This is a genomic window from Pseudomonas sp. IT-P2 (assembly GCF_949767575.1).
In the GTDB taxonomy this organism is placed as follows: domain Bacteria; phylum Pseudomonadota; class Gammaproteobacteria; order Pseudomonadales; family Pseudomonadaceae; genus Aquipseudomonas; species Aquipseudomonas pharyngis.
The window spans coordinates 53145-110815 of sequence record NZ_CATKQA010000033.1 but is presented as its reverse complement, the minus strand read 5'-3'; the positions used below and the strand labels follow the sequence as shown (position 1 = coordinate 110815).

The 57671-nt window shown below is 60.4% G+C and carries 46 protein-coding genes and 3 pseudogenes (2 of these 49 cut by a window edge); 24 read left to right on the top strand and 25 right to left on the bottom strand.

Annotation, left to right across the window (positions count from 1 at the left end):
- From ACM6JM_RS16605 to ACM6JM_RS16580, 6 genes are all read left to right on the top strand, one after another.
- Positions 1–918, top strand: partial view of an alginate O-acetyltransferase gene (locus ACM6JM_RS16605; protein ID WP_074691169.1) — the 3' portion only. 534 nt of this gene lie to the left of the window's left edge; the window shows 918 of its 1452 coding nt (coding positions 535–1452); the start codon falls outside the window, past its left edge; it ends in the stop codon at positions 916–918.
- 8 nt (positions 919–926) lie between these two features.
- Positions 927–2051, top strand: a complete 1125-nt coding sequence (locus ACM6JM_RS16600) for a mannuronate-specific alginate lyase (RefSeq protein WP_414882229.1) — start codon at positions 927–929, stop codon at positions 2049–2051.
- A 130-nt stretch (positions 2052–2181) separates the two neighbouring features.
- The gene (locus ACM6JM_RS16595) at positions 2182–3747 is read left to right on the top strand and encodes an MBOAT family O-acyltransferase (RefSeq protein WP_414882228.1); all 1566 of its coding nucleotides are present in this window, start codon (positions 2182–2184) and stop codon (positions 3745–3747) included.
- A 10-nt stretch (positions 3748–3757) separates the two neighbouring features.
- The gene (locus ACM6JM_RS16590; protein ID WP_039769444.1) at positions 3758–4930 is read left to right on the top strand and encodes an alginate O-acetyltransferase; all 1173 of its coding nucleotides are present in this window, start codon (positions 3758–3760) and stop codon (positions 4928–4930) included.
- 14 nt (positions 4931–4944) lie between these two features.
- Complete coding sequence (locus tag ACM6JM_RS16585; protein WP_039769442.1) at positions 4945–5601, top strand: alginate O-acetyltransferase AlgF; 657 nt, start codon at positions 4945–4947, stop codon at positions 5599–5601.
- Between the two features lie 102 nt (positions 5602–5703).
- On the top strand, positions 5704–7155 hold the full coding sequence (locus ACM6JM_RS16580) for a mannose-1-phosphate guanylyltransferase/mannose-6-phosphate isomerase (protein ID WP_039769441.1): 1452 nt from the start codon (positions 5704–5706) through the stop codon (positions 7153–7155).
- 72 nt (positions 7156–7227) lie between these two features.
- On the opposite strand, the gene ACM6JM_RS16575 is transcribed toward ACM6JM_RS16580, so the two are convergent.
- Positions 7228–9918 (bottom strand): RHS repeat domain-containing protein, encoded by a 2691-nt coding sequence (locus ACM6JM_RS16575; RefSeq protein WP_210711049.1) that lies wholly within the window; start codon positions 9916–9918, stop codon positions 7228–7230.
- Positions 9919–10031: 113 nt separating this feature from the next.
- Here ACM6JM_RS16575 and ACM6JM_RS16570 point away from each other — a divergent pair.
- Positions 10032–10175: pseudogene (locus tag ACM6JM_RS16570) on the top strand (hypothetical protein); the annotation flags it as partial.
- A 73-nt stretch (positions 10176–10248) separates the two neighbouring features.
- Here ACM6JM_RS16570 and ACM6JM_RS16565 read toward each other — a convergent pair.
- Positions 10249–13068: an RHS repeat-associated core domain-containing protein gene (locus tag ACM6JM_RS16565; RefSeq protein WP_080770635.1), complete on the bottom strand. Its 2820-nt coding sequence runs from the start codon at positions 13066–13068 to the stop codon at positions 10249–10251.
- A 182-nt stretch (positions 13069–13250) separates the two neighbouring features.
- On the opposite strand from ACM6JM_RS16565, the gene ACM6JM_RS16560 reads away from it, so the two are divergent.
- Together ACM6JM_RS16560 and ACM6JM_RS16555 are read left to right on the top strand one after the other, a co-directional pair.
- Entirely contained in the window at positions 13251–13715 is a 465-nt protein-coding gene (locus tag ACM6JM_RS16560; protein WP_064382468.1) for a hypothetical protein, read from the top strand.
- Between the two features lie 34 nt (positions 13716–13749).
- The gene (locus tag ACM6JM_RS16555; RefSeq protein WP_285412046.1) at positions 13750–14574 is read left to right on the top strand and encodes an SDR family oxidoreductase; all 825 of its coding nucleotides are present in this window, start codon (positions 13750–13752) and stop codon (positions 14572–14574) included.
- Positions 14575–14636: 62 nt separating this feature from the next.
- Here the strand turns inward: ACM6JM_RS16555 and ACM6JM_RS16550 are convergent, their stop codons facing one another.
- The 5 genes from ACM6JM_RS16550 to ACM6JM_RS16530 form a co-directional block, all read right to left on the bottom strand.
- Positions 14637–15374 (bottom strand): hypothetical protein, encoded by a 738-nt coding sequence (locus ACM6JM_RS16550; protein ID WP_210711047.1) that lies wholly within the window; start codon positions 15372–15374, stop codon positions 14637–14639.
- Positions 15375–15613: 239 nt separating this feature from the next.
- Positions 15614–16471, bottom strand: a complete 858-nt coding sequence (locus ACM6JM_RS16545; protein ID WP_039769432.1) for an HlyD family secretion protein — start codon at positions 16469–16471, stop codon at positions 15614–15616.
- Between the two features lie 10 nt (positions 16472–16481).
- Entirely contained in the window at positions 16482–16682 is a 201-nt protein-coding gene (locus tag ACM6JM_RS16540) for a DUF1656 domain-containing protein (RefSeq protein WP_003221811.1), read from the bottom strand.
- Positions 16672–18864, bottom strand: a complete 2193-nt coding sequence (locus ACM6JM_RS16535) for an FUSC family protein (RefSeq protein ID WP_414882227.1) — start codon at positions 18862–18864, stop codon at positions 16672–16674. Before ACM6JM_RS16535 ends, ACM6JM_RS16540 begins: the two co-directional genes overlap by 11 nt.
- 10 nt (positions 18865–18874) lie before the next feature.
- Positions 18875–20386: an efflux transporter outer membrane subunit gene (locus tag ACM6JM_RS16530; protein WP_414882226.1), complete on the bottom strand. Its 1512-nt coding sequence runs from the start codon at positions 20384–20386 to the stop codon at positions 18875–18877.
- 182 nt (positions 20387–20568) lie between these two features.
- On the opposite strand from ACM6JM_RS16530, the gene ACM6JM_RS16525 reads away from it, so the two are divergent.
- Complete coding sequence (locus ACM6JM_RS16525) at positions 20569–21537, top strand: LysR family transcriptional regulator (RefSeq protein ID WP_039769420.1); 969 nt, start codon at positions 20569–20571, stop codon at positions 21535–21537.
- 317 nt (positions 21538–21854) lie between these two features.
- Positions 21855–22229, top strand: a complete 375-nt coding sequence (locus ACM6JM_RS16520; protein ID WP_039769418.1) for a DUF6124 family protein — start codon at positions 21855–21857, stop codon at positions 22227–22229.
- Between the two features lie 121 nt (positions 22230–22350).
- Here ACM6JM_RS16520 and ACM6JM_RS16515 read toward each other — a convergent pair whose 3' ends face one another.
- A complete protein-coding gene (locus ACM6JM_RS16515) occupies positions 22351–22812 on the bottom strand; it encodes a hypothetical protein (RefSeq protein WP_039769416.1) in 462 nt (153 codons plus the stop codon).
- 276 nt (positions 22813–23088) lie between these two features.
- Between ACM6JM_RS16515 and ACM6JM_RS16510 the strand changes: the two are divergent.
- The 3 genes and pseudogenes from ACM6JM_RS16510 to ACM6JM_RS16500 all read left to right on the top strand — a co-directional run.
- Positions 23089–23301, top strand: a pseudogene (locus ACM6JM_RS16510) (LysR family transcriptional regulator); the annotation flags it as partial.
- Positions 23302–23951: 650 nt separating this feature from the next.
- Positions 23952–24926, top strand: coding sequence for a 2-hydroxyacid dehydrogenase (locus tag ACM6JM_RS16505; RefSeq protein WP_039769412.1), 975 nt, complete (start codon positions 23952–23954; stop codon positions 24924–24926).
- Positions 24927–25077: 151 nt separating this feature from the next.
- Positions 25078–25587: a DUF2165 family protein gene (locus ACM6JM_RS16500; RefSeq protein WP_039769411.1), complete on the top strand. Its 510-nt coding sequence runs from the start codon at positions 25078–25080 to the stop codon at positions 25585–25587.
- A gap of 28 nt (positions 25588–25615) precedes the next feature.
- Here the strand turns inward: ACM6JM_RS16500 and ACM6JM_RS16495 are convergent, their stop codons facing one another.
- Entirely contained in the window at positions 25616–26518 is a 903-nt protein-coding gene (locus ACM6JM_RS16495) for a DMT family transporter (protein ID WP_103385692.1), read from the bottom strand.
- Between the two features lie 139 nt (positions 26519–26657).
- On the opposite strand from ACM6JM_RS16495, the gene ACM6JM_RS16490 reads away from it, so the two are divergent.
- Positions 26658–27533 carry a helix-turn-helix domain-containing protein gene (locus ACM6JM_RS16490; protein WP_414882224.1) on the top strand — a complete coding sequence of 292 codons (876 nt, stop codon included), beginning with the start codon at positions 26658–26660 and terminating at the stop codon, positions 27531–27533.
- On the opposite strand, the gene ACM6JM_RS16485 is transcribed toward ACM6JM_RS16490, so the two are convergent.
- The 6 genes from ACM6JM_RS16485 to ACM6JM_RS16460 all read right to left on the bottom strand — a co-directional run bounded on the left by ACM6JM_RS16485 (position 27534) and on the right by ACM6JM_RS16460 (position 33840).
- Positions 27534–29963 carry a TonB-dependent siderophore receptor gene (locus tag ACM6JM_RS16485; RefSeq protein WP_414882223.1) on the bottom strand — a complete coding sequence of 810 codons (2430 nt, stop codon included), beginning with the start codon at positions 29961–29963 and terminating at the stop codon, positions 27534–27536. It lies immediately after the preceding gene.
- 104 nt (positions 29964–30067) lie between these two features.
- Positions 30068–31057 carry a FecR family protein gene (locus ACM6JM_RS16480; protein ID WP_085666878.1) on the bottom strand — a complete coding sequence of 330 codons (990 nt, stop codon included), beginning with the start codon at positions 31055–31057 and terminating at the stop codon, positions 30068–30070.
- Entirely contained in the window at positions 31054–31620 is a 567-nt protein-coding gene (locus ACM6JM_RS16475) for an RNA polymerase sigma factor (protein WP_085666879.1), read from the bottom strand. Before ACM6JM_RS16475 ends, ACM6JM_RS16480 begins: the two co-directional genes overlap by 4 nt.
- Position 31621: 1 nt before the next feature.
- On the bottom strand, positions 31622–31948 hold the full coding sequence (locus ACM6JM_RS16470; RefSeq protein ID WP_074691728.1) for a DUF3325 domain-containing protein: 327 nt from the start codon (positions 31946–31948) through the stop codon (positions 31622–31624).
- Positions 31949–33538, bottom strand: a complete 1590-nt coding sequence (locus tag ACM6JM_RS16465) for a PepSY-associated TM helix domain-containing protein (protein WP_414882222.1) — start codon at positions 33536–33538, stop codon at positions 31949–31951.
- Positions 33535–33840 carry a DUF3649 domain-containing protein gene (locus ACM6JM_RS16460; protein ID WP_039769401.1) on the bottom strand — a complete coding sequence of 102 codons (306 nt, stop codon included), beginning with the start codon at positions 33838–33840 and terminating at the stop codon, positions 33535–33537. Before ACM6JM_RS16460 ends, ACM6JM_RS16465 begins: the two co-directional genes overlap by 4 nt.
- A gap of 175 nt (positions 33841–34015) precedes the next feature.
- On the opposite strand from ACM6JM_RS16460, the gene ACM6JM_RS16455 reads away from it, so the two are divergent.
- The 3 genes from ACM6JM_RS16455 to fecA all read left to right on the top strand — a co-directional run bounded on the left by ACM6JM_RS16455 (position 34016) and on the right by fecA (position 37854).
- Complete coding sequence (locus ACM6JM_RS16455) at positions 34016–34504, top strand: sigma-70 family RNA polymerase sigma factor (RefSeq protein ID WP_039769707.1); 489 nt, start codon at positions 34016–34018, stop codon at positions 34502–34504.
- Between the two features lie 8 nt (positions 34505–34512).
- Positions 34513–35430 carry a DUF4880 domain-containing protein gene (locus tag ACM6JM_RS16450; RefSeq protein ID WP_414882221.1) on the top strand — a complete coding sequence of 306 codons (918 nt, stop codon included), beginning with the start codon at positions 34513–34515 and terminating at the stop codon, positions 35428–35430.
- Positions 35431–35520: 90 nt separating this feature from the next.
- Entirely contained in the window at positions 35521–37854 is a 2334-nt protein-coding gene (gene fecA / locus ACM6JM_RS16445; RefSeq protein WP_103385686.1) for a TonB-dependent Fe(3+) dicitrate receptor FecA, read from the top strand.
- 71 nt (positions 37855–37925) lie between these two features.
- Here fecA and ACM6JM_RS16440 read toward each other — a convergent pair whose 3' ends face one another.
- Both ACM6JM_RS16440 and ACM6JM_RS16435 read right to left on the bottom strand, forming a co-directional pair.
- On the bottom strand, positions 37926–38333 hold the full coding sequence (locus ACM6JM_RS16440; RefSeq protein WP_011332524.1) for an HPF/RaiA family ribosome-associated protein: 408 nt from the start codon (positions 38331–38333) through the stop codon (positions 37926–37928).
- A gap of 200 nt (positions 38334–38533) precedes the next feature.
- A complete protein-coding gene (locus tag ACM6JM_RS16435; protein WP_011332523.1) occupies positions 38534–39481 on the bottom strand; it encodes a LysR substrate-binding domain-containing protein in 948 nt (315 codons plus the stop codon).
- A 135-nt stretch (positions 39482–39616) separates the two neighbouring features.
- On the opposite strand from ACM6JM_RS16435, the gene ACM6JM_RS16430 reads away from it, so the two are divergent.
- The 3 genes from ACM6JM_RS16430 (at position 39617) to ACM6JM_RS16420 (ending at position 42875) form a co-directional block, all read left to right on the top strand.
- Positions 39617–40993 carry an L-serine ammonia-lyase gene (locus ACM6JM_RS16430; RefSeq protein ID WP_414882220.1) on the top strand — a complete coding sequence of 459 codons (1377 nt, stop codon included), beginning with the start codon at positions 39617–39619 and terminating at the stop codon, positions 40991–40993.
- 63 nt (positions 40994–41056) lie between these two features.
- The gene (locus tag ACM6JM_RS16425) at positions 41057–42358 is read left to right on the top strand and encodes an HAAAP family serine/threonine permease (protein WP_207985071.1); all 1302 of its coding nucleotides are present in this window, start codon (positions 41057–41059) and stop codon (positions 42356–42358) included.
- Positions 42359–42557: 199 nt separating this feature from the next.
- Positions 42558–42875: a DUF3509 domain-containing protein gene (locus ACM6JM_RS16420; protein WP_064382489.1), complete on the top strand. Its 318-nt coding sequence runs from the start codon at positions 42558–42560 to the stop codon at positions 42873–42875.
- Here the strand turns inward: ACM6JM_RS16420 and ACM6JM_RS16415 are convergent.
- Positions 42872–43372 carry a phosphate-starvation-inducible protein PsiE gene (locus tag ACM6JM_RS16415; protein WP_007957255.1) on the bottom strand — a complete coding sequence of 167 codons (501 nt, stop codon included), beginning with the start codon at positions 43370–43372 and terminating at the stop codon, positions 42872–42874. The two genes, ACM6JM_RS16420 and ACM6JM_RS16415, sit on opposite strands and share 4 nt — an antisense overlap.
- Before the next feature lie 293 nt (positions 43373–43665).
- On the opposite strand from ACM6JM_RS16415, the pseudogene ACM6JM_RS16410 reads away from it, so the two are divergent.
- Positions 43666–43923 (top strand): annotated as a pseudogene (locus tag ACM6JM_RS16410) (YebG family protein); the annotation flags it as partial.
- Between the two features lie 167 nt (positions 43924–44090).
- On the opposite strand, the gene ACM6JM_RS16405 reads toward ACM6JM_RS16410, so the two are convergent.
- Complete coding sequence (locus ACM6JM_RS16405; protein WP_011332519.1) at positions 44091–45110, bottom strand: Glu/Leu/Phe/Val dehydrogenase family protein; 1020 nt, start codon at positions 45108–45110, stop codon at positions 44091–44093.
- Between the two features lie 184 nt (positions 45111–45294).
- Between ACM6JM_RS16405 and ACM6JM_RS16400 the strand changes: the two genes are divergently transcribed.
- Complete coding sequence (locus ACM6JM_RS16400; RefSeq protein ID WP_134334051.1) at positions 45295–46098, top strand: SirB1 family protein; 804 nt, start codon at positions 45295–45297, stop codon at positions 46096–46098.
- On the opposite strand, the gene ACM6JM_RS16395 is transcribed toward ACM6JM_RS16400, so the two are convergent.
- The 4 genes from ACM6JM_RS16395 to hmgA form a co-directional block, all read right to left on the bottom strand.
- Complete coding sequence (locus tag ACM6JM_RS16395; RefSeq protein ID WP_414882219.1) at positions 46022–47419, bottom strand: MFS transporter; 1398 nt, start codon at positions 47417–47419, stop codon at positions 46022–46024. The genes ACM6JM_RS16400 and ACM6JM_RS16395 overlap by 77 nt on opposite strands.
- 159 nt (positions 47420–47578) lie before the next feature.
- Positions 47579–48217, bottom strand: coding sequence for a maleylacetoacetate isomerase (gene maiA, locus ACM6JM_RS16390; protein WP_039769384.1), 639 nt, complete (start codon positions 48215–48217; stop codon positions 47579–47581).
- A gap of 12 nt (positions 48218–48229) precedes the next feature.
- Positions 48230–49534, bottom strand: a complete 1305-nt coding sequence (gene fahA, locus ACM6JM_RS16385) for a fumarylacetoacetase (protein WP_163974052.1) — start codon at positions 49532–49534, stop codon at positions 48230–48232.
- Between the two features lie 3 nt (positions 49535–49537).
- Positions 49538–50833: a homogentisate 1,2-dioxygenase gene (hmgA, locus tag ACM6JM_RS16380; protein WP_414882218.1), complete on the bottom strand. Its 1296-nt coding sequence runs from the start codon at positions 50831–50833 to the stop codon at positions 49538–49540.
- Between the two features lie 163 nt (positions 50834–50996).
- On the opposite strand from hmgA, the gene ACM6JM_RS16375 reads away from it, so the two are divergent.
- Positions 50997–51779 carry an IclR family transcriptional regulator gene (locus ACM6JM_RS16375; RefSeq protein WP_074691761.1) on the top strand — a complete coding sequence of 261 codons (783 nt, stop codon included), beginning with the start codon at positions 50997–50999 and terminating at the stop codon, positions 51777–51779.
- Positions 51780–51791: 12 nt separating this feature from the next.
- Here ACM6JM_RS16375 and ACM6JM_RS16370 read toward each other — a convergent pair whose 3' ends face one another.
- Both ACM6JM_RS16370 and ACM6JM_RS16365 read right to left on the bottom strand, forming a co-directional pair.
- Positions 51792–55241 carry a dermonecrotic toxin domain-containing protein gene (locus ACM6JM_RS16370; RefSeq protein WP_414882217.1) on the bottom strand — a complete coding sequence of 1150 codons (3450 nt, stop codon included), beginning with the start codon at positions 55239–55241 and terminating at the stop codon, positions 51792–51794.
- A gap of 160 nt (positions 55242–55401) precedes the next feature.
- Positions 55402–57671: the 3' portion of a LuxR C-terminal-related transcriptional regulator gene (locus ACM6JM_RS16365; RefSeq protein WP_414882216.1), read on the bottom strand. The gene runs 274 nt beyond the window's last position; the window shows 2270 of its 2544 coding nt (coding positions 275–2544); its start codon lies off the right edge, out of view; the stop codon is at positions 55402–55404.

Sequence of the window (57671 nt, the reverse complement as noted above, 5' to 3'; positions counted from 1 at the left end):
GACCAGCACTGGACCCCGTATGGCGCCCAGCGCACGGCGAAAATCGTCGCCGAGAAGGTCAAGCAGATTCCGGCCTTCGCCGACATTCCCAAGCGTGAGTTCGAAACCAAACGCTCCGGGCGCATGGGCAAGACCGGCACCCTGCACAACATGGCCGGGCAACTGTGCGGCACCAGTTACGCGATCCAGTACATGGACCAGTTCACCACCGAGCCGAAAGGCGAAGCGGGTGACGGCGACCTGTTCGGTGATTCCGGCAATCCGCAGATCACCCTCGTGGGCACTTCGCACAGCGGCAAGAACTACAACTTCGCCGGTTTCCTCGAAGAAGCCATCGGCGCCGACATTCTCAACGTCGCGTTCCCCGGCGGCGGTCTGGAAGGTTCGATGCTGCAGTACCTGGGCAGCGACGAATTCCAGAAGACGCCGCCGAAAATTCTCATCTGGGAATTCTCGCCGCTGTACCGCCTCGACCAGGAAACCATCTATCGCCAGATGATGGCGCTGCTCGACAACGGCTGCGAAGGCAAAGAGGCGCAAATGTCCGCCAGCACCACGCTCAAGCCGGGCGGCAAACAAGAACTGCTGGTCAACAGCAAGAACCTGAACCTGCAGAACAGCAGCCACCAGGTCGACATCCGCTTCGCCGACACCTCGGTGAAAACCCTGCAAGCCACCCTCTGGTACATGAACGGTCGCCACGAGGACATCAAGATCGAGAAACCGGAAACCTCCGATACCGACGGTCGTTTCGCCTTTGAGTTGCGCACGGACGAAGACTGGGCCTCGCAAAACCTGCTGGCGGTCGAAGTCCAGGGTCCGGAAGCGGGCACCGCGCCACAGAAAGTCGAAGCGAAAATCTGCAAACGCAACGTATTCCCGGGCGCTGGGCAACAAACCGCTCAGGTCGGGCAATGAGGTCTGCTATGCGAAATCCGAAACTGAAAACTCTTTTGGCGCCGACACTGCTCGGGCTGGCGATCTTCGCCGGCACCGCGCAGGCCGCCGCACCACTGCGTCCGCCACAGGGCTATTTTGCGCCGGTGGATAAATTCAAGACCGGCGACAAGAGCGAAGGCTGCGATGCAATGCCGACGCCCTACACCGGGCCGCTGCAATTTCGCAGCAAATACGAAGGCTCGGACAAGGCTCGCGCGACGCTGAACGTGCAGTCGGAAAAAGCCTTTCGCGACACCACGAAAGACATCACCAACCTGGAACGCGGCACTGCCAAACGGGTGATGCAGTTCATGCGCGACGGTCGCCCGGAACAGCTCGATTGCACGCTCAACTGGCTCACCGCGTGGGCCAAGGCCGATGCGCTGATGTCGAAAGACTTCAACCACACCGGCAAGTCGATGCGCAAATGGGCGCTGGGCAGCATGGCGTCTTCGTACATTCGCCTGAAGTTCTCCGACTCCCATCCGCTGGCCCAGCATCAGCAGGAAGCCCAGGTGATCGAAGCCTGGTTCAGCAAGATGGCCGATCAGGTGGTCAGCGACTGGGACAACCTGCCGCTGGAAAAAACCAATAACCACTCGTACTGGGCCGCGTGGTCGGTGATGGCGACAGCGGTCGCGACCAACCGCCGCGACCTGTTCGATTGGGCAGTCAAGGAATACAAGGTCGGCGTCAATCAAGTCGATGCCGACGGTTTCCTGCCGAACGAACTCAAGCGCCAGCAACGCGCCCTCGCCTATCACAATTACGCCCTGCCGCCACTGGCGATGATCGCCAGTTTCGCCCAGGTCAACGGTGTGGATCTGCGTCAGGAAAACAACGGCGCGCTGAAACGCCTGGGTGACCGGGTGTTGGCCGGGGTGAAAGACCCGGATCAGTTCGAGAAGAAGAACGGCAAAGAGCAGGACATGACCGACCTGAAAGAGGACATGAAATTCGCCTGGCTCGAACCGTTCTGCACCCTCTACACCTGTTCGCCGGATGTGATCGAGAAAAAACACGGCATGCAGCCGTTCAAGACCTTCCGCCTCGGCGGCGACCTGACCAAGGTCTACGACCCTCCGCACGAGAAAGGTAACAAGGGCAGTTAGTCGCTGATCGGCTGATCGTTCCCACGCTCTGCGTGGGAACGATCGCAGGACTGTTTCACCCCTCCAACACCACGGGGGGTTTGGGGGGGCTTTGGCCCTTGACTGTTGGTTCAAACATGGAGAGATCGGGATGGTATTTTCATCCAACGTGTTCCTGTTTCTGTTCTTGCCGATCTTTCTCGGCTTGTACTACCTGAGCGGGCAACGCTATCGCAACCTGCTGCTGCTGATCGCCAGCTACGTGTTCTACGCGTGGTGGCGGGTGGACTTTCTGGCGCTGTTCGCCGGCGTCACCCTGTGGAACTACTGGATCGGCCTGAAAGTCGGCGCCGCCGGCGTGCGCACCAAACCGGCCCAGCGCTGGCTGCTGCTCGGCGTGGCGGTGGACCTGTGCATCCTCGGCTACTTCAAGTACGCCAACTTCGGGGTCGACAGCATCAACGCGATCATGACCTCGATGGGACTTGAGCCGTTCATCCTGACCCACGTGCTGCTGCCGATCGGTATCTCGTTCTACATCTTCGAGTCGATCAGCTACATCATCGACGTCTACCGCGGCGATACCCCGGCCACCCGCAACCTGATCGACTTCGCGGCGTTCGTGGCGATCTTCCCGCACCTGATTGCCGGTCCCGTTCTGCGTTTCCGTGACCTGGCCGATCAGTTCAACAACCGCACCCACACCCTCGACAAGTTCTCCGAGGGCTGCACGCGGTTCATGCAGGGTTTCATCAAGAAGGTGTTCATCGCCGACACCCTCGCCGTGGTGGCCGACCATTGCTTCGCCCTGCAAAACCCGACCACGGGCGATGCCTGGCTCGGCGCACTGGCCTACACCGCGCAGCTGTATTTCGACTTCTCCGGCTACAGCGACATGGCCATCGGCCTGGGCCTGATGATGGGTTTCCGCTTCATGGAAAACTTCAAGCAGCCGTACATCAGCCAGTCGATCACCGAGTTCTGGCGCCGCTGGCACATCAGCCTGTCGACCTGGCTGCGTGACTACCTGTACATCACCCTCGGCGGCAACCGCAAAGGCACGCTGATGACCTATCGCAACCTGTTCCTGACCATGCTGCTCGGTGGTCTGTGGCACGGCGCGAACATCACCTACATCGTCTGGGGTGCGTGGCACGGCATGTGGCTGGCGATCGAAAAGATGCTCGGCCTCAACACCGCGCCGCGCAGCCTCAATCCGATCCGCTGGGCGCTGACCTTCCTGCTGGTGGTCATGGGCTGGGTGATCTTCCGCGCCGAGAACCTGCACGTCGCCGGCCGCATGTACGGCGCGATGTTCAGCTTCGGCGACTGGTCGCTGTCGGAACTCAACCAGGCCAGCCTCACCGGTCTGCAAGTGGCGACCCTGGTGGTGGCTTACGTGACCCTGGCGTTCTTCGGCCTGCACGATCTGTACACCAACCAGCCGCCCGCCAAGACCAAACCTGAAGTCAACGTCGAGGCCAATGGCCCTGCCACGGCGATGCCGGGAATGATCAAGGCCGCTCCGGGCGAAAACCCGGCGAGCATCCACGAGCCTGGCTACACCGTCGGCGTCGAAGCCCAGGTGCAACCGGCCTACTGGACCGCGGACTGGTCGCGCTACGTGATGCGCGGGCTGATCCTGCTGCTGTTCATCGCCTCGATTCTCAAACTCTCGGCGCAAAGCTTCTCGCCGTTCCTTTACTTCCAGTTCTGAGGGATCTGACATGACCCGCTCATTACGCATCTTCTACATCGCGCTGTTTCTGGTGACCCTGCTGGTGCTTGGTCTGTGGTCGGTGCGCAGCTTCTTCGGCTTCAGCACCAACGCCGATGCGACGGTGCTCAACGGTCGCTGGACCAAAGCGGTGGAAACCCACTACGACGACGAATTCCCGATCAAGCGCCTGGGCACCAACCTCTGGGCCGCGCTGGATTTCAAACTGTTCAACGAAGGTCGTCCGGGCGTGGTGCTCGGTCGCGATCAGTGGTTGTACAGCGATGAGGAATTCAACCCGATCGTCAACGAAGAGCTGAACCTGCAAGGCAACTACGCGCTGGTCGAAGGCGTGCGCCAGACCCTGAAAGAGAAAGGCGTGAAACTGGTGATGGCGATCGTGCCGGCCAAGGCTCGCCTGTACCCGGAACACCTTGGTGAAGTGAAACCGGCAAGCATCCACGCCAACCTCTATCAGGACTTCCACGCCCGTGTCGCGGCGGACAAGATCCTCGCCCCCGACCTGCTCGGCCCGCTGCAAGCGGCCAAGCAGAACGGTCAGCAAGTGTTCCTGCGCACCGACACCCACTGGACCCCTGAAGGCGCGGAAATCGCCGCCAACACCCTGGCCAAAACCATCGCCGACAAGTTCCCGCTCAGCGGCGAGCCACAGCGCTTCGTCACCACCCCGGCGGAGAAGGTCACGCACAAGGGCGACCTGCGTCTGTTCCTGCCGCTGGATCCGCTGTTCGAAAACCTGATGCCGGCCAAGGAACCGCTGCAAAAGCGCAACACCGTGGCCGTCGAACAACCTGCCGGGGACGACGCCCTGTTCGCCAACAGCGAAGTGCCGGTGGCCCTGATCGGCACCAGCTACAGCGCCAACCCGAACTGGAACTTTGTCGGTGCGCTCAAGCAAGCGCTGCACAGCGACGTGGTCAATTACGCCGAAGACGGCCACGGCCCGATCCTGCCGATGCTCAGCTACCTGAAAAGCGATGACTTCAAGAACAGCCCGCCACAGGTGCTGATATGGGAGTTTCCTGAACGATATCTGCCTGTGAACAACGAAATCGGCGACGCCGACCCACAGTGGGTCGCAGAGCTCAAACAAGCCGGTGCTCGCCAACAAAACGTAGCCATCAACACTAAATCCGAGACGCCCGATCGGGCGCAAAACTGAAAGAGAGGTACACCATGACTTTCACTACAACTCCTCGTCGTCTCGCCAAACGCTTCGCTCTGGTTGCGGGTCTGAGCGTGCTGTCGGTCCAGGCCTTCGCCGGTGGCGACGCTGCGCTGTACGGCCCGACTGCACCGAAAGGCTCGACCTTCGTGCGCGTCTACAACGCCAGCAACGCTGAAGTCAGCGCCACCGTCGGCAGCACTAACCTCGCCGACGTCGCGCCGCTGGCCAGCAGCGACTTCAGCTTCATGCCGGGCGGTGATTACAGCGCCAAGGTCGGCAGCCAGACCCTGCCGGTGAAACTCGCCGGTGACCACTACTACACCCTGGTCAACAACGCTTCCGGCGCGCCGCAACTGATCGAAGAACCGCCGTTCAAGAACAAGCAGAAATCCCTGGTGCGCGTGCAGAACCTCAGCGACAAGTCGCTGACCCTGAAGACCGCCGACGGCAAGACCGACGTGGTGCCGAACGTGGCCGCCAAGGGCCGTGGCGAGCGTGAAATCAACCCGGTGAAAGTCAGCCTGGCGCTGTACGAAGGTGACAAGAAAGTCGGCGACGTCAAACCAGTCGCCCTGGAGCGCGGTGAAGCAGCCGTGCTGTACGTCACCGGCAACGGCAGCAACCTGTCGCCAGTCTGGGTGAAACGCCCGGTGTCGACTCGCTAATCGCTCGAGCTATCAGCTACAAGCCTCAAGCTGCAAGTGAAGTGCTTCTAACTCGCCGCTTGCAGCTTGCAGCTCCCAACTGCATTTTTAGGAGTAAACAATATGATTCCGGTGATCTTGTCAGGTGGTAGCGGCTCACGTCTTTGGCCGCTTTCGCGCAAGCAGTTTCCCAAGCAGTTCCTCGCCCTGACCGGCGAACACACACTGTTCCAGCAAACCCTCGAGCGTCTGGTGTTCGAAGGCATGGACACCCCGATCGTGGTCTGCAACAAAGATCACCGCTTCATCGTCAACGAGCAGTTGGCCAGCCGCAATCTGGAATGCCAGCGGATCCTGATGGAACCGTTCGGTCGCAACACCGCGCCGGCCGTGGCCCTGACCGCGATGATGCTGGTCAATGAAGGTCGCGACGAACTGATGCTGGTGCTGCCGGCCGACCACGTTCTGGAAGACCAGAAAGCCCTGCAACGTGCCCTCGCTCTGGCCACCGTTGCCGCCGAAAACGGCGAGATGGTGCTGTTCGGCGTGCCGGCCACCAAACCGGAAACCGGTTACGGCTACATCAAGTCCACCGGTGATTCGCTGCTGCCGGAAGGCGTCAGCCGCGTCTCGCACTTCGTGGAAAAACCCGACGTCAAACGCGCCACCGAGTACGTAGAGTCCGGCGGTTACTACTGGAACAGCGGCATGTTCCTGTTCCGCGCCAGCCGCTTCCTCGAAGAACTGAAAAAGCATGATCCGGACATCTACGACACCTGCCTGCTGACCCTCGAGCGCAGCCAACAGGATGCCGATACCGTCACACTGGACGAAGCCACCTTCGCCTGCTGCCCGGACAACTCCATCGACTATTCCGTGATGGAAAAAACCCAGCGCGCCTGCGTGGTGCCGCTGACCGCCGGCTGGAGCGATGTCGGTTGCTGGTCGTCGCTGTGGGAGGTCAACGAGAAGGACGCCAACGGCAACGTCAGCAAGGGCGACGTGGTGATCCAGGACAGCAGGAACTGCATGATCCACGGCAACGGCAAACTGGTGTCGGTGATCGGTCTGGAAAACATCGTCGTGGTCGAAACCAAGGACGCCATGATGATCGCCCACAAGGACAAGGTCCAAGGCGTCAAGCAGATGGTCAACACCCTCAACGCCCAGGGCCGCAGCGAAACCCAGAACCACTGCGAGGTGTACCGTCCGTGGGGCTCGTACGACTCGGTGGACATGGGTGGCCGCTTCCAGGTCAAGCACATCTCGGTCAAGCCGGGCGCGTGCCTGTCGCTGCAGATGCACCACCACCGCGCCGAACACTGGATCGTGGTCAGCGGAACCGCCGAAGTGACCTGCGACGAGAACGTGTTTCTGCTCACTGAAAACCAGTCGACCTACATCCCGATCGCCTCGGTGCATCGCCTGCGCAACCCGGGCAAGATCCCGCTGGAAATCATCGAAGTGCAGTCGGGCTCATACCTGGGCGAAGACGATATCGAGCGCTTCGAAGATATCTACGGTCGCTCCACCCCGGTCGAACGCGGCGTGTCGGTGAAAACCATCGCGCAGTAAGCGTTCCGTAACAAGAAGCCCCCGTCCAGCCCGCTGCGTCCCCTATCCGCAGCGGGTTGGGCGGGGGCTTTTTTACGCCACTTTTCTGGCTCCCAGTCTTTTGGCGATAGCCGCTGATCGCGGATTGACCGCGGCCGTCCTGACTTTCTGAACGTTGTGCGTGCTCACCATCCTGGCCAACGACTTGACGGTCAGGTAGGTCCCAATACCACGCAATTTGAAAGGTTGGATGGCCTCGGTGGTCTCGACCGATTCACCCAGGAACTTATCCACGCCCGGCTGCGTCAGTGGGTGCGCAATTACGTTGCTCACATGAACCGTGCTTTCTCCGCCCTTTGTTGACGAGACACTCAACTCAGCGATGCCATAAATCACTTTATCCTGGCCCTTTTTTTCGACATCGTCGCGATTGATCAGTGCGAAGAAGTGCTTGGTGACCGTTTTTTCCTCCGATACCCGTGGTTCGCTTGAATACTTGAGGGACGAGGATGTGATCTCGGCGATCTCTTTTCCCAATTCAAAATTTTGTTCCGCGCTGACATTTGTGTTCTGCAGTTCTCGCCGCATAGAGTCGTGGTACATCTCACGGTACTGGCGCCGGTACATCCTCAGATGACTCAAGAGCTCGCGCTTGCTCACTGAAAAATCCGGGCCCTCGCCGACTTCAACCAGTTTGAAATCAGCAGACTTGCTGTATTCCACACCTCCCAGGTCAAGCCTGGACACATGTGCTTGGGAGGAAAGCAGCTTGAAGGCCAATCTCACTCGAATGCCCACGTCCGCTTCGTAGGTTCCGGTCTCGGCTTGCAGCCCCAGCGCGTCTCTCATCGTGAGCGGATTGTTGCGAACCATCCGGTAAATATTCAGCCCATCCGAATAGCCGGCAGGATCGGTGCTGGCCCAGCGTTGCAACCACGGGATGTAGTAACGGAAGCCATAATAGTAAAGCCCCGTCGCATCGTGCTCCTTGCCCGAGTAACGCACGTATTTATATTTGAGTTCACCGCTTTGCCAGGCCGTAGTACCGAACGGGTGAAATACTTCCTGACTGATAATTGCGCCACGGTCGTCCGACTCCAGGCTGACTGACCCCAGGTGATCCGAGCACGCATATCGATATCGATCGTTGGTCCCCGTGGGCGGAGGGATCTCCCAATGCAGTACTCGAATATTGTTCAGCCCGCCCTCGGCAGTGATGACCTGCAACCGTTCACCGATCTCGTTATCGGTACGCAGTTCCAACCCGGGCAAATAGCGCACCTCGGCAACCACGGTGCGTGCACTGGCCTGTAACAGGCGGATCTTGCGCACCCGCTGGTGATCGCCATCGTAGAGATAGGTTTCGCTGTCATTGGCACCGGAAGCGCGCTCCACCGGGCTGACTGATTGCAGTTGGTTGCGCAGGTTCCAGCTCAGTATCCGCCCCGGCTCCAGCTGCAACACGTTGCCTCTGCGGTCGTAGGCGGCTTCGATTTGAGCGTCGTCGGGAGGTGCGTGCTCGTAAGGCAGAGCGCGGTTGCTGTAACTCGCCGGTTGCAGTTTGCGCCCATGACTTTGTGCGCCGACATGAGTCAGCCTGCGCAAGTTGCCGCCGGAATCATATTCATAAGTCTGCTGATAGTTGCTGACCGCCGCCGGGTCGACTCGTCCCATTGATTGCGGGCCCTGACTGGCACTGCCAGCTTCCCAACCGAACGCCATGATCAACTGATAAAGACTGTCATAGACAAACCGGCTGACCGGCTCTATTCGCTGATTGGCGAAATAACGGATCGGCAGCGCCTTGTCCTCGATGCTCAAGACATTGCCCATCGGGTCATAGTCGTAAATCCAGTGCTGCAGTACTCGGCCGGCGGCATCCTTATCCCGGCGGACCGTCAGGCGACCGTCCTCTGGGCGATACGTCAGCGCGGCCACCACGCCATTGCCGGCCGTTTCGCGCTCGATGCTGCCATCCGCGCTGTAGCGGATGTCACTGACCAGGATCTGCGCGGGCTGGTCCTTCAACTGCAGTCGGCGTTCACGCAAACGGCCATCGACGGTCAGCTCGAACGTATGCCGGTTGTCTCGGGCATCCGTCTGCTCCAGCACATCACCCAGCGCACCATAGCGCCACTGTGTGGTCGCACCGACGCCTGGCTCCAGCAGCCGCTGACGATCCTCCTCCCGCTCCGGCCAGTCAGTTGCCAGCGGTTCCAGCGTGAAGTGGCGGATGTCCTTGGTGCGGGGACCGCTGATTGCAAACGCGTCGAACAGCACGCTGCCGGCCGGATGATCATGACGAATCAGCTGACCGTATTGGTTACGCGACGGATCCCCACAGCCGGGATGACCGTAGGTCATTCGCTCTACGCAACGACGTGGCTCGTTTGCGCCTTGTTCGAATATTGCGACTGGTCGCTGCATGAAGTCGCATTCAATGTCGCGTCGCGTCTGCCGGCTGTCCCAACTGAACACTGTTTGCCCGGCGAGCCCCTTCAACTCGATTTGCGTGCCGGCATCAACGCTGTCCGAACGAATCACCGTGGAGTCCAGAGTAAACACCTGCGTCAGGTTGGCCGGGGGCAGCGGATCGCCGGCCTGCGACAGCCAAAGTCGCGGGTCCCACTGTTTCACCGCACGCCCCGCAGCGTCATGCAGGGTGCGGTTGATCCGGGACTCGACCGGTCCGTCCTCGATGTCTCGGCAATAGTCGACCGTGCGCACCGGCAAGCCGCGCGGGTCGACCACAGACATTCTCGGCGTATTGACGTGCAAGCTCATGGAGCGTACTTCCCCGCAACCGGCATTTGTTGTGCCTCCGGGCATCTGAGCAAGCTCAGCGCTGGTTCGGCTACTGTCGGAAATTACAGTCCCGACCAACGGCACCTGCGCGCAACCCCGACAAGATCCCGCTGAAAATCATCGAAGTGCAGTCGGGCTCATACCTGGGCGAAGACGATATCGAGCGCTTCGAAGATATCTACGGTCGCTCCACCCCGGTCGAACGCGGCGTGTCGGTGAAACCCATCGCGCAGTGATCGACCTGCAATAAGAAGCCCCCGTCCAGCCCGCTGCGTCCCCTATCCGCAGCGGGTTGGGCGGGGGCTTTTTTCAGCCCGTCTTGCGCCTGTCACTCGGAATGACTGCTCGGCTCATGGTTTTCCTGATACGTGTCTGTGGATAAACCGAAACCGATGCATTGGTTTTCTTGAAAAACCCGGTGCTGCCAGGGCTGTAACGCTCGATTCCGCTGGAGCCCTGAATGGTCTGATAATGGATGTTCCATTGCTGCTGTTTGCGGTCGTACTTCATGAAAGCGAAACCGGTCGTGAGGTTTTCCTGACGGCCCTGATCATCCGGTGCATAACCATAATCCTGATATTCCATGGCGGCGGCCTGCCCCATTCCGTGGCCTTCGGAGAGATCGTTGTATTGGGCATTTTCATATCCGCCTTCCACATGCCGGACACGCAGCACGTTGTCGTTGAGTTGATCCACCGTCAGTGAGCAACCGCTGAAACCGGGGGTAAATACATAGTCAGGCTGAGTACCTGTCGGATGCAGCGGAATATCGACATAGCCACCCTGAGGCGCCCAATACCCGGATACCGCGTTGTTCTGGTCAGGGATCTCGCCATTGGGAATATCGACGATCCGCAAAGCATTGAATTCCCCACTGCCAGCACCGGAATAAGTCATGCGATCCATACTGAAAATAAACTCGGCGCCACCGTTACGGCGGCTCAACTGCGCGACGGTTTCGTTCGAGTAACGTCCGGGAGTGGGGTCCAGCAGTTTGGTACTGACCTCAATCCTGCCCAGCTCGCCAATCTCCAGCGACTTTCGGATGTTGCCAGACCTGCCTGTTGCGGGCACTCCGCGCCGAGGTGCGCCGCTTTTCACCTCCAGAGCTCCGGTCATCAATCGATCAGCCCCCGTCGCGATAACAGGCTGCCACAATCCGTTGGCCAGCCTTCTACGCGTGACCGCCCCCTCGTCATCGGTGAAGGTGAGTGGATTGTTGCGAACCATTCGGTAGAGGTTGGCACCGTCGCCATGACCGGCAGGGTCCGCACTGGACCAGCGTTGTAGCCATGGGATGTAGTAACGCAGACCAAAGTAGTCGAGCCCGGAGGCATCGCGCTCCTTGCCCGAGTAACGGACGAATTTGCAGCTGAATTCGCCGTCCCGCCAGGCGCTGGTGCCGAAAGGGTGAAACCTTTCGCGGTTGATCATCGCGCCGTCAGCGGCGGTTTCCAGACAGACCGAACCCAGATGATCGACATGTTGATATCTATACCGATTGTTGATTCCCGAAGGCGGCGGGCTTTCCCAGTGCTGTACTCGAGCGTTGTCGGCAATGATGACTTGCACCCGTTCGCCGGTGCCGTTGTCGATGCGCAATTCCAGTCCAGGTAAATAGCGCACATCGGAAACCAGGGTGCGGGCGTTGGTTCGTAATGAGCGGATCTTGCGTACTCGCTGACTGCCAGACGCGTAGAGATAGACCTCTTGGTCGGCGAGCCCGAAGGTGCGCTCCACCGGGCTGACTGATTGCAGTTGGTTGCGCAGGTTCCAGCTCAGTACCCGCCCCGGTTCCAGCTGCAACAGGTTGCCTCTGCGGTCGTAGGCGGCTTCGATTTGAGCGTCGTCGGGAGGTGTGTCGTCATAAGGCAGAGCGCGGTTGCTGTAACTCGCCGGTTGCAGTTTGCGCCCGTGACTTTGTGCGCCCGCATGAGTCAGCCTGCGCAGGTTGCCAGCGGGATCATATTCGTAAGTCTGCTGATAGTTACTGACAACCGCCGGATCGACGCGCCCTATCGATTGCGGGCCCTGCCTCGCCATTCCGGCTTCCCAGCCCGACGCCATGATCAACTGGTCAAGGCTGTCGTAGACAAAGCGGCTGACCGGATCGATTCGCTGGTTGGCGAAGTAACGGATCGGCAGCGCCTTGTCTTCGATACTCAGGACATTGCCAGTCCTGTCGTATCCATAACGCAAGTGTTGCAGCACTCCACCGCGAGTGTCTTCGTCCCGACGGACCATCAGGCGACCGTCTTCGGGCCGATATACGCGGGTGGTCTGCACACCGTTGCCAGCGGTTTCCTGCTCGATACTGCCGTAAGCGTTGTAGTGAATATCGCTGATCAGGATCTGTTCAGCCTCACCCCTCAACTGCAAGCGGCGCTCGCGCAAGCGGCCATCGACGGTCAGCGCGAATGTATGTCGGTTGTCTCGGGCGTCCGTCTGCTCCAGTACATCGCCGAGCGCACCATGGCGCCACCGCGATGTCGCACCGGCGCCGGGTTCCAGCAGCCGCAGACGATCCTCCTCCCGCTCCGGCCAGTCAGTTGCCAGCGGTTCCAGCGTGAAGTGGCGGATGTCTTCGGTGCAGGGGCCGCTGATTGCAAACCCTTTGAACAGTACGCTGCCCGCCGGATGGTCATGACGAATCAGCTGACCGTACTGGTTTCGCGACTGATCCCCACAGCCGGGATGACCGTAGGTCATTCGCTCTACGCAACGACGTGGCTCGTTTGCGCCTTGTTCGAATATTGCGACTGGTCGCTGCATGAAGTCGCATTCAATGTCGCGTCGCGTCTGCCGGCTGTCCCAACTGAACACTGTTTGCCCGGCGAGCCCGTTCAACTCGATTTGCGTGCCGGCATCAACGCTGTCCGAACGAATCACGGTGGCGTCGAGGGTAAATACCTGCGTCAGGTTGGCCGGTGTCATAGGGTCTTCGGCTTGCCGTTGCCACAGGCGTGGATCCCACTGTTTGATCGCGTTTCCCTGTGGATCATGAAGCACTCGGTTGATCCGGGGCTCGACAGGTCCACCCTGGACTACACGGCAATAGTCGACCGTGCGGACCGGCAAGCCGCGTGGGTCGACCACAGACATCCTCGGCGTATTGGCATGCAAGCTCATGAAGCGCGCTCCCCCCGCGACCGGCATTCTTTCTGCCTCGGGTATCTGAGCAAGCGCAGCGCTCGTTTGGCTACTGTCAGAAATTACAGTCTCGACCACCGGCGCCGTCGATCTACCCACGAATGTCCATTCCCGCGCCCCTTCGGTAGGATGGCAGGCACAAGTTCAAGGAGCGTTAGAACATGTTCATCGGCGTCTTGCTGGTCATCACCTGGCTGATCCTGCTGTTGCGCTACCCGGCCAAGGCCTTGCCGGTGTCGATGGCCGCCGCTGTGGGCCTGGGGCTGGTGGCGATGTGGGTGGTGTGGCTGGACAATCGCGAGGTCAAGCAACTGGCGCGTCTGGAACTGCGCATCGTCTATGCCCCCGAACACTGCCCCGCCGACCGTCCGCTGCTGCTCAAGTTGAACAATGGTAACGACGTGCCGCTGACCGAACTGCGCTGGCGCATTGCCGCGTATGCGCCGGGCGACACCGTGAATCTGGCCGACAATCAATACGCCGCCCCGCGCTATCGCGGCCCCGGCGAATTGCAGGCTGGCGGTAACTGGGAAGACTGTTTGCCGATGCCCCCGTTGCGTCCCGGTTATCGCCCGCAAACCCTGGAGTTTCGCGCCGAGCGATTGCAGGGTAGTTTCTCCGACTGATCCCCTCTCCCACTGTTTGCACAAGGAATGCGCCATGCCCGTTGCGTTGATTACCGGTTGTTCGAGCGGCATCGGCCGCGCCCTCGCCGATGCCTTCAAAGGCGCCGGCTACGAGGTCTGGGCCAGTGCGCGCAAGGCTGAAGATGTCGCGGCACTCGGTGCGGCCGGGTTCACGGCGGTGCAGCTCGACGTCAATGACAGCGCAGCGCTGGAACAACTCGCCGAACGGATCAACCAGCAACATGGCGGCCTCGACGTGCTGATCAACAACGCCGGTTACGGCGCCATGGGGCCGCTGCTCGACGGCGGCGTTCCGGCCATGCAGCGCCAGTTCGAAACCAACGTGTTTTCGATTGTCGGCGTGACCCGTGCGTTGTTCCCGGTACTGCGCCGGGCCAAGGGATTGGTGGTGAATGTTGGCAGTGTTTCCGGGGTTTTAGTCACGCCATTTGCCGGCGCCTATTGCGCGTCGAAAGCGGCGGTGCACGCGTTGAGCGATGCGTTGCGCATGGAGCTGGCGCCGTTAGGGATTCGCGTCATGGAAGTGCAGCCCGGAGCGATCCAGTCCAGTTTCGCCAGGAATGCCGGGCATGAGGCCGAACAACTGATCAACGAACAATCGCCGTGGTTTCCGTTGCGTGAAGGCATCCGGGCGCGGGCCAAGGCGTCCCAGGACAAACCGACCCCGGCCAGCGAATTTGCTGCCGAGCTGCTCAAGGCTGTGCAGCAGAACAAGCCGCCACGGCTGATCCGCATCGGCAATGGCAGCCGCGCGTTGCCGTTGCTGGCGACGTTGTTGCCGAAAGGCTTGCTGGAATCGACGTTGATGAAGCGCTTCGGGCTGCAAGGGAAACTCTGATCCACAGGTTTGAGCTCGCCAGCGGCGGGCTCAAACCATCACAACCTGGTTACCCCGTAGCGTCAGCGCGGGAACGCCATCAGATTGGGCAAGGATTCAAAGGCTGGAGATTGTCCCGATGCTGCTGGGTATAAGAGCTGGATCGAAATGGCGACTTCCTGGCCCGGGATCAGAAAATACTTGTCTCCCGGTGGTGTGGCCAGTTCGACAATGCCCTCTTTTGCATCATGAACGACGTCAAGCCACGGATTGGCGTAAATTTTCGTTCCCACCGGTAAGCCTGCACTTGAAAACTTCCATTGGGCAAACGATTGATTATTTGCTTGGACCATAACGTCGTAACTATAAACCCAGCCGCCGGTCACAATGTCCTGCCATTTTGCAGTAAATACCTGCCGGGCCGAAATGGCCTGCTCCCCATCCGGCTTAACGAGTACAGAAAAGTTCCCTGCCTCATACCGGGGCTGATAATAAACAATGCTTAACATTTCGCACACTTCTGAAGGGTCCATGTTCACAGGTGCTGTAAACGTCAGCGTGCGCCTTGGATTCCATCCTTCAAGTTGATCTTCGGTAATGGTCAAAGTGGCGGACTTTGACGCTTCGGAATAGCTCATCTGCGCACCGCTGGCGGGCATCGAAGCGTGCACAAACGCTGCGCCGTTGTAGGCCCGAAACTGCATACGCGAGCCAACGGGGGGTGGCGTACCATCGGTCAATATTGTAAAGCCCAATGTCACCGTTTCCCCGCTGACTATATGACTGACAAAGTCATCCATCCTGATATCAATCAGTTCCATAACTTAAAACTTCCTATTAAAAAGCCAATAGCTGCCAATGCCTGATTGCAATCGGCAATATTAAAATCAATGAGATAGCGCCTTTATCCAGACGACGAAAAAACACTAACACAGGAATAAAGTCAGGAACCGAAAAACAACAGGCACTTACAATTCAAAAAAACTTCAAACACCCCACTAACAACCACAACTAAAAGCACAAGTCGCAAAAGCACTTATCTCTCGCGACATGCTTGCTTTTAGTTCAAACCCTCAATAACTACCGTGCAGGTAATCCCCGCCGCCAGCAGCACACCCTCCGGCACTTCATCGATGTGAATCCGCACCGGCACCCGTTGCGCCAGACGCACCCAGTTGAAGGTCGGGTTCACATCGGCGATCAGCTCGCGGCTTTCCGGGTTGTCGCGGTCGTAGATGCCGCGGGAAATACTTTCCACGTGGCCCTTGAGGACTTCGCCGCTCATCAGCTGCATGTCGGCTTTATCGCCGACGCGCACGTGGGGCAGTTTGGTTTCTTCGAAGAAGCCGTAGACCCAGAACGAGTTCATGTCGACCACAGCCATTTTCGCTTCGCCGATGCGGGCGTAATCGCCGCGATGGACGTTAAGGTTGGTCACGTAGCCGTCCACCGCCGCCCGCACTTCGGTGCGTTTGAGGTTGAGTTCGGCCGCTTCCAGTTGCGCCTGAGCCTGTTGGTAATCGGCCAGCGCCGAGTCGGCGATGTTGCTGGCGTCGTCGCGGTTTTCCTTGGAGATCACCAGGTTGTCGAGGTCGGCGCGGCGATGGGCGTTGACCTTGCGCATCTCCCACGTGGCCTTGCGCGAAGCCACCAGCGACTGCGCTTGTTTCACCGCGAGGCGGTAGTGCTCGGGGTCGATCTGCATCAGCAGATCACCTTTCTTCACCAACTGGTTGTCGCGCACCGGCACGTCGACCACTTCACCGGTGACGTCGGCGGCGACGTTGATGATGTCGGCGCGCACCCGGCCGTCGCGGGTCCACGGGGTGTTCATGTAGTGCTCCCACAACGTGCGGCCGATCCACAGCGCCAGGGCCAGCACCAGCAGGGTCGCGAGCAGGCTGAAAAACTTTTTCATCAGAACGTTCTCAACGGTAGACAGTCAGCGCCATCGCGCCGAACAGACAGGTAAACAGGCTCAGGCGCAATAGCGCCGGGTGCCAGAAGAAGCGGTACAGATCGAACCCCGACAGAAACCTGTCCAGCGCCCAGGCCAGTGCCGCGGCGACGAAAAACATCAGGGTCATGGTCGGCATGTACACGCCGTGGAAGGCGATTTCACGAGGCATGGGCAAGTCCTTCGGGCTTGGCGATGGCGTAGGCAGCAAGGGGCGATTGCGGGTCGAGCAACGAGGTGCGGATGAAGTGCAGATAGCTTTTCACCCGCCGCAGTGCCGAGGTATCGAAGTGCGGGGCGAACGGCTCGTCAGTGGCGGCGACCCGGCTGATCGCGTGATCGACCGCGACCAGCGCGCGTTCCAGATTGCTCGAATTCGGTTGCAGGAACAGCCGCACCAGCGAACGCCCCATGACCCTGATCGCCTGGCGCCATGGCTGGGATTCGGCATACGCCGGGTGCACCGGCAGGATCGCCTGTTCCTTGCGCAACTCGATGATCGCGTGGCCAACTTCCAGCACCACAAACATCCAGCGCAGCAGGTTTTTCTGCACCAGCGGCTGACCGGCCGCCAGCCCATAAGCCTGATGCATCAGGTCGCGGGTACGGCTTTCGAAACTCGACGCCAGGCCTTTGAGCTTGCCGCTGATCGCGTACACCACTTGCCCGCGCAGATCCTGCTCCAGGCGCTGCCACAACCAGCGGCTGTTCGGCGGCAGAATGATCGCGCCCGCCGCTGCGCAGACCAGCATGCCCATGACCATGGCGATGTAGTCGTTGATGAAGGTGTAGGGGTTGTAGATCGTCAGGTTGTCCGGCACCGAACCGGTGCTGAAAAAGATCAGCAGCCCGAGGCCGACGCCGGCGTATTGCGGCCGCGATGCGAGGAACGAGCCGAGCACGATCACCGGCGCGAGCATCACGCACAGCAACGGAAAACCATCGATCCACGGGAAGATGAAAAACATCTCAACGAAGCCGATCAGCGCCCCAAGAAAAGTACCGCACGCCATCTGAAATGCCATGCGTTTCGGGTTCGGCGTGGCGGCGGACAGGCCCACGGTGGCCGCGGCGATCAGGGTCATGGTCGCGCCGCTCGGCCACGCAGTGGCGACCCAGTAACTGCCAAGCACGATCAGAATGAATGACGCACGAATCCCCGAAGCCGCTGCAGCCCACCAACTGGTTTGCGGGGTGAACGGCTCATCCCAGCGCTCGCGTTCGTGGCGATGATCGGCGAGCGAGGCGTGGGTCTGTGCATAACTGTGCAGGTCGTCGACGAAGCGATAGAGCAGCTCATACGCGGTGTGGAAATCCAGCTGCTCGGCGTCGCTCGGTTCACTCTCCTGGAAGATCGCCCGCAGACTGCGCACCCGCGCCGGCAAGCCTTCCTTGTACGCCGCCAGCGCCAGCACCAGACGCGCCGCATCCGGGCTGGTCAGGGCGCGGCCACTGAAGCCGTCGAGCACTTCGGCCAAGTCCTGCAGGCCCGGTTTGATCGCCGCTTCCACATGATCGGCACCGTTGTTGCGCAGGCGTTCGAGCAACTGGTGCAAGGCGTTGAAACGGGTGGTGATGCCCATGAACTCGCTGTTCAGGCGACTGAGCCGGCCGTTGCGTCGACGCATGTGCGGGTCTTCGAACACGGTCACGCTGCGCAGCCCTTCCAGCCCTACCGCTTCGGCGATGAAGCGCACGTTGCTGGCCTCGAACGACTCCGGTTTGCTGCGCCCGCGCAGGCCGTCGGTGACGAACAGGGCGAACACACCGAAGCGCTGATACAAGGCGTTGCGCATCGCGGCACTGGCGGTCTGCGGCAGGATCGCGGCGCTGACCAGGGTCGAGCAGAGAATCCCCAGCGAGATTTCCAGCACCCGCCACACCGCCGCCATGAACGCACCGTCAGGATGAGCCAGCGCCGGCAGACCGACCATCGCGGCGGTGTATCCGGCCAGCACAAAACCGTAGGCGCGAAAGTTGCGGCAACGGGCGGCGCCGGCCGAGCAGATGCCGACCCAGATCGCCAGTGAACCGAGGAACAGTTCAGTGTTCTGGGCGAACAGTGAAATCAGCGTGACCATCATCGCCGACCCGGCCAGGGTGCCGAGAAAACGGTAGAAACTCTTGGCGAACACCTGACCGCTCTGCGGCTGCATGACGATGAACACGGTGATCATCGCCGTGCGCGGCTGCGGCAGTTCCAGTCGCATCGCCAGCCACAGGGTCAGGAATGCGGCGATCAACACCTTGAAGATGTAGACCCAGGTCACGCCGTCGCTGCGCGCCCAGTCGAAGAAACCCCGGCGCCATTCCAGGGAGTAGAGCCAGCGCAAAGGTGCGGGCAAGGGAGTCATTAAGGCTTGCTCAGTGGTCGAGGGCTTGAAGAAGGGCCGGGGTTTTCGGGGCGGCGGTCTGTGCGGCAGTCGGCACGTCTTTACCCGCACCAAGTCCACCACCCAATGCCGTCACCAGTTCCGCATGGGCACTCAACCGCGCTGCCTGCACCTGCTGCTGCACCTGCTGCTGTTTGAACAGCAAGGTCTGCGCATTGAGCACGTTGAGGTAATCGGTGAGCCCGCGCTGGTAGGCGATCATCGCGATGTCGTAGGTCTTCTGCGCCGTGGCCACGGATTCGGCGGCGAATGTCTGCTGCTTGTCCATCGACTCGCGGCGGATCAACTGGTCCGAGATGTTCTTCAGCGCATTGACCAGGGTCTGGTTGTAATGCGCGACGGCGATGTCGTAACCCGCCGACGCTTCGCCAAGCTCCGCACGCAGTCGCCCGCCGTCAAAGATCGGCAGCGAGATCGCCGGGCCGACGTTGTAGTTGAGTTTCTTGCCGGTCAGGAACTCCAGCGCCCCGCCGCCGGTGGCCATGTAGCCGAGGCTGCCGACCAGATCGACGTTAGGGTAAAACCCGGCATGCGCCACATCGATCCCGCGCGCCTGCGCCGCCACTTGCCAGCGACTGGCGACCACGTCCGGACGCTGGCCGAGCAGTTCGGCGGGCAGTGCCGACGGCAGTTTGAGCGCTGTGCCAAGGGACAGGGTCGGCCGCTGCAATTGCGCGCCGGCGCCCGGCCCCTTGCCGGCCAGTGCAGCGATCTGGTTGCGGCTCAGGGCGATTTCTTCGTCCAGCGCATCCAGTTGCCGATGGGTTTCCGGCAGCGGGGTTTCGGCCTGGCTGACTTCGAAGTGGGTGCCGATCCCGCCGTCCAGGCGTTTCTGTGCCAGTTCGAGAATCTGCTGTTGCTGCTTGAGCGTCGCCGCCACGATATCGCGCTGGGCGTAATGCAGCGACAGCTCGATATAGGCGCGCACGATGTTGTTCTGCAATTCGAGTTGCGCCTGCCGCGCCTCGGCCGCGCTCATGTGCGCCAGATCGACCGCACGCTCGGTGCTGTTGCTTTCACGCCCCCAGAGGTCGAGGGCGTAACTGAAACCCAGCGCGGCGTTGTTGTCCCAGGTGGTGCTGTTGGCCAGCTCACCGGGGCCGTAGAACTGATCGGTCGGCCAGTTGTGGCGCTTGAGGGTCGACTCGCTATTGATCTGCAACGACTCGGCCGCTTCGGCCACACCGGCCATGGACCGGGCCTGACGCACGCGCGCGGCGGCCATGGCCAGGGTCGGGCTGCCCTGCACGGCGAGGTCGATCCAATGGTTGAGTTGCGGGTCACCGTAGGCTTGCCACCATTGGGCGGTGGGCCAGTTTGCGTCACGGGCGGCGTGGGCGATGGCCTCGTCGGTGGCCAGTTCATTAGCCTCCAGAGCCTTGCCCTGCGGGGCAATTCCTCCGGTTCCAATGCAGCCGCCGAGACCTAACGAAAGAGCCAGAACACTGAGCGGCAAAAGCGCTCTGTTGATGCGACGCGGCACTGCTGCGAATTCCTGAGGTGGGAGATGTTTCGAGGTGGGCGCAATTCTAGGGGGGCGCCATTACGGCGATAAGCTGGGAATCCTGTGAATCTTTGTTACCGTTAACGAGATAATCCCTTGGTCGGGGGTCTCAGACCCTGAAACTTCGTGTCACAATTTGCCATCTCCCTTGAGAGCACCCCATGGACACTTTGCAAAACATGCGCGCCTTCAGTTGTGTGGCCGAAGCCGGCAGCTTCACCGCCGCCGCCGTGCAGCTCGACACCACCACCGCCAACGTATCGCGCGCGGTCTCCAACCTTGAGGCCCACCTGCAAACCCGCCTGCTCAATCGCACGACCCGCCGCATCGCGCTCACCGAAGCCGGCAAGCGCTATCTGCTGCGTTGCGAGCAGATCCTCGCCTACGTCGAAGAGGCCGAAGCCGAAGCCAGCGAGGCCCACGCCCGCCCGGCCGGACAATTGAAAGTGCACACCATGACCGGCATCGGCCAGCACTTCGTGATCGACGCCATCGCCCGCTACCGCAAGACCCACCCGGACGTGACCTTCGACCTGACCATGGCCAACCGCGTGCCGGACCTGCTCGACGAAGGCTACGACGTGTCCATCGTCCTGGCCCGCGAACTGCCGGACTCGGGTTTCGTTTCGCAACGCCTGGGCATCACCTACAGCATCGTCTGCGCCTCGCCGGCCTACGTGAAAGCCAACGGCTGCGCACAAAAACCCAGCGACCTGCTGAACCACGCCTGCCTGCGCCTGGTGAGCCCGGTGATCCCCCTGGAAAAATGGGCCTTCGATGGTCCTGACGGTCAGGAAGTGGTCACTATCAACAGCTCGCCCTTCCTGGTGAACTCCGCCGACGCGATGAAAAGCGCGATCACCAGTGGGATGGGTGTCGGCGTATTGCCGGTGTACGCGGCGATTGAAGGCTTGCGCAACGGCTCACTGGTGCGGGTAATGCCGAACTACCGCTCGCAGGAACTGAACCTGTATGCGATCTACCCGTCACGGCAGTACCTGGATGCGAAGATCAAGACCTGGGTTGAATACCTGCGTGGTTCGCTGCCGGAGATATTGGCGGGGCATCAGGCGGAGTTGGCGGCTTATGAGATGAGTGGGAGTCTGGGTGGAGCCAGGCTCGCGAACTGAGTTTACCGTCCTACAGACGGGGTGATTTGGGGGGACGTTTCCGACAAGTCGCGTCGGTTGTCCCTCGGAAACGAGGTGGATAGGCTTTTGAGGGTCGCTGACGCATCAGCGGCCGGGTCTGGAAAACCCGAAGTTCAGGATCACAGCCCATGACATAATGCGGCGTTTTTTCGCGACGTTATGGTAGCTGTACGTGGGAGACCTTCGGGTCTGCCGGGTTTGATCCTTTCCGGTTTTTCCAGTCCGCGTACAGCTGCCACCTCTTTCGCCTGGAAAACGAAAAATGGCAGCTCCTCCAAGACTTAAGGATCTTTGCCATGAAAAAACTTACTCCGAATCCCCCTGAAACCAACGACACCTCGCCCTACGAATCCGCCGATTCAAACAAACTCCACGACGCCGCCGAACGCGCGCTCGACCACTACCTGAACCCTCTCCCGAAAAAATGCCCCGGCCGCAAACCGAGCGAAATGTTCCAGATTTCACCGGACATGGACGACGAAAGCCTGCTGGCCCACGCCTGCGAATCCCTGGCCTCGGCCAGCGTCATGGCCAGTGACGTGGCAGCCTATGTCGACTCACCACAGCGACACCGGATTCTGGGCATTCAACAAGTCATCATGCTCGCCGAGCTCGCCGTGAACCGCGTGCTGGATAACGTCGAAGTACAACGTCATCCCACACACAGCTAAACCGCTCTGACCAAACCGACCTGCCAGCGATAACTGCATTCGCTGGCAGCCAGGATGGGACCCAGAGCGTCCCGGGCTGCATTCCCACGCAGAGCGTGGGGACGATCAAAATAGAGCCGTGTTACTTCTTCACATGCTCAAGACCTGAAACATCTCTGAATGCACCAATCGCTTTCAACCTTGGCTCAGTAGGACTGTTTTGAACTTCCAAGTTAAATCCAACTGCCAGTGCACCTTTATCATAGTCGAAAGTCACAGCTACAGTTCCACTACCGTAAACAGCCGGAAATGGCGTGATTTTTGTCCCCCCTTCGACCTTTTCGAGCAAAGCATAACTAATAGACAGCCCTGAATCTGCCTCATAATCATGCTTACCATTAGTGATATCAGCTTTAAACCTGAACGTCAGAGACCCTGATCGCTTGGCATCAAATTGCTGACGTGCACTAACGTAAACTTCCTCACCATCTGTTATAAAGGTGTCAACCACGCCGTTGAATGGTGCAAGACTATCAATGAGAACATTGCCCGTACCGCTCACATTTTTTTGTTGGTTTGAAAACAGAAAAAATTCATTCTTCATGAGAAGTCCTTTTATCAAGGTTGACTGCCGCCGAAAATGCGAAATAAAAGACTGCCAGTATTATTATTCTACTGCGCCTGTCAGAACTGACAGCCTTAAATAACTATTCGCAATTAAATTCTTTATCGACGATTCTTTTTGTTAGAAGCGAAGTCATCAAAAGTTCAGCGCAGTTTAGAAAAGCAACACCAGGAGAGACTCCAGATGAACAGGGAGCGCCCCCCGAAAAACCGTGTATTCACCCAAAAACCCAAGAGGCTTTTCGGCGCACAAGCCAGCGGCTCACTGGTGCGGGTAATGCCGAACTACCGCTCGCAGGAACTGAACCTGTATGCGATTTACCCGTCACGGCAGTACCTGGATGCGAAGATCAAGACCTGGGTTGAATACCTGCGTGGTTCGCTGCCGGAGATATTGGCGGGGCATCAGGCGGAACTGGCGGCTTATGAGATGAGTGGGAGTCTGGCGGGGGTGCGGGTGGCGAATTGAGTTTGGCGTGAAGCGATTGCTGAATAACGTCGAAGTACAACGTCATCCAACCCACAGCCAAGCCGCTCTGACTGAACGGACTTGCCAGCGAATGCCATCGTCACTGGCAGCTCGAATTGGGACGCGGAGCGTCCCGGGCTGCATTCCCACGCAGAGCGTGGGAACGATCAACACCGAGGTGAACTCAGGTTCTAAAACGCACATAACTCCGCTTTGGCTTTCCACCACTCAACACAATGAGCGTTAGCTCGAGTACCGCTTTTGACTTGCCGGCCCCTTCGGCAGGCTGAGTGGAGGGATTCATCTGGGGGTGGGCGCGAAGCGCCGTTCGACGAAGTCGAACACACCGAGAGGAGGTGCAGCGAAGCAAACCGGAGGCGGTGCCCCCGGATGAGTCCCGGAGCGAAGGAACACCGAGCCTAGGCGAGGTGCCGAACGCCGGGGCCCAGCGTTTTTGGTTACTTTTTTGGCGTTTGAAAAAAGTGACTCGCCGTAAGGGCGAAACCCTAAGAAGCCGTTACCGCAGCAACGGATATTCACGCCCCCCCCCCAAGAACCTGGTCGGCCCAAAGGCCGCCAAGACAACCCCAAACAGAAAATGTTAGCTTGCTTGGCAATCACACCAGCCGCCAAGCCCGAGCCAAATGCCAATGAAAAAAACAGTCCTGGCCTTCAGCCGCATCACCCCGCCCATGATCGAACGCCTGCAACAGGAGTTCGACGTCATCGTCCCCAACCCGAAAAACGGCGACATCAACGCCCAGTTCAACGAAGCCCTGCCCCACGCCCACGGCCTGATCGGCGTCGGTCGCAAACTCGGCAAGGCCCAACTGGAAACCGCCGCCAGACTCGAAGTGGTCTCCAGCGTCTCCGTCGGCTACGACAACTACGACCTCGCCTATTTCAACGAACGCGGGATCATGCTTACCAACACCCCGGACGTGCTCACCGAAAGCACCGCCGACCTGGCCTTCGCCCTGATCATGAGCAGCGCCCGCCGCGTCGCCGAACTCGACGCCTGGACCAAGGCCGGCCAATGGCAGGCCAGCGTCGGCGCACCGCTGTTCGGTTGCGACGTGCACGGCAAGACCCTGGGCATCGTCGGCATGGGCAACATCGGCGCCGCCGTCGCCCGTCGCGGCCACTTCGGCTTCAACATGCCGATCCTCTACAGCGGCAACAGCCGCAAGACCGAACTCGAACAGCAACTCGGCGCACAGTTCCGCAGTCTTGACCAACTGCTGGCCGAGGCCGACTTCGTTTGCCTGGTGGTGCCGCTAAGCGACAAGACCCGCCACCTGATCAGCCATCGCGAACTGGCGCTGATGAAGCCGGATGCGATTCTGGTGAACATCTCCCGCGGCCCGGTGGTCAACGAGCCGGCATTGATCGAGGCATTGCAGAACAACCGGATTCGCGGTGCCGGTCTGGACGTCTACGAGAAGGAACCGCTGGCCGAGTCACCGCTGTTCCAGATGAAAAACGCCGTGACCTTGCCGCACATCGGTTCGGCCACCCACGAAACCCGCGAAGCCATGGCCAATCGTGCCCTGGCCAACCTGCGCAGTGCCCTGCTCGGCGAGCGTCCGCAGGATCTGGTGAACCCGCAGGTCTGGCGCGGATAAATAAATCGGGCAAGTATTGCAAAGTACTTGCCCGCACAACTTACAGCCAATACATACTTTGAAAATCAACACACCAACAAAATAAACTATCGCGCTATAAAATTTCCGGACTTATCAAATATAACGATAAACACTCCAGAGAATAGCCACCTTGAGAATTTCCAATACCGATCAATTAATCCGTTACAGCAAAGTCTGCCTGATGGCCTACATCAGTTTTTTTGGACTATTGGTGATGTACGGAAACCTGACCGACTACTCGGCAAACTATGTGTACGTCGGACATATCCTGAGTATGGATACCACTCAAATCAACGAGAACATACGTTACAGGGCGATTGAATCGCCCATGATGCACCATCGGATCTATTGGTTCATCATCACGACGGAAGCGATCTACACCGCCTATTGCCTGCTCGGCACTTATTATCTCTATCGCAAAGTCAATGAATCTGCGGCTGTATTTCACGAGGCAAAAAGGTTCTCGATCATTGGCTTGCTGATCGCAATCTTCACCTATTACGTTTGCCTGCAAACCATCGGTGTTGAATGGTTCGACATGGACACTTCACAAGTATGGAATGCGAAAGACTGGGCACGACATATTGTCGACTTCATATTGCCTGTACTGATTTTCATAACATTGAAAAACGAGCGCTGAATAGACAGCGCTCAAAGCCAAATCGATCTCAGGCCAACTTTCCATGCGTGGAAACAACTGCAACTGCGGGTTTACGAAACACCAGCACATTCCCCAGCATCACCAATACCAGCCCCGCCAATGCGGGTGCCGTCCATTGATAGCCTTCGGCAAAGGCCGAAACGTTCAAAGCCACCACCGGGAACAGCACCGTGCAATAGGCGGCGCGCTCCGGCCCCATGCGACCGACCAGCGTCAGGTACGCCGTGAAACCGATCACCGAACCCGGTATCACCAGGTACAGCAGCGCGCCGATGTAGCGCGACGTCCATTCCATCTCGAACGGAATGCCTTTGACCAGACACCACACCGAGAGCATCGCCGCGCCGTAGGCCATGCCCCAGGCATTGGTCGTCAGCGGCTTGAGGCCGGCCTTCTGTTGCAGGCTCGAGAGCATGTTGCCCGCCGAGAAACACAGCGTGCCGCAGAGCGCCAGGCCAAGACCGAGCAAGGTTTGCGGACTGGCGTGATGCCCGGCCAGCTCCGGCCAGAACAACAGGCCCAGGCCCGACAGCCCCAGAGCCCCGCCCATCAGCACATTGCGCGCGATGCGTTGGCCGAAGAACACCCGCGCATTCAGCGCGTTCCACAACGTTGCGGTAGAAAACACCACCGCCACCAGACCGCTGGGGATCCATTGGCTGGCAGTCAGGAAACACATGAAGTTGACGCAGAACAGGCACAACCCCTGCGCCACACAGATCAGATGCCCGCGCCGATTCATCGGTTGCAGGCGACGGCTGAGCAGCAACAGCGCGAACAACACCAGCGCCGCGAGACCGAAGCGATAGACGATCGACACCGGAATCGCCACCACGCCCAGTTGCCATTTAAGGGCAATCCAGGTGGTGCCCCAGATCAGCACAGTTAACAAATACAACGACAGGTTCATGGCAGACACTCCTCGATTGGGTTTCAGTGTCCGCCTGCGCCTTCACCCCTCGCTTGCATAAACTTGCGCTTTTGTCGGCGCGCAGGCTGGCAGCGCAACATCTACGGAGTAGGATGCAAGGCGTTGAAGAGAACCGACCATGGTCGCCATCGATACCCTGCAAGTCTTTCAAGCCTTGAACAGCTCGCCCAACGCATGCCTTGTGCGCAGCGCCGAGCTGGGGGACGGTCTGTCCGCAGCCTTGTGGACCAACCACCACGACGCCCGCGACTATGACGCGCCGAGCCATCACACGCTCTCCTGCTACATCGCTGGCGGCACCGGCACGTTCCGCCGTGGTGCCCCCGGAAACAAAGGCAGTCCGGACAAGTTGTGCATCCTGCCAGCCGACCACGAGTCGGGGTGGGTGATCAATGGCGACATTCGCCTGGCCCACCTGTATTTCAGCGCCGAACAATTTGCCTTGGGTTGCGTCACGCTGCTGGATCGCGAGCCCCGGGAAATGCAGCTGCGCGAACAGACTTTTCTGGAAGATCCGCAACAGGCCCGACGGTTTCGCCAGTTACTCACTCTAAATTGGGACGAGCCTGGCGAGCGTCTGCTGACCAGCAGCCTGGCCCACGAACTGATCAGCCAAACCTTGTTGAGCCAGGTCGGCGTACGCCACGGCTTGCGTCTCAAGGGCGGGCTGGCGTCGCATCAACGTCGGCAACTGGTGGAGTTCATCGACAGCCAACTGGCCGAGCCGATCAGCCTCGGGCAACTGGCGGGGTTGTGTGCGTTGTCGGAATACCACTTCGCGCGGATGTTCCGGGTGAGCTTCGGACTGCCGCCACATCAGTATGTGCTGGCGCGGCGTTTGAGTCGGGCGCGGGAGTTGTTGCGGGGCACAGCGTTGCCGCTGGGGGAGATTGCCCTGGCGTGCGGATTTGCCAGTGCCAGCCACTTCACCAACCGCTTTCGCCAGGTGCTGGGTGGAACGCCCGGCGATTATCGCCAGGCGTTTTTGCGCTGATCAGAACTCCAGCGTGCTCGACAACGAAATCTGCCGCGAATCGCCCATCGACACGAAGAAACGGCTCGCCGCCGAGGTGTAGTAGGTACGATCGAACAGGTTCTTCACGTTGAGTTGAAACTTGACCTTCTGCCCTTCGACTTTGGTGTCGTAAGTGGCGAACGCATCGGCCACGGTGTAGCTCGGCAGATCGAAATCGTTGACCGCGTTACCCGCTCGTTCACCGACATAGCGCGCGCCGGCGCCGACCCGAAGTTGATCACCACCGATCACACTGCCGAAGTCGTAGACCGCCGACAGCGAGCCGGTATTTTTCGCCACGTTCTGCAGCCTGTTGCCTTTGTAGTCCGGATCTTCCGTAACCTCGGCGTCGGTATAGGCGTAGCTGCCGATCATGCTCCAGCGGTCGCTGAGCTGACCGGTCAGGTCTACTTCCAGGCCCCGGGAACGCACTTCGCCGGCGGCGCTGTAAATCGTCGTCGGCCCTTCGGAATTGGCCACCAGCACGTTGCGTTTCTTGATGTCGAACAGGGCGATGTTGCCGGTGATGCGACCCGGTATGTCGAGACGTGCGCCCAACTCCCAGGACTTGGCTTCTTCCGGCGCGATGCTGCCGTCGAGCACGGTGCTGCTGCCACTGAGCGGCGCGATGGTCGAGTTGGGTTTGAACGATTCGGTGTAGCTGCCGTAGAACGACAATGCGTCGGTGTAGCGATACACCAGACCTGCGCGCGGCACCCACTTCTGGCCGTTGCTGTCGGTGTTGGCCTTGAACGGCACGCCTTTGCCGGCGTACTGGTCGTATTCCTGGAAACGCCCGCCGGCCACCAGAATCCACTGGTCGTTGAGGTGGATCGAGTCCTGCAGGAACACCGAATCGCTGCGCAGTTCGTCGGTCTGCGCACTGTCCGCCGGGCTGACGGTGGTGCCTTCGACCTCACGACCGTACACCGGATTGACGTAACTGAAGGTGCTCAGGCTTTTCTGGCGGATCAGGTCGGCGCGGTAGATCTTGCGGTACTCGTCGTCGACGCCGAACACCAGGTCATGCTGCATGCCCAGCACGTTGACCTTGCCTTCGAGGCTGGCGGTGGTGAAGCGGTCGGTGCTGATCGCGCCGTGCGTGCCGTCCATGCTGCGGGTCAGGGTGCCTTTTTTGGTGTCGATCGCGGTTACGCGGACTTGGCTGGCGTCGTAGGTTTCGCGGTTCCAGCTGTAGCCGAAATGGGCTTTCCAGTCGTCGTTGAGTTCGTGGTCGGCCTCGAAGTGATAGAGGTCCGAGCGGCCTTCCATGTCGTTGAATTTCTCGTCGAGACGCTCGTTGCGCGAGATGTCCAGCGGATGGTTGGTGCGCGGATCGATCAGGGTTCCACGATCGAACGGGGTCAGGAATTCGCGGTGCTCATAAGCGAACAGCAACTTGGTGCGCTCGCCATACCAGGCCAGCGACGGCGCGATCAGGGTTTCACGGTGGGTGCCGAAATTGCGCCAGTAATCCTCGTCTTCGTGGTCCAGCACCATGCGATACGCGAGGCCGGAATCCCCCAGCGCACCGGTGCTGTCGAACGAGCCGCCGCTGCCATTCTTGCCGTCGCCGTAGGTCGAGCCACGCAGGGTCAGCGCGTTGTACTGGGTCAGTTCAGGCTTCTTGCTGACCATGTTGACCACGCCGCCCGGGTCCTGAATCCCGTAGAGCAGCGAGGCCGGGCCCTTGAGCACTTCGACGCGATCCACGGTCGCGTTCATGCCACGGCCCTGCACCAGCGGCATGCCGTCGCGCATGATCGAGCCGTTGCGGTTATCGCCAAAACCGCGGGTCATCACCGAATCCTGGGTGCTGCCCAAGGTGTTGCCCTGGGTGATGCCGCTGACGTTGGCCAGTGCGTCATCGAGATTGCGCGGTGCCTGATCACGAATGACCTGGGCCGCAATCACGTTGACGGTCTGGGGGATTTCCTGAAGCGAAGCGGAAGAGCGCATCACCGAACTGGTTTCCGGTGGCTGGTAGCTCATCGGCTGGTCGACCACCGAGGTGATGCTCGTCGCGCCGAGGTTCAACGCGCCTGCGGTCGGTTGCGGTTCGAGCGCCAGGGTATGACTGTCGGTGCGGCGGAAGGTCAGGCCGGAGCCGGTGAGCAGACGTTGCAGCGCCTGCTCGGCACTCATCTGGCCGTTGACCGCTGGAGCAGTGAGGCCATACGGGGCTTCATCGGTATAGACCACGCTCTGCCCGGTGACACGACTGAAATCACTCAGGGCCTGAGGCAACGGCTTGGCAGCCAGGGAAAAACTGAATTGCTTTTGTGGCTGACTGCTGACGGATTCAGCGGCCAGCGCCACGCTCAGCGGCAACAGGGCCAATGCCGAAAAACTCAAGGCCGAAACGCCCAACCACTGTTTGACCGAACCCGATTTTGCCCTGGACTTCATTGCTCATGACCTGTGTAGAACCGCAACGGATGCGAATGACTCGCAGTTTCAGTCACTACACGGATGGCGGTCGGGTTTACCTCACTACAAAGTTGAAAATATTTTCAGCGCAGGATGATCAGCTTGCCCAACACCTGATGCTGCTCGAATCCCAACACCCCTTGCAGCGAGTTCAGCACCGCTTGCGGATCCTTGCTCGGAAAGCTGCCGCTGACCTTGCGCGCGCCCAGTTCGTCGTTGAGCAACACGATCCGTCCGGAGTAATAACGCCGCAGATCCTGCACCACATCGGCCAGTGTCGACTTGTAGTAAGTCAGCCAACCCTGGCGCCAGGCCAGTTGAGCTTCGCTGTCCACCGCGTGGAGTTTTTCTGCAGTGCCGGCGCCGTACGCCACTTGCTGGCCGGCGGTGAGAATCTGCTGCTCGGCATCACGCGCCGCCGTCACGCCGACGCGCCCTGAAAGCACAGTGACTTGTGCGCCATGAGGTTGCAGGCGCACTTCGAACTGCGTGCCCAACACTCGCGCCTGGCCTTTCTCGGCCTCGACCACAAAGGGATCACCCGTGTGAGTCACGCTGAAGAATCCGGCCCCTCGGCGCAATTGCACATGCCGCTCGCCGTGACTGAAATCCACGGCGATGGCGCTGTCGGCGTCCAGCGTCACCTGTGATTGATCGGCCAGGGTCACGGTGCGGATCTCGCCCGGTGCCGACACGTAATCAGCGCCCAGATCATCGATCCAGCGCTGCGGCTGCCAACCGCTGCCGAGGCTGATCATCAGCAGCAGACAGGCCGCCATCGCCAGCGCGCCGGCCCAACGCCGGACCTGCGGACGACGCGGCCGGTCCATCGCATCGAGCAACCCCTGCAACGCCAGCGCGTCTTCATCGGCCAGAGTGCGCGCCGGCCCTTCGCTCAATTCCCACACCACTTGCGCCTGGGCATAGGCCTCGGCGTGGGCCGGGTCAGCGTGCAGCCATTGACTGAACGTCAGTTGATCACCGGTGCTCGGGCGGTCATGCAGCAGGCTCAGCCAGGCGAAAGCGGCCTGCTCCTGAGCGGGCGTCGGGATGACGCGTTCGGTGTGATTCACGGTGCTTTCCCTGGCAGGCGTGGCGCGGTTTCCCGCAGGCTGGCCTTGCAGGCCTCGAGGGCGCGCATCATATGTTTTTCCACAGCGCTTTGGGACAGGCCCATGGCCTTGGCGATCTCGGCGTACTTGCGGCCATGGATGCGATTGAGCAAAAAAATCTGCCGCGTGCGCTCGGGCAGCGCGCGCAACGCCGCTTCGACATGGCGCAAATCGTTGCCCGCTTCGAGCGCCGCCTGCGGTTCGCTGGCGCTGCTGTCCGGCTCATCCGGTTGCCAGCCTTCGTTGACCCGCACCCGCGCGCCTTCGCTGCGCAAATGATCGATGGCGATATTGCCGGCGCAGCGCAACAGATAAGTGCTGAGCTCTTCGACCTGCACCAGCGGCCGACGCCAGAAACGCAGAAACAGATCCTGCACCAGATCCGCTGCCGTCGCCCGGCAACCGACGCGCCGGCTCACCAGCGCTTCCATCTGCGAACGCTGGGACAGGAATACCTGAAGAAAATGCGCACGGGCGCCGTGGGGTTCGTCGTCGCGGTGTTCGGGAGGATGGCCGATCAGCATGTCAGTTCAAGGCCCACGCAGCGACCGGGCTGGCGAGCAGGCTCAGTCCGGCCATGGTCAAGGCCAGGCGTGGGCGATAGGGCAACAACAGCACCAACGTCAGCGCACTGAGCATCAACACCGCGCACCAGTCGACCAGACCAAAACTCCAGCCCTTCATGGCAACCGCCGCCCACAGCGACAGCCCCAGCAACAGCCAGCCTGCGAGTTTCAAACCTTGCCGACGGCGAGTCGAAGGTTTGTGGCCCAGCAGTTCTTCATGATGCCGAGGCATCGCCAGGCACAGCGCGGTGAAAGCGCAATAACAGAGCAACAGCGCCAGCAGCATTCAGTTCGCTCCCTGCTCAAGGGTGATCGGCCGGGGCTTCTCGCGGGCTGGCTTTTGCACGTTGACGGTGTGTCCGGCGCGCTGCATTTTCCGGGCGGCCCAGGCGAGAAAGAGGCCGCCGCCCAGACACGTCAGGTCGAAACCGGCCAAAACCCAGTCGCCTTCAGGCACTGTCACACCTAGGTGATACGGGGAGGACAAACCGTTAAGAAGCGGAACCGCGATAAACAGTGCAGCCCCCAGCGACAGCTGTTCGACCCAGGCCTTGCGTCCCGGCCGCAACATCGCGTGCACCACGCTCAAGCCCCAGGCGATGAAAAACGCGTTCACTTCCCAATCGGCACGCCCGGCAAGATCCACCGGCAGCAGACGATTGGCCCAGAAGAACACGGCGACCGCCACCACCAGCCCGGCCATGCTGGCAATGTTCAGCACTTGCACCAGCCGCAACTCGAAGGGCATCACACCGGTCCTGGCGTGTTTGAGCTGACGCTTGCCGAGCCAGATCACCAGCCCGGTGCCAATCATCGCCGTGCCCGCCAGACCGCAGATGAAATACAGCCAACGCAACACCGGCCCGGCAAAGTGGCCCATGTGCAAACCGTAGAAACTGCCGGCAACCGCCATCGCCATTGGCTGATCGGGCGTTGTGCCAATGACTTCTCCGCTGACCCCGCTGAAGGTCACGGCGCTGCCGGAAACATTCACCACACGGTCGGAGCCCGCGCGGGACATCACCACCGAGGCATTGGCATCGCCCGGATTGTTCACGCTGATACGCCCGACACGCCCGCCCGACCATTGCTCGCTGGCCGCCAGCAACAGGGGCGCCAGCGGTGCCAGTGTCGCCGGTTGATTGGCCCGTTCGGGAATGCTGGATTCGGGAAAAACCTCGTCGTAAAACGCTCGAACGTTGTTGCCGTACGAAGCCAGAATGCTCGCCGGCATCACCATCGACATGAAGATCACCAGACTGCTGTAGGTGATCATCAGATGAAACGGCAACACCAGCACACCCACCGCGTTGTGCCCGTCGAGCCACGAACGCTGGCCCTTGCGCGGGCGGAAGGTGAAGAAGTCCTTGAAGATTTTCTTGTGGGTGATGATCCCGGTGATCAGCGCGACAAACATCACCATCGCGGCGATGGTCGAGAGCCAGCGGCCCCACGGATAAGGCATTTGCAGCTGGAAGTGGAATCGGTAGAAAAACTCGCCGCCCATGCTTTCCCGGGCCTGCACTTCGACACCGGTCTGCGCGTCGAGCGTCTTGCGGGTGAATGCGCCGCGTTCGCCGGGCTTGGCTGGCGTCTGCTGCCAGCCCACGCTCAGACCGGGATCGCGGGCGTCGGGCAGGCCAATGATCCAGCGCGAAGCGTCGGGGGCTTGTTGTTGCAGATACTGCTGGGCCAGCGTCAGGCTTTTTTCGGCATCCAATGGATGCGCGTGGATTTCCGGCTGCATCCAGTGAGTGGTTTCATCTTTGAAATAGGCCAGGGTTCCAGTCAGAAAAATCGCGAACAACAGCCAGCCGAAAACCAGCCCGGTCCATGTGTGAAGCCAGGCCATCGCCTGCCGGAAGCCCTCTTTCATGCCAGACCCAGACCGCGCGCAGCGCCGGACACGGTCGCCAGAATCACACTCGGCACCAGCAGACCGACCCACGCCGACCACGCCGTGCGACAAGCGAAACACCAGAGCACCGCCACCAGATAGACCAGGAACGAAACGGTCATGCCGGTCACCACCGCCTCGGCGCGGTTCAGCGGCAGCCACAACGTCAGCGTCACGCTGGCCAATGCCGCGACCAGATAGCCGCCGAACACCGCCGCGAGCACCCGCGAAGTGACGGCCAGACGATAGGACAGGGGAAGTGTGGCGAGTTTGGCTTTCATGTTTCGACCCTGAAACGGTTAACGCCCGGCCAACACGCCGGACGACAGGCGAGCAATATTAATGATAAATATTCTCATACGCAAAAGAGTCTGATTGCCGGACTTCACTGGCAGCCCTACAATGCGAACCATTCTTGTTCTCTAACGCATCCCGCATGCGCCCGGAGTGATGCCGTTGTCGTCCGCCCATCCTGTCGAATCGCTCTATCAGGCCCATCACAGCTGGCTCACCGGCTGGCTGCGGCGCAAACTCGGCTGCCCGGACAGCGCCGCCGATCTCGCTCAGGACACCTTCATCCGGGTGCTGACCGCCCGCGAGCCGCCAGTGATTATCGAACCGCGCGCATTCCTCACCACCCTGGCCAAGCGCGTGCTGTTCAACCATTACCGCCGCCAGGACCTGGAGCGCGCCTACCTCGACACCCTCGCGCAGATGCCGGAGATGGTCGCGCCTTCGGAAGAAGAGAAAGCCATCATCCTGCAAACCCTGATGGAGCTGGATCAGTTGCTTGATGGCCTGCCGCGCGTCGTCAAACGGGCATTTCTGCTGGCGCAGGTCGATGGCCTGACCTATCCGCAGATCGCCGCCGAACTGGGCATTTCCGTGGCCACGGTCAAACGTCATCTGAACAAGGCAGCGATGCGCTGCTACTTCGCCCTGTGAACCCGTCGATGGATTTTTCCGCGCAGGTCGCCGAACAGGCGGTGCACTGGTTGCTGGAAATGCAGCAGGGCCAATTGAGCCCGCGTCAGCAACAAGCCTGGCAACAATGGATCGATGCCCACAGCGAACACCGCCGCGCGTGGGAGCACATTCAACGGGTCAATTCGCGGCTGCGCGGATTGTCATCGCCACTGGCCCACGCCGCACTGAATGCGCCGAAGTCCGGCAGCCGTCGTCAGGCGCTGAAGTTGTTGCTGATTCTCGGCGCCGGTTCGGCGGTCACCTGGGGCATGCGCGAGCACAATCCGTTGCCATCGCTGCTGGCCGATTACCGCAGCCCGATTGGTCAGCGGCGCAAGATCTCGCTCGGCGCCGACGGCCAGTTGCAGCTCAACACCGCGAGCGCGGCGGATGTCCGGGGCGATGGTTTGATCCGTCTGCTCGAAGGCGAAATGCTGCTGACCGCCACGCAATCCTTCGACGTGCAAACCGCCCAAGGCGTGCTGAAAACCCAGGGCGCGCGAATAAACGTACGGCAGTTTGCCGACCGCACGCAGGTTGCACTGTTTGAAGGTCGGGTTGAACTGAACGTGCCAAGTCGCGCGCCGATGCTGCTGCCGGTCGCCCGACAACTGAGTTTCAGCACCACCGGCGTCAGCGTGGCAAAACCGCTGGACGCCAACAGTGGCGCCTGGGCCGACGGCATGCTGGTGGCCGCGCACATGCGCCTGGGCGACTTCCTCGACGAACTCGGTCGCTACCGTCGCGGGCAGCTCCATTGCGATGCGAAAGTGGCTGACCTGCTGATTTCCGGGACTTATCCACTGGACGACAGCGAGCGGATTCTCGATCTGCTGGAAATCAGCCTGCCGGTGAAAGTGAAGCGTTTTACTCGCTATTGGGTGACGGTCGAAGCCAAGGTTTGATCAGCCGTAAAAATAAATGAGCCGTTTTTCAGATCTGGCGTGACAGAGAAGGAAAGCCCCCTTGATTCAACCTTCTCAGGACCGTCCTCCATGCACCCCACCCGTCTCACGCCGCTGGCCCGAACCCTGCGCAACCTCGTCCTCGGCGCCAGCCTGAGCCTCAGCGCCCTGCCCCTTGCGCAAGCCGCCGATACCAAGGCTTATCACATCGCCCCGTCGACGCTGGAAAACGCCCTCAACCAGTTCGGCCGTGAAGCCGGCGTGCTGATCTCGTTCGGCTCGCAAGTCACCAGCGGTGTGCAAAGCCGTGGTCTGGAAGGCAACTACACAGCGGAACAAGGTCTGAACGCGCTGCTCGAAGGCACCGGCCTGCAAGCCCGCGCCGAGGGTGGCAATGCCTTCAGCCTGCAGCCGTCGAACGACAACGCCCTGGAGCTGGACACCTCGAAAGTGGTCGGCGACTGGCTGGGCGAGGCGGCGCAGGTCAACGTGTTCGAACATCCCGGTGCCCGTGACGTGATCCGCCGCGAAGAGTTCGAACGCCAGGGCGCGACCCAGGCCCGCGATGTGCTCAACCGCATTCCCGGCGTCAACGCCCCGGAAAACAACGGCACCGGCAGCCACGACATGGCGCTGAACTTCGGCATTCGCGGTCTCAACCCGCGCCTGGCCGCACGTTCGACCGTGTTGATGGACGGCATTCCGGTGCCCTTCGCCCCTTATGGCCAGCCGCAGTTGTCGTTCGCGCCGATCAGCATGGGCAACATGGACGCCGTGGACGTGGTGCGGGGCGGCGGCGCCGTGCGTTACGGCCCGCAGAACGTCGGCGGCGTGGTCAACTTCGTGACCCGGGCGATTCCGGACGAGCCGACCGTCAAGGGCGGTTTCCAGACTGAAACCAGTCCATCGTCCAGCCATGACGGCTTCAAGACCAGCGCCAACCTGCTGGCCGGCGGCACCAATGCCAACGGTCTGGGCGGCGCGTTGCTGTACTCCGGCACTCGCGGAGGCGACTGGCGTGAGCACAGCGATACAGAAATCGACGACCTGATCCTCAAGGGCAAATACCAACTCGACGAGGCCAACAGTTTCAACGCCATGGCCCAGTATTACGAAGGCAAGGCCGACATGCCCGGCGGCCTGAATGTCGCCGATTACGATGCCGATCCGTATCAGTCGACCCGGCCAAAAGACCAGTTCTGGGGCCGTCGCACGATGTTCAATGTCGGCTATCGCTATCAGGAAGACCGCCGCGAATTCACCGCCAATACCTTCTTCACCAAGACCCTGCGCAGCGGTTACCTGGATCAGGGCACGTTCCTGTCGCTGTCGCCGCGCGAGTATTGGGTGCGCGGTCTGGAAACCCGCTTCGCCCAAGGCTTCGACCTCGGCGCCACCAGCCATGAAGTCGGCGTCGGCTATCGCTACATCAACGAAGCCGGCCACGAACTGCGCTATCGCACGCCGATCAGCAGCAACGAATACCCGACCACCAACAGCCGCAATGACCGCGACACTCGCGGCGGCACCGAAGCCAATGCGTTCTTCGTCGATGACCGGATCGACATCGGCAAGTGGACGATCACCCCGGGCGTGCGCTACGAGATGATCGAGTCGCAACAGACCAACAATCTGACCAACGTCAAATACAAGGGCGACTACAACACCGCACTGCCGGCGTTGAACGTGCTGTATCACCTGACCGACAGCTGGAACCTGTACGCCAACACCGAGGGTTCATTCGGCAGCGTGCAATACAGCCAGATGCCCAACCGCGTGAGCAGCGGCGAAGTGAAACCGGAGAAGGCCCGCACCTGGGAAGTCGGCACCCGTTACGACAACGGCGCGCTGCGAGCGGAGATCGGCGCGTTCCTGATCAACTTCGACAACCAGTACGAAAGCAACCAGACCAATGATTCGGTGATCGCCCGTGGCGAAACCCGCCATCAGGGCATCGAGACCAGCGTCAATTACGCGCTGGATGACTTGAGCCCGGCACTGGCTGGTTTCGACGTGTACGCCACTTACGCCTATGTCGACGCGACCATCCGCGAAGACGGGCCGAACAAGGGCAATCGTGTGCCGTTCTCGTCGAAACACAAAGGCACGATCGGCGTCGGTTACACCGAAGGCCCGTGGAAGCTCAACCTGGACAGCAGCTTCCAGAGCGACCAGTTCGCCGACAACGCCAACACCTCCAAAGAAAGCGCCGACGGCAGCACCGGCAAGATCCCCGGTTACATGCTATTCAGCAGCCGCGCCGGTTATGACTTCGGCCCGCAACTGTCGGACCTGAACGTCGCGGTGGGGGTGAAGAACATCTTCAACACCCAGTACTTCACCCGCTCGTTCGATGACAACAACAAAGGAAAGTATGTCGGTGAGCCACGCACGGTATACGTGCAGACTTCCGTTGCGTTCTGACCCCTGCTGAAAACAGAAAGGGCCTGCAATTGCAGGCCCTTTCTCATTGGGTGGCTTGGAAAATCAGCGCATCAACTGTTGATCGCTGCCTGTTCGTTCTCGTCAAACTCTTCCGCCAACAGCTTGTCATTGGCTTTGCTTGTGAATGGCACCACAGCGGCTCGCGGTTTGCCGCGCAGTTTGCCAAACAGGTGCTCCAGCGCGTGCTCCAGTTTTTCGGCTGCACCATCGATCGCCTGTTCCAGCGAATCGGCTTTGTGGGTAACGGAAATCGGTTGATGGCCTTTTGGCCGCGCTTCCAGTTGGCAGCGCAAATCATGAGGACCTGGTTTGTCACCGTTCTCGTCGCTCAGATGGACTTCGACACGGGTCAGGTCTTCCTCATAACGGTCGAGCGTGCTCTCAATTGTGGTTCGTACCCACTCCTCCAGTCGTTTGCTGCTTTGAATATGGTTGTCGCTGTTGACTTGGATTTGCATAGTTCATCCCTTATTTCAGCTAGCTCGCAAGAGGCCTGGAACAGGATTTCGTGACCTCTTGATTACAACAATCGGCCCGCCGGACGAACATTTCAACCCCTTAAAAAAGATAAATATTCATTCGCAAAAAAAGCCGGACAACCGAGTAAAGCGCTGGTAAGGTCGGGAGTTGGGTCGCCCCGCCACCCCGAAAAATCTGCTCACAATTGGCCATCACCCAACGGGTGCAGGCTGCGAAAAATCCCCGCTTCTTCCACCAGCCAGTCATGCACCGCCCGTACGCCCGGATGGCTCAGGGCCCCCGGCGCATAAAGCAATACATAGCGCTTGTGATTGGGCACCGAAATCCCGAACGGCACGATCAATGTCCCCCGCTCCAGCTCGTCGTTGAGCAGCGTGCGCCGGGCAATCGCCACGCCCATGCCGGCAATCGCCGCTTCGATGGTCAGGTGGTTGCGATTGAACGTGTGCCCGCGCCGCACATCCGCGCCCTCGAAACCGATGGCATTGAGATAAAACTCCCACTCCGCGTATTCATAGCTGCCGCGCCAGGCGGTGATGTCGTGCAGCAGCGGGAAATGCACCAGATCCGCCGGCCCGTGCAGCGGCGGCCGTCCGCGCAGCAGGCCCGGTGCGCACACCGGGAAAATCTGCTCATCGAGCAAGGCTGTGGATAACAGTCCCGGATAACTGCCGTCGTTCAGGTCGATGGCCAGGTCGAAATCCCCTTCATGCAACGGCACGCTGCTGTCCTCGGCCACCAGCCGCAGCTGGATGTCCGGGTAACGCTGTTGCAGGCGTGGCAGGCGCGGGGTCAGCCACTTGCTGAGGAACGACGGAATCGAGCGCACTCGCAGAATCCCGCTGATCATCCCCGCGTCGAGGCGACGCAATTCCGCGTCGATGCTGCCGTAAGCCTCGTTGACCGTGATCGCCAGTCGCTGCCCTTCCGCGCTCAGCTCCACACCCCTTGCACGACGGTGGAACAGGCGAAAGCCCAGACGCTCTTCCAGTTGTCGGATTTGTTGGCTGACCGCCCCCGGCGTGATGTGCAGTTCTTCGGCACAACGGGTGAATGACAGGTGCCGCGCGGCACAGGAAAACACCTGCAGCCAGACGTAAGTCTGTGCATGCAATTGACGACTCATGGTTTAGTCCTGCTAAAGGCTTACTTAGGAAGTTTCGTTAGTCACGTTGAAGCGAGGTAGGCAGTATCGCCGACATTGCGCTTGTCCTACAAAAAATGGCAGCGATTCCTACTCCATTGCTTGTAAGGGTTTAGCATGGCTATCAGTGTTTTCGATCTATTCAAAGTCGGCATCGGCCCGTCCAGTTCCCACACCGTCGGCCCGATGCGCGCCGCCGCGACCTTCGCCCAGTCCCTGATCGACCAGCATTTGCTGAACGATGTGCAGCGGGTGGAAATCCGTTTGTACGGCTCGCTTTCGGCCACCGGCGTCGGCCATGCCACTGACCGCGCGACAGTCATGGGTTTGATGGGCGAATGGCCGGACAGCATCGATCCGTCGACCATCGAGCCGCGCATCCAGCACCTGCGCGAGACCGGCCAACTCTCTCTGGCCGGTAAACGCTCGATCACCTTCAACTGGCAGCACGATCTCCTGCTGCTGGACGAGAGCCTGCCCTACCACCCCAACGCCATGTCGCTGACAGCCTTCGGTGCATCCGGCCAACTGTTCGAGCAAACGTACTACTCGGTCGGCGGCGGTTTCATCATCGAAGCGGCCGAAGCCGAATCCGGTGTCGCGCCGGCCGGCGACGTCGAGTTGCCTTACGAATTCTCCAGCGCCGTCGAACTGCTGGCGCTGTGCAAGCAGCACAACCTGCGGGTGTCCGAACTGATGATGGCCAACGAACGGGCCTGGCGCAGCGACGCCGAGATCCGTCAGGGCCTGCTGCACATCTGGTCGGTAATGCGCGAGTGCGTCGAGCAAGGCCTGCGTCACGAAGGCGTCCTGCCCGGCGGTCTGAATGTTCCCCGCCGCGCTGCGAAATTGCACCGTAGCCTGCTGGAAATCGGCAAGCCGAACGTCATCAGTTCGACCCTGTCGGCGATGGAGTGGGTCAACCTGTTCGCCCTCGCCGTCAACGAAGAAAACGCTGCCGGCGGGCGCATGGTGACCGCGCCGACCAACGGTGCCGCCGGGATCATTCCTGCCGTTCTGCACTACTACATGAAATTCAATCCGGACGCGTCGGACGACGACGTGGTTGCGTTCTTTCTGGGCGCGGCAGCGGTCGGCATCCTGTGCAAGAAAAACGCCTCGATTTCCGGCGCCGAAGTCGGCTGCCAGGGTGAAGTCGGCTCTGCCTGCGCGATGGCCGCTGCGGGTCTGGCCGATGTGCTGGGTGCAACCCCGGAGCAACTGGAAAACGCCGCCGAAATCGGCCTGGAACACAACCTCGGCCTGACGTGCGACCCGGTTGGCGGGCTCGTACAGGTGCCGTGCATCGAGCGCAACGCCATCGCTGCGGTGAAGGCGATCAACGCCACGCAAATGGCCCTGCGCGGCGACGGCAAACACTTCATTTCTCTCGACCGGGTGATCCGCACCATGCGCGATACCGGCGCCGACATGCATGACAAATACAAAGAGACTTCACGGGGCGGCCTGGCCGTGAGCTGGGTGGAGTGCTGAGGAGCACTCCCTGAACGTCCGTAACACGTGAGCCCGAGCAAGAATAATAACGAGGCAAAAACGATGACCGATGTACGCACACCTGCTGCCGAAAATCCCGCTGTAGACCGCACACGCAATAACGAAACCGCCCACAAGGGCTGGAGCAAATTCGACACCACCTGGATGCTCGGTCTGTATGGCACCGCCATCGGCGCCGGCACTTTGTTTCTGCCGATCAACGCCGGTGTTGGCGGCTTCTGGCCGTTGCTGATCCTGGCGTTGCTGGCGTTCCCGATGACCTTCTTCGCGCACCGGGGCCTGACCCGTTTCGTGCTGTCGGGCCGTTCCGGTGACATCACCGAAGTGGTGGAAGAACACTTCGGCATCGGCGCCGGCAAACTGATCACGCTGCTGTATTTCTTCGCGATCTTCCCGATCCTGCTGGTGTACAGCGTGGCGCTGACCAACACCCTCAGCAGCTTCCTCGAACATCAATTGCACATCGCCCCACCGCCACGCGCGGTGCTGTCGCTGGCGCTGATCCTCGGCTTGATGGCCATCGTCCGCTGCGGTCAGAGCGTGATCGTCAAAGCCATGAGCGTGCTGGTCTATCCGTTCGTCGCCGCGCTGCTGTTGCTCGGCATCAGCCTGATTCCCAACTGGAACGGCGCATTCTTCGCCAGTGCTCAAGAACCGATGGAAATGTCGGTGTTCCTCAAGACCCTGTGGCTGGCGATCCCGGTGATGGTGTTCTCGTTCAACCATTCGCCGATCATTTCCGCGTTCGCGGTTGAGCAGAAACAGCGCTATGGCGAACAGGCCGAACGCAAGAGCAGCGGCATTCTCGCCATGGCTCACGGCATGATGGTGGTGACGGTGATGTTCTTCTGCTTCAGCTGCGTGCTGGCGCTGTCGCCGGCAGACCTGGCAGCGGCCAAGGCGCAGAACATTTCGATCCTGTCGTACCTGGCCAACCACTTCCAGACCCCGGTCATCGCTTACGCCGCGCCATTGATTGCGCTGGTGGCGATCACCAAATCCTTCCTCGGCCACTACATCGGCGCCAGCGAAGGCTTCCAGGGCATGATCGTCAAAAGCCTGCGCAGCCGTGGCCGGGTGATGTCGGCGAGCTGGCTGAACCGTGCGACCGCGCTGTTCATGATTCTCAGCTGCTGGGCCGTGGCGACCTTCAACCCGAGCATCCTCGGCATGATCGAAACCCTCGGTGGGCCGGTAATTGCCTGCCTGTTGTTCCTGATGCCGATGTACGCAATCCGCCGCGTGCCGGCCTTGCGCCAGTATTCGGGTCAGGTGTCGAACGTGTTCGTGGTGCTGATCGGCCTGATTGCACTGTCAGCGATCATCTACTCGGTTCTGCCCTGAAACGGGCCGTAAACGAAGAAGGCGAGCCAGTTGCTCGCCTTCTTTTTGGCCGGTTTCATTGTTCGACAATATTCCCGGCATGTCCCTTGCTACATCGCTGAAGGAGACAGGACCACGGAAAGGCCGATGGTCAGGTTTGGCGAACCAACCCGATCAAGGCCGGTCAACAACTGCACGTTCAATCAGGCGGTGACGCATCATGGACAATCCTTTTCAGATCATTACCGATGCCTTCGCGCCGGACTATCAGATCAACCTGAGCATTCAGGGGCTCGACGGCAGCATCATGCTGACCCTCTCCAAAAGCGGGCGGATCGTCGCCAAACGGATGATCAGCGCCGAACAGCGCAATGACCCCAAGCGCCTCAAACGCCTGGTGCAAAGCATTCAGTTCGGCATTGCCATCGAACAGGGCCACAGCGCCATGGCGGTACTCGACGCCATGACACGCGGCGACGCAATCACCCCGCCACCGCGCGGGGTCAAGCACCAGCCCCGGCCAGCCGCGGGCCTTTAGAGTTCGCCCTTCTCTACTTCCGGGTGTTCACTGGAGCCCGTGCCGATCTTGCGGTGCGGGTTCTCGATCTTCACCGAAGGGAATTGCGACGAGGCGTAACGCACCACCAGGATCGAGAACGCCAGCAGCAGAATCCCGCCGCACAGGTAGATGATGCCCATGTCCGGCGGATTGTGGTGCGAGACGTTGGAGATCAGCAGGCGCGTCAGTGCCGTGATCGCCACGTAGATCAGGAAGCGCACCGGCATGTGGTTGGTCTTGAAGTAAATCCCGACCATCGCCCCCAGTTCCAGATAGATGAACAGCAACAGAATGTCATCGATCTTGATGTGCCCTTCCTCGAGCATGCCGAGAAATTCCATCACCGCCGCCCATGCGGTTACCGCACCAATGGCGAACAGCGCCAGGTAGTGGAAGGTCTCGACGAACAGGTTGCCCAGGGACTCGGCCAGTTGATGCACGTTTTGCCGCAGTTTCTCGGCCCAGTTGATTTTCACGATGAAGGTTCCTTAGCCCGGTTCGAGCGGATGTTGCTTGCTGGACGTGACGGTTATTGCGCACGTACACAGATGCATGCAGAAAAGAGGCCACGCCATCATGGCGAGCCGCCGCGAAACCTGCGCCGTGGCGTTTGGTCGCACCTATGGGTAACCGTCAGGCTGACAAAATCCGAATCCGGTCTACATTGAAAAGCCACTACCCAAAGCGCAGGGATTCGCTTATCCTTTTCGCTGTATATAGATACAGTAGTCGCAAAGACAACTTAATGTGAAGGCATGTGAGGTGGTGAATGGCCGTCGAAGTGGTATACCGCAGCAGCCGAGATCTGGAGCGCTTGTTCATGGATAAAGCCGAAGCTGACCGTCATGACAAAATGCTCGAACTGGCCGAACTGTTGGCCGAAGTGTTGGAAAAAGCCGTTCCTTCGTTGAGCGAGCAGCAAGTGGAAGAAGTCGGGATCTTCATGGCGAAGAACCGCGATGTGTTCGCCCGGGCGTTCAAGAGCCAGCCTGATGCCCTGTCGGAGCTGATCAACGCACCGGCGGCACCGGTTGTGGCGACCGAAACGGCCGAAGTGGCCGAACCGGCAGAAGCGCCAGCCAAACCCGCCAAGGCAGCAAAGGCAGCGAAGTAATCGGCATCTGAATTGAAGCCTCTGAATTGAATAGCCCCTGAGTTGAAAGACTCAGGGGCTTTTTCATGTCCGGACAAACCTCAGCGGTACAACACCTTTTCCGCCAGCTCGTCTGCCACCCGCGCAGGTGAACGCTTTTCTGCCTGGGCGTGGGCGAAGACTTCGGTCAGGCGCGAACTGATCTTCGACAGGTGCGCGGTGATGGTCGTCAGTTCTTCGCCACGATGCTTGAGGGAAACGTAGATCAGCCCGCCGGCATTGATCACGTAATCCGGCGCATACAGGATGCCGCGCCGTTCCAGTTGATCGGCGACGTCCAGGTGCGTCAGCTGATTGTTGGCCGAGCCCGCCACCGCCGAGCAGCGCAACTGGGTGACCGTGTGGCTGTTGAGCACACCGCCCAGGCCGCACGGCGCGAGAATGTCGCACGGCGTACTGAGCAATGCGTCGTTGGCAATCGGGTGTGCGTTGAGCTGTTCCATCGCCAGTTGCACCTTGCCGTGGTCGATGTCACTGACCAGCAGTTCGGCACCGGCAGCGTGCAGCTGTTCAGCGAGGGCATAACCAACATTGCCCAGCCCCTGGATCGCCACGCGCAACCCTTCTAGGTTGTCGCTGCCCAGCCGCGCCATGGCCGTGGCGCGAATTCCGGTGAACACGCCCATCGCCGCATGCGGCGCCGGGTCGCCGGCGGAGGTGGTGCTGGTGACATGCTGGGTCTGCTGGGCAATGCAGTCCATGTCCGCCACCGAAGTGCCGCTGTCGATGGCGGTGATGTAGCGCCCGTCGAGCTGATCGATGCAACGACCGAACGCCTCGAACAGTGCGGCGCGGTTTTCCACATGGGCCGGCCGCACGATCACGGCCACCCCGCCACCCTGGGCGAGACCGGCCAGTGCAGCCTTGTAGCTCATGCCCTGGGCCAGGCGTATGGCGTCCTCGACTGCGGATTCGTCGTTCGGGTAGGCAAGATAACGACACCCGCCCAGGGCTGGCCCGAGGCGACTGTTATGAATGGCAATGACCGCCTTCAATCCGGACACCGGATCAACGCTAAGGTGCAGCGATTCCAGGCGAGTGCTTTGCATGAGAGCGAACATCGGCAGGCTCCCGAATCACTTCTGGTAGACGCCAGTATAGGCTTGCGCCTGAAAATTGCTGAAGCGCGCCGGAATAAGCGCCGCCACTGATCACCGGGTTGTGGCATAACCCGATGGCAGAGCGGCCTGGCACTGGACGAATGGCAAAGACGGGGCTAAAACGAGGCATGCCCCGGAGATTGAGATGAGTCCGCGCCAACGTTTTTTCGAATGTCTGCACCGTTCACCGCCCGCGCTGTTCGAAGCCGCGTTGTGGATGGCCGCCGAACACGACAAACAAGTCGATCCCGAAGCGCTGTTGCAGGAATTCAAGGAACTGCAACAGCGGGTCAGCTATGGCTTGCCGTTGCTGCCGGTCAGCGAACTGGCGCAACCTTTGTTGCGGCGGATGACCGATCTGGGCTTCGCGCAAGATGATTTCATACCGCTGCGTCCACAGGCCGCAATGGTGCACAAAGTCATGCAGACCAAACGCGGCCAGCCGCTGGCGCTGGCATTGATCGCTCTGGAACTGGCCCGTGGCCTGGAGATTCCGCTGGTCGGGGTGAACTTCCCCGGACATTTCCTGCTTAAGGTTCCCGGGGCCGATCACCTGCTCGATCCCTGCGGCGGACGGCGCCTGTATCCGAACGATTGCCGCGAACTGCTGCACCGCCAGTACGGCCACCAGATGAAACTCAGCGCCGACCATCTGCTGACTGCCGAACCGGTGCAGATGCTTCAGCGTCTGTCACGCAACCTGCGCCAGCTGCACCTGACCCACGACGACTTCATCGCGGCACTGATCGATGCCGAGCGCGTGCTCGAACTGGGCAATGCCAGCGCCGCCGACTACCTGGCCCGGGCCAGTCTGTACCAGCGCCTCGATTGCCCGAACGCCGAGCGTTTCGATCTGGAGCACGCGCTATTGCTCAGTGACGACCCGATTCAGCGACTTCGCCTGACGGAACGGCTGGGGCATCTGCCGCCGAACTCAGTCGTCCACTGAGCAGGGTAGTGGCTGGCGAACGCACCTGAATGATCAGCAACGCCGCAATCACCGCCGGAATCGCGCAGAAGAAGAAAATCTGCTCCACCGGAATGTGCATCGCCAACAACAGGCTGCCGAACAGCGGCCCGAGAATCGAGCCGAAGCGCCCTACCCCCAGCGCCCAACCGGTGCCGGTGGCGCGCACGTGTGCCGGATAGAAATTGCTGGCGAACGCATTGAGCGTCAGTTGCCCGCCGATGATGCAGAACCCTGCCGCGAACACACAGGCCACCAGATAGCGCGGGTTATCGTGATTCAGGCCCAGCAGGATCGTGCACACCGCCGCGCCAGCCAGCACACCGGACAGCAGCCTCACCTTGCTTTTCAACCGGTCGGCGAACCACGCCATGCAGATCGCCCCCAGCGTGCCGGCGAACAGGAACATCGACGTCACCAGATTCGCTTCGTTGAGCTTCAGGCCACTTTCCAGCAGCAGCGACGGCAGCCAGCTGATCATGAAATACAACAGGATCAGGCTGACGAAAAACGTGGCCCAGATCAGCAAGGTCGGGCGGGCGTAACCGTTGCGGAACAACTCCACCACGGTCAGTTTGCTGCCCTGCTCGCGTTCGTTCTGCTCAGCCGATGCGGCGGGCGGTTGCCAGTCCGGCAGCATCCGCGCGGTGACCTTGCGCAGGCGCGCATACGGTGGAGCGTCACGCAGCAGCCGAGGCAAGGATTCCGGCAGCATCCACCAGAGAAACGGAAACAACAGCAGCGGCGTGACACCACCGGCAAGGAACACCGCTTGCCAGCCGAAGCGGTCGATAAAACCCGCCGCGACAAAACCACCCGCCGCACCGCCGAATGAAAAGCCGCACGCCGCCAGCGTGACCATCAACGTGCGCAGGCGAGGCGGTGAATATTCCGACATCAAGGCCATGGCGCTGGGCATCGCGCCGCCCATGCCGATGCCGCAGATGAAGCGCGCGATCATCAGGGTATTCAGGGAATCGGCGAACACCATCAGCACGGTGAGGCTGGCGTAGATCAGCACACAGGCGAGCAGAATCCGTCGAACGCCAAAGCGGTCGGCCAGTGGCGTCACAGCAAGGGAGCCGAGGGTCAGCCCCAGCAGGTTGGCACTGAACACCGGGCCGAATGCGGATTTCTCCAGGCCCCAGTCCTGCGCCAGCGCCGGCACCACGTAACCGAGCACCTGGGCGTCATAGCCGTCGGTGACCAGCAGCAAGGCGAGAAGCATCAGGAGCAACCACTGAAAGCGGGACACAGGACGGGCGTCGAGTGCCGCCCGGAAGCTGGCAATCTGGTTGTGCATCGCAAGGTACCTGTTTTGTTTTTATGATTTTTTGGTCACAGCGCATATCGAGAGATCGTTCCCACGCTCCGCGTGGGAATGCATCCCGTGACGCTCCGCGTCACACTGGGCACAGAGCATCCTTGGCAGCACACCCACGCAGAGCGTGGGTGTGCTCAGTTATTTCGGCGTGTCCGGCTGATTCGCCGGATGCGCGACAATGAACGCTGGATGTTCCGCGGCCAGCGCCGCCACCCGACGAATCCGTGGATACGCCTCCAGCGAAACGTTGAACCGCTCGGCCGCGTACAACTGCGGAATCAGGTACACGTCCGCCACGCACGGCCACTCGCCGAAACAGAAGCCGCTGTCGCCGATCAACTGCTCGACCGTCGCCAGCCCCTGACTGATCCAGTGGCCGATCCACTCGGTCACCTGCGGCTCGTCATGCCCCAACCCGCGCAGGCGATTGAGCACGCTGACGTTGTGCAGCGGATGCACGTCGCAGCCGATCACCGCCGCCACGCCGCGCACCTGGGCGCGGGCAACGAGGTCTTCGGGCAGCAACGGCACCTGTGGATAACGTTCTTCCAGGTACTCGATGATCGCCGGCGACTGAATCAGCAGCTTGTCGTCATCAGTGCGCAAGGCCGGCACCCGGCCCTGGGGATTGATCGCCAGGTACGCCGGTTGCCGATGCTCGCCACCGGGCGGTGCGATCAGGTTGACCGGCAACGCCTGATAGTCGAGGCCCTTGAGTGCCAGCGCGATCCGCACCCGGTACGACGAGGTGGAGCGGTAATAGGTGTAGAGATCCATGAGCCGCTCCTGTCAGCGCGCCGCCAGCACGGTGCCACGGCATTCGCCGAAACCGATCGAGGCAAAACCTTCGCGGGCGCAGCGGGCGCGCAGGATGATTTCGTCGCCGTCTTCAAGGAATTTGCGCACTTCACCGGACGCCAGTTCAATCGGCTTTTTGCCGCCCTCGGTGATTTCCAGCAGGCTGCCGAACTGACCGTTTTCCGGGCCGGACAAGGTGCCCGAACCGAACAGGTCACCGGCTTGCAACTGGCAGCCGTTGACGCTGTGGTGCGCGACCATTTGCGCGACGGTCCAGTACATGTAGCGGGTGTTGCTCAGGGTCAGGCGATGGGCCGGCAGGTTCTGCTCGCGCATTTTTTCGGTGAGCAGCAGCACTTCCAGCTCAATGTCGAAACCACCGCCCTCCTGATCGCGTTTGTCGAGCAGGTACGGCAGCGGCTGCGGATCGCCTTGCGGACGCGCCGGTTGCGCGGTGCGGAATGGTGCCAGCGCTTCGGCGGTCACCACCCATGGCGAGACGCTGGTGATGAAGCTCTTGGACAGGAACGGGCCGAGCGGCTGGTATTCCCAGGCCTGGATATCACGGGCCGACCAGTCGTTGAGCAGACAGAAACCGGCGATGTGTTCAGCGGCGTCACCAATGGCGATCGGCTCGCCCATCTCGTTGCCCTGACCGATCCAGATCCCCAGTTCCAGCTCATAGTCCAGCCGTGCGCACGGGCCGAAGGTCGGCTCGGTCGCACCGGCTGGCAGGGTCTGGCCTTTCGGGCGGCGCACGTCGGCACCGGAGGCGCGCACGGTGGAGGCACGACCGTGGTAGCCGATCGGCACGTGTTTGTAGTTCGGCAGCAACGGGTTGTCCGGACGGAACAGTTTGCCGACGTTCTGCGCGTGTTCGATGCCGACGTAGAAGTCGGTGTAGTCGCTGATGCGCGCCGGCAGGTGCAGCTGGCAATCGGCAGCCAGCGGCAGCAGTTTTGCGCCCTGAGCTTCAATGTTGCCGCGGTGAGTGCTGCCTTCGCTGAACAGTTCCAGCAGACGTTCGCGCAGGGCAACGCGGGCATCGCGTCCGAGCTCGAAGAAGGCGTTCAGCTGACCGCCGTGCATGGCTTCGACTGCACTGCGCGCGGCGCCGTCGAACAGACCGGCCTCCAGCGCCACTTGCAGATCGAAGATATGTTCACCAATCGCCACGCCGGCGCGCGGTGCCGAGCCATTGGTGCTGAACACGCCCAGCGGCAGGTTCTGCAGCGGGAATTCGGTGTGGCCGTTGGCCGAAGCGACCCAACTGCGGGTGATGGAATTCTGAGTCATGGGTTATCTCCGGGTCGGGTCGAACGTGGCGGGCAGCGTGGCCCAGCAGGCGTCGTAAGTGGATTGCAATTGCGGGCAGTCGAGGGCGAAACGGCTTGGGCGCAGCACCTGGCTGGTCTCGAACATGAAGGCCATGGTGTTGTCGATCTTCGCCGGTTTGAGGTCCGCGTTGATGGCTTTGGTGCAGGTCTCGCCGTCCGGGCCGTGGGCGCTCATGCAGCTGTGCAGCGATGCACCGCCGGGCAGGAAGCCTTCGGCTTTGGCGTCGTACTCGCCCTGGATCAGGCCCATGAATTCGTTCATCAGGTTGCGGTGGAACCACGGCGGACGGAAGGTGTTCTCGGCCACCATCCAGCGCGGCGGGAAGATCACGAAGTCGAGGTTGGCCAGACCGTGGACGCTGGTCGGCGAGGTCAGCACGGTGAAGATCGACGGATCCGGGTGATCGAAACTGACGGTGCCGATGGTGTTGAAGCGGCGCAGGTCATATTTGTACGGCACGTTGTTGCCGTGCCAGGCGACCACGTTCAGCGGCGAGTGATTGAGTTCGGTGCCCCACAACTGGCCGAGGAATTTCTGCACCAGGGTGGTTGGTTTTTGCAGGTTTTCGTAGGCGGCGACCGGGGTCAGGAAATCCCGCGGATTGGCCAGACCGTTGCTGCCGATCGGTCCCAGATCCGGAAGACGCAACGGCGCGCCATGGTTCTCGGCGACATAACCGCGCGCTTGCGGATCGAGCAGTTCGACACGGAATTTCAGGCCCCGTGGCAGCACGACGATTTCCAATGGCGCCACTTCCAGCACACCCAGTTCAGTGGCGATGCGCAGGCGCCCCAGTTGCGGCACCAGCAGCAGCTCGCCGTCGGCGTTGAAGAAAACACGCTCCATCGAGCGGTTGGCGCAGTAGTGATAGATGCTGATGCCGGCCGGTTTTTCGGCCGCGGAATTGGCCGCCATGCTGACCAGACCGTCGATGAAATCGGTCGGTTCGGCCGGGATCTCCAGCGGGTTCCAGCGCAGGCGATTGGGGGTCACTTCACCCAACGGGCCGCCCGCCAGTTGCCGCTCCAGTTTGACGAATGCCGGGTGATTGGCCGACGGCTGGATCCGGTACATCCAGGTGCGCCGCGCTTCGCTGCGAGTCATGGTGAACGCGGTGCCGGAGAACAGTTCGGTGTACAGACCGTACGGGGCTTTCTGCGGGGAGTTCTGGCCGACGGGCAGTGCGCCGGGCAACGCTTCGGAGCTGAATTCGTTGCCGAAACCGGACTGGTAAGCCAGGGCTGAATCGAGGTTCATGGAGCCTCCTGAACAGGGAGTCGGCATGGCCGGACGCTCTGGATCGGAGGTCTTGGCACGCCGGGGTTATTTTTATCGTAATTCAATTACGCATAACGTAATTTGCTCGCTATCGAGCGTCAAGCTATAAAGACGCCCATTCGTTCCGGGACACGGCAGCACCATGGAAAAAACCAGCGACAGCAACGGCAAACAGAAAGTCCGCTCCGCCGAAGTCGGCACCGACATCCTCAAGGCTCTGGCCGAGTTGTCGCCGTCCACTTCGCTGTCGCGTCTGGCCGAACATGTGCAGATGCCGGCGAGCAAGGTCCACCGTTATCTGCAGGCCTTGATTGCCTCGGGCTTTGCCGAACAGAACACCGCCACCAACCACTACGGTCTCGGCCGTGAAGCGTTGCGGGTGGGTCTGGCCGCTCTCAACAGTATGGACGTGCTGAAAGTCGCCGCCCTGCCGCTGGCCGAGTTGCGCGACGAACTCAACGAAACCTGTTTCCTGGCGGTGTGGGGCAATCAGGGCGCGACCGTGGTGCACATCGAACCGGCGGTGCGCGCGGTGACGGTGGTGACGCAACTGGGCTCGGTGTTGCCGCTACTCAGTTCCTCCACCGGCCTGGTGTTCGGCGCTTACCTGCCGCACCGGGAAACCGACGAATTGCGAGAGCAGGAAATCGCCGTCGGCGGCCATCCGCTGGCGGACGAAAAAGCTTATGAGGCATTGTGCGAACAGATCCGCGAACGCGGTCTGCATCATGTCCACGGCTTGCTGATGCCCGGCGTCGATGCCCTGTCGGCTCCGGTGTTCAACGCCCCCGGCCAGGTCGCTGCGGTATTGACCATCGTCGGCCCGACATCGTTGTTCCACGCCGACGAAAACGGCCCGGCGGCGCAGCGGTTATTGGCTGCGACGCGGGCCGTGAGTTGGCGGATGGGTTATCAGCCAGATTGACGAGGCAAGGGGTCAGCCGATGATTCGGGTTTTACTGTCCGCGATCACGTAGGGAGAAGCCACGGCGGTGACATATCCAATCCCCACCGGCACCCCGGTCACGGTCGACACGATCTCGGAAACATCCTTGACTCGCGACAGCAGCCCCACCGCCGAAACAGATCCGCCAACGCCTGCCACAATTCCCACATACAAGAGAATGGAGCTTCTCCACGCCGAGGCGAGATGGTTCTTGCCGGCTTTGTCATCTCCCAGACTGTAGGCAACGATGCCCTGGACGATCGAACGTGTGATGCGCACGATGCTGCTCACCAATCCCACCGGCGGGACAAACAGCGAGACGATATCCACCGCAAGCTCGGTGATCACCATGACCGTGTTCCAGAATCGCTCGGCAGGTGTGGTGGTTTGATAGTCAACGTCGCTGAGCACACGGGAAATCATGCTGTCGAATTCGAACTTGAAATGGGTCACGGCATAACTGTTGTCCAACGCAGGGACAGGGAGAGCGCCTGAAGCATTTTGGCAGCGAATGACAAAGTTCTGTACGACACCCCTGTGTTCGAGCCTGGTCAGTGCAATGACGTGATTTCCCAGGTCGGCGTCCTTGAGCCCCAGTGTCAAGGATTCGAGCGGGCGGAAACTCAGCCCGTCCGGAGCCTTCGGAATATAGGCCAGCAGCTGCAGCTTCCCTGCCACCCGGCGTCCAAACGTATAAGCGCCCTCGATGCGTCGCCCTTCAAGAACCAGCGTGTAGATACCCTCCTGCGGGGTAGTGCCCGGCTTGAACGGTTCCACTTGATGAGGACGGTCATGATCGAGCCCGTCGACCAGTCCCGCCAGCCAATTGAACTGTTCGGAGGACAGAGAGCCCTGCATCTTCTGAGTCAATGCGGCCCTGAGCATTTCGTTCTGCTTGAGCTTGCAGAACAGTTTCGCCTTGAGATCCAGCGACGGGCCGTTGGCAAAGCGGTCGACCAGATGCCACTCATACATCATGCCCGGCCGCAAGCCGATCAACGATTTGACGACCGTCGCATTCAGATTTCCCAGTGAAGAACCATCCCTGGAGACGAATGCCACCTGATCATCACCAGGCCAAAGCTGCCATTGAATGAAGAGCTGGGTAAGCGTCATCCAGTCCTGCCCTTTCACCTTGACATTAACGCGATCAGGATCGATCAAGGGGTGGTTCGGGTCAGAACGACGCAGGTGACTGTTCAACCGTTCCATCACCTGGTCTCGCGAATAAGAAACCAGCGTGGGGATATTCAGCTCGTCTTTCGACAGTTCGTAGAGCGCCTTGAAATCCGTGTTCACTCGGGTAAGCATCTCGCGATCCCGCGACGCCGCATTCCTGTACCAGACGGGCGTGGCCACCTGTTCCTCAGCGATTTCCCAATCGATGATTTCATGGATGGCCCCCATCAGTGGCCCTTCACCGTGCCCCCGAGTCCACTCGACCAGGGTGACTCCACCCCACCACCTCGGTTCAAACACAGGGCCTGGCTCGACATAAGAAAGCTCGTCTTTCACGAAAGCTGCGCGATCCTTGCTGAAAGCCTGAGCGGTCAGGAATTCACGATCACGTGGCTCGAACCCCCAGGAGATGAACTGTCGTTTCAATCCGGTCAGATCGGAGAATTCGTACCATTGCTGCCCGGTCGGGGCACCCGGCGCATACAGCACATGTAGCTGGAGGTCTGGCGCAGCCCCCCTTGCACGAAACGCAATCATGTCCTTGAACGGCTTGTAGTATTGACGAAACGCAACGCCAAACGCTTCGACTCCCGGATCGCCATGCAGATACCGCTGCACCATATTCTGCCCTTGCGGGCCGATGTGTTTTTGCAGGACGGCGGCGAAGTGGCTGAGCGCAATTTCCTGCCCCAGGACTTCGCGCATGGCTTCGCGAATCCGTGCCTGTGCGAAACGCTGATTGCGTTGATTGGCATATTGCAAACGCAGATCAAACTGGCGGATGGCGAGTTCGATACTCGAAGCCGTCAGTCGAGGATTGGTGTGAAAGGCTTCGAGCTTGATCGTGTAGGGAGCCGCCGTGTCATGCACGCCGTACATGAACAACTGAGTCAGGGTTTTACGCTCGACATGTTCAATACGCCGAGTGCCCATACGCAAAGAATATTCCACTGTTACCCAGACAGTATCAGGGTCCACTCGCCGGGTATCGCCCGCGCTGATGTGGGTTTCGACAACTCCGCGCACGTAGTCCTGAAAAGAAGATACTCCCCCCAGGGCCTCATGCAGGCTCACCTGCCCCCTGAGCAGTTCCTTTTCCAGAGAAGCGAATACTTCCTGATGGTTGGCGGTGGCATCTTTCAACCATTGCGGCCGGGCGTTTCGGTTCATCAGGGCCAGTAGTCTCGCGACCCGCCCCCGGGCAGCGTCGATGACTGCCTGCTGCTGAAGGGTGCTCTCGACCGAACGCACGAGAGCAGGCCGATCCCCGCCCGGCGCCTGTAACCGGCGAAGATGGTAAGCAACGTCGCGCTGTTGTTTTTCAAGAAGCTGGGCGGTGAGAGTCTGGAAGATTTCGCCTTGAATGTTCAGGTAACGGATATCCGGAACGCTGCCGAGCTGCTCGGCATCTTCCTGTGAAAGGCTCCCGAGCAGTTGTGCCCGGGTTTCTGCATTGCCCAGGCGTTGCTGCAACGCTTGATGCATCAAGGTGGGTGTGCGGAATGTTTCCAGGCCGTTCACGGAAGTGTAGAGGACAACCCATTCGTCATCGTCCAGAACCAGTTCGGGGATAGAGCGCCCCGAAAGGTACGTGACAAAGCAGCCGGCGAGCGTTGCGAATCGACCGTTTTCCAGTTGCAGTGAAAGACTGTAGGCCGGAGTCAAAGATGTGCCCTTGATGAAAACGGCATAGCTTTCCTCTACCTCCGGCCGAACGCCTTGCATCTGCACCGTCGCGCCCAATTCCTGCCAGAACAGCGCTGCATAGGCATCCTGCAACTGACGACTGCGCGAAGCCAGCTCACGCCCCAGACCGTCCTTCCCCGAAGATGCAGCCCAGTATTGCGCCAGCAAAGGCGTGTACTTCTGCGCCAGCGATCCGAGCACATTACCGATCAACGAACCGACGGCTACTACATCCAGCCCTTCAATCCGGTCCTCTTCATCCGTGGAGTCAGGCCAATCGTAGACGCCGTACAGACTGGCGTCATAGACGGGCGCATTGCCGGACACCAGGCACTGCATGAACACGTCCATCAACAACCCGGTCGGTTGTGGATTCGCAATCTCTGAATGCTGGGCGGTAATGTAAGTTTTGCTGATATAAATATTCGGTGATAACTGTTGAAGTTCCTTTAACACCAAATCCTGCAAAAGCGATTTGAACGACGGTAGTGCACCCAGCAAACCTTCCAGGTCGTACCTGCGCTTATTGATTTCACTCAGATGTTTTTCCGCCGACAACCTTCCAACTGCATTCATGACAAAACTCCGTTATTACACAGGATAACCAGACGACAAAACATCGTCCAAGCCGTGCAAACAACTTAACCGGAGCAAAACCAATAAAAAACCCACCGTCCTTTGCAAGACATTTAAAAGATTAAACTTAAAAAAAACCAACATACTGATTAACTGACAATTAACAACACAAACCCAGCATTCTCGCGCGCGCCACGGCATGCGTCCGGCGTTCGACGCCCAACTTTGCATGAATTCGCCGGACATGAGTTTTAACGGTATGCAACGAGATGAACAACTTATCCGCTATTTGTTGATTGGAACTTCCCGCCGCAATCAACCCCAACACTTGCGATTCTCTCAGGCTTAATGAATTTTCATTGTCACTGCCATCAAGAAATGGATGTTCGGGTGACTCAGGGCGAATATCCGAAGCAGCTTCGTCAAACTTCATGACCAGACGCTGCAAGTTGAACTGACAGGCCAGCTTGCGGCCCCTGTCGAAATACTGTCGGGCAGATTCCCGATCATTGAGAATCGACGCCACCTCGCTCATTGCCAGCCACTGCTCGGCTTCCAGAACGATCATCCGGCAAGACTGAGCCTGCTCGAGCAAGGACTGCAGCCGCGCCTGCGGCTGGTGCGCCTGCTTCAAGCGGGTCTCGGCCAGAATCAGCAAATACTCGATACGCGGGATCAGCTCCAGCGTCGCCGGCGGCGCCTGCCGTCCACGCGGGCCACGATAGTGCCTGAGCACTCGACTCAACGCTTCACGAGCCAGTTCGGGTCGTCCCTGTTGCAGCCAGAACTCACTGCTGACCTGCAACAGAACACCGCGATAAACCGTGTCTGGAATCTGCCGCTGCTGCATCAAACGTTCGGCATCGCGCAGGTGCATGAATGCTTGCGAATAATCACCCTGATCAGCGGCCAGTTGCGCCTGACCGAGAAAACCGTACAGCACGCGCTTGTCAAAGCTGCGCAAGCAGTCGTCGAGCCCCTGCTGAAAGAGCTCGGCAGCCCGTATTGATTGCCCCATGCTCAGCGCCAGTCGCCCCCGGCGCAAGGCGATACGGCCCAACAACGGCGTCGGTCGCTCGATGGAGGACTCAAGCATTTCGCAAAGATTCGCCAGCAACTCTTCGGCGCGAGCCGACGCGCCCCGTTGCTCCAGCAGTTGGGCGTGATCAAGCTCCAGCAACGCCTCGAACAGCAATGAGCCCTCGGCCCGTGCCAGGCACAGCGCTTCACGATTGATCGAATGAGCCAGCTCCAGATCACCGCACAGCAACGCTTGCTGAGTGCGGCCCGACAGGCACAGCAGACGGGCCGTCCAGGCCTGCGGCGAAAGATCGTTCAAGGCTTGCTCGAAATGCTCGCGCGCCTCGTCCATATGCCCCTGCAAATGCAACAGCCATCCTTGCTGAGCCTGCCAGCGCGCGATCAATTGCCGTTGCTGACCCGCCGACGGTGGCGGTAGAAAACGCGACAGTTGTCCGATGCATTCCGCCGCCTGGGTAAATCGTCCGGCGAACAGCAACGCCGCCGTGATCAGACCGACCAGTTGCGCCGAGCCCAGCAGCAGTTCCTCGCCGCGTTGCTCGTACAGGCGCAGTAACAACACGACTGTCTGTTCCTCGAACAAATGCTCGAAACTGAAGTGTTGCAGCAGGCTCACCGCCACCTCGTATTCTTCGGCCAGCAGCGCCTGTTCAAAGGCGCATTTCCAATGCTGTCCGGCAGCGAACCACTGACAGGCCCGACGATGCCAGGAACGTCCGGCGGGCCAGGGCTCATCGCGCATCAAGCGCGACAGCGCAGCGCACACCTGCAACCAGTCCGGCGACCCTTGCCAGGGTTCGATAAAACACCCAAGCGTTTGCAGCGTGCGCATCCACTGCGCGCCTTCGCCTGCACCGAACAGGTGATCGCACAGGCTGGCGTTGAACCGCGGCAGATGCGCCAACACCCGCCAGGCCTCGGCCAGTTCCGGGCTCAATCCACTGAACAGTTCGTGTTGCAGATAATCCAGCAGAGTGTCCATGCGTTGCTGCGGCAAGGTCTTTTGCGACCAGTCGCATTTTTGCATCAACAGCATTCGCACCCCGGCGCACCAGCCGCCGCTGCGCTGATGAATGCGAGCAGCCACTTGATCGGCCTGGACGGACGGCAGGTGCCGCAACAATTGCGCGATCTCGCCGCGACTCAACGCCAGCGCCGCGCATTCGCACTCGTACAAGGCGTCATCGAGCAACAGGCGCGGCCAGTTGCATTGCGGGCGTCGACGCGTGCCGATCCACCAGGTGACGGCGGGGCCGGCAAGCGCCAGCATCCGGTCGAGCAGTGCATCCAGCGCCGGCTCTTCAACACGACAGTAATCGTCGAGAAACACCCAGACCGGCGAGGATCGGCGCGCCAGCTCATGCAGCAGCGACGACTCATCCGCCTTGG

What these genes read in the sequence shown, in the direction of transcription:
- ACM6JM_RS16600 (WP_414882229.1), top strand. Translation starts at nt 927, where the DNA reads ATGCGAAATCCGAAACTGAAAACTCTTTTGGCGCCGACACTGCTCGGG.
- ACM6JM_RS16595 (WP_414882228.1), top strand. Translation starts at nt 2,182, where the DNA reads ATGGTATTTTCATCCAACGTGTTCCTGTTTCTGTTCTTGCCGATCTTT.
- ACM6JM_RS16590 (WP_039769444.1), top strand. Translation starts at nt 3,758, where the DNA reads ATGACCCGCTCATTACGCATCTTCTACATCGCGCTGTTTCTGGTGACC.
- ACM6JM_RS16585 (WP_039769442.1), top strand. Translation starts at nt 4,945, where the DNA reads ATGACTTTCACTACAACTCCTCGTCGTCTCGCCAAACGCTTCGCTCTG.
- ACM6JM_RS16580 (WP_039769441.1), top strand. Translation starts at nt 5,704, where the DNA reads ATGATTCCGGTGATCTTGTCAGGTGGTAGCGGCTCACGTCTTTGGCCG.
- ACM6JM_RS16575 (WP_210711049.1), bottom strand. Translation starts at nt 9,918, where the DNA reads ATGAGCTTGCACGTCAATACGCCGAGAATGTCTGTGGTCGACCCGCGC.
- ACM6JM_RS16565 (WP_080770635.1), bottom strand. Translation starts at nt 13,068, where the DNA reads ATGAGCTTGCATGCCAATACGCCGAGGATGTCTGTGGTCGACCCACGC.
- ACM6JM_RS16560 (WP_064382468.1), top strand. Translation starts at nt 13,251, where the DNA reads ATGTTCATCGGCGTCTTGCTGGTCATCACCTGGCTGATCCTGCTGTTG.
- ACM6JM_RS16555 (WP_285412046.1), top strand. Translation starts at nt 13,750, where the DNA reads ATGCCCGTTGCGTTGATTACCGGTTGTTCGAGCGGCATCGGCCGCGCC.
- ACM6JM_RS16550 (WP_210711047.1), bottom strand. Translation starts at nt 15,374, where the DNA reads ATGGAACTGATTGATATCAGGATGGATGACTTTGTCAGTCATATAGTC.
- ACM6JM_RS16545 (WP_039769432.1), bottom strand. Translation starts at nt 16,471, where the DNA reads ATGAAAAAGTTTTTCAGCCTGCTCGCGACCCTGCTGGTGCTGGCCCTG.
- ACM6JM_RS16540 (WP_003221811.1), bottom strand. Translation starts at nt 16,682, where the DNA reads ATGCCTCGTGAAATCGCCTTCCACGGCGTGTACATGCCGACCATGACC.
- ACM6JM_RS16535 (WP_414882227.1), bottom strand. Translation starts at nt 18,864, where the DNA reads ATGACTCCCTTGCCCGCACCTTTGCGCTGGCTCTACTCCCTGGAATGG.
- ACM6JM_RS16525 (WP_039769420.1), top strand. Translation starts at nt 20,569, where the DNA reads ATGGACACTTTGCAAAACATGCGCGCCTTCAGTTGTGTGGCCGAAGCC.
- ACM6JM_RS16520 (WP_039769418.1), top strand. Translation starts at nt 21,855, where the DNA reads ATGAAAAAACTTACTCCGAATCCCCCTGAAACCAACGACACCTCGCCC.
- ACM6JM_RS16515 (WP_039769416.1), bottom strand. Translation starts at nt 22,812, where the DNA reads ATGAAGAATGAATTTTTTCTGTTTTCAAACCAACAAAAAAATGTGAGC.
- ACM6JM_RS16505 (WP_039769412.1), top strand. Translation starts at nt 23,952, where the DNA reads ATGAAAAAAACAGTCCTGGCCTTCAGCCGCATCACCCCGCCCATGATC.
- ACM6JM_RS16495 (WP_103385692.1), bottom strand. Translation starts at nt 26,518, where the DNA reads ATGAACCTGTCGTTGTATTTGTTAACTGTGCTGATCTGGGGCACCACC.
- ACM6JM_RS16490 (WP_414882224.1), top strand. Translation starts at nt 26,658, where the DNA reads ATGGTCGCCATCGATACCCTGCAAGTCTTTCAAGCCTTGAACAGCTCG.
- ACM6JM_RS16485 (WP_414882223.1), bottom strand. Translation starts at nt 29,963, where the DNA reads ATGAAGTCCAGGGCAAAATCGGGTTCGGTCAAACAGTGGTTGGGCGTT.
- ACM6JM_RS16475 (WP_085666879.1), bottom strand. Translation starts at nt 31,620, where the DNA reads ATGCTGATCGGCCATCCTCCCGAACACCGCGACGACGAACCCCACGGC.
- ACM6JM_RS16470 (WP_074691728.1), bottom strand. Translation starts at nt 31,948, where the DNA reads ATGCTGCTGGCGCTGTTGCTCTGTTATTGCGCTTTCACCGCGCTGTGC.
- ACM6JM_RS16465 (WP_414882222.1), bottom strand. Translation starts at nt 33,538, where the DNA reads ATGAAAGAGGGCTTCCGGCAGGCGATGGCCTGGCTTCACACATGGACC.
- ACM6JM_RS16460 (WP_039769401.1), bottom strand. Translation starts at nt 33,840, where the DNA reads ATGAAAGCCAAACTCGCCACACTTCCCCTGTCCTATCGTCTGGCCGTC.
- ACM6JM_RS16450 (WP_414882221.1), top strand. Translation starts at nt 34,513, where the DNA reads ATGGATTTTTCCGCGCAGGTCGCCGAACAGGCGGTGCACTGGTTGCTG.
- fecA (WP_103385686.1), top strand. Translation starts at nt 35,521, where the DNA reads ATGCACCCCACCCGTCTCACGCCGCTGGCCCGAACCCTGCGCAACCTC.
- ACM6JM_RS16440 (WP_011332524.1), bottom strand. Translation starts at nt 38,333, where the DNA reads ATGCAAATCCAAGTCAACAGCGACAACCATATTCAAAGCAGCAAACGA.
- ACM6JM_RS16435 (WP_011332523.1), bottom strand. Translation starts at nt 39,481, where the DNA reads ATGAGTCGTCAATTGCATGCACAGACTTACGTCTGGCTGCAGGTGTTT.
- ACM6JM_RS16430 (WP_414882220.1), top strand. Translation starts at nt 39,617, where the DNA reads ATGGCTATCAGTGTTTTCGATCTATTCAAAGTCGGCATCGGCCCGTCC.
- ACM6JM_RS16425 (WP_207985071.1), top strand. Translation starts at nt 41,057, where the DNA reads ATGACCGATGTACGCACACCTGCTGCCGAAAATCCCGCTGTAGACCGC.
- ACM6JM_RS16420 (WP_064382489.1), top strand. Translation starts at nt 42,558, where the DNA reads ATGGACAATCCTTTTCAGATCATTACCGATGCCTTCGCGCCGGACTAT.
- ACM6JM_RS16405 (WP_011332519.1), bottom strand. Translation starts at nt 45,110, where the DNA reads ATGTTCGCTCTCATGCAAAGCACTCGCCTGGAATCGCTGCACCTTAGC.
- ACM6JM_RS16400 (WP_134334051.1), top strand. Translation starts at nt 45,295, where the DNA reads ATGAGTCCGCGCCAACGTTTTTTCGAATGTCTGCACCGTTCACCGCCC.
- ACM6JM_RS16395 (WP_414882219.1), bottom strand. Translation starts at nt 47,419, where the DNA reads ATGCACAACCAGATTGCCAGCTTCCGGGCGGCACTCGACGCCCGTCCT.
- maiA (WP_039769384.1), bottom strand. Translation starts at nt 48,217, where the DNA reads ATGGATCTCTACACCTATTACCGCTCCACCTCGTCGTACCGGGTGCGG.
- fahA (WP_163974052.1), bottom strand. Translation starts at nt 49,534, where the DNA reads ATGACTCAGAATTCCATCACCCGCAGTTGGGTCGCTTCGGCCAACGGC.
- hmgA (WP_414882218.1), bottom strand. Translation starts at nt 50,833, where the DNA reads ATGAACCTCGATTCAGCCCTGGCTTACCAGTCCGGTTTCGGCAACGAA.
- ACM6JM_RS16375 (WP_074691761.1), top strand. Translation starts at nt 50,997, where the DNA reads ATGGAAAAAACCAGCGACAGCAACGGCAAACAGAAAGTCCGCTCCGCC.
- ACM6JM_RS16370 (WP_414882217.1), bottom strand. Translation starts at nt 55,241, where the DNA reads ATGAATGCAGTTGGAAGGTTGTCGGCGGAAAAACATCTGAGTGAAATC.